The 57427-nt window shown below is 49.0% G+C and carries 61 protein-coding genes and 1 pseudogene (1 of these 62 only partly in view); 53 read left to right on the top strand and 9 right to left on the bottom strand.

Annotated elements, in window-relative coordinates; translation table 11 throughout:
* Positions 1-74, bottom strand: partial view of a 50S ribosomal protein L28 gene (gene rpmB / locus EJQ19_RS16400; RefSeq protein ID WP_126142322.1) — the 5' end (the start) only. It extends 115 nt beyond the left edge of the window; only the first 74 of its 189 coding nucleotides appear in the window; the start codon lies at positions 72-74; its stop codon lies beyond the left edge, outside the window.
* A 245-nt stretch (positions 75-319) separates the two neighbouring features.
* Here rpmB and EJQ19_RS16395 point away from each other — a divergent pair, with 245 nt between their 5' ends.
* The 14 genes from EJQ19_RS16395 (at position 320) to EJQ19_RS16330 (ending at position 12607) form a co-directional block, all read left to right on the top strand.
* A complete protein-coding gene (locus tag EJQ19_RS16395) occupies positions 320-679 on the top strand; it encodes an Asp23/Gls24 family envelope stress response protein (protein ID WP_126142321.1) in 360 nt (119 codons plus the stop codon).
* A 29-nt stretch (positions 680-708) separates the two neighbouring features.
* Complete coding sequence (locus EJQ19_RS16390; protein WP_126142320.1) at positions 709-2451, top strand: DAK2 domain-containing protein; 1743 nt, start codon at positions 709-711, stop codon at positions 2449-2451.
* Between the two features lie 49 nt (positions 2452-2500).
* Positions 2501-3361 carry a DegV family protein gene (locus EJQ19_RS16385; protein WP_126142319.1) on the top strand — a complete coding sequence of 287 codons (861 nt, stop codon included), beginning with the start codon at positions 2501-2503 and terminating at the stop codon, positions 3359-3361.
* 3 nt (positions 3362-3364) lie between these two features.
* Positions 3365-5410: an ATP-dependent DNA helicase RecG gene (gene recG / locus EJQ19_RS16380; protein ID WP_126142318.1), complete on the top strand. Its 2046-nt coding sequence runs from the start codon at positions 3365-3367 to the stop codon at positions 5408-5410.
* A gap of 86 nt (positions 5411-5496) precedes the next feature.
* The gene (locus EJQ19_RS16375; protein WP_126142317.1) at positions 5497-5763 is read left to right on the top strand and encodes a DUF1294 domain-containing protein; all 267 of its coding nucleotides are present in this window, start codon (positions 5497-5499) and stop codon (positions 5761-5763) included.
* A gap of 76 nt (positions 5764-5839) precedes the next feature.
* Entirely contained in the window at positions 5840-6127 is a 288-nt protein-coding gene (locus tag EJQ19_RS16370; protein WP_126142316.1) for a stage VI sporulation protein F, read from the top strand.
* 208 nt (positions 6128-6335) lie between these two features.
* Positions 6336-6704, top strand: coding sequence for a YhjD family protein (locus tag EJQ19_RS16365; protein WP_126142315.1), 369 nt, complete (start codon positions 6336-6338; stop codon positions 6702-6704).
* 2 nt (positions 6705-6706) lie between these two features.
* A complete protein-coding gene (locus tag EJQ19_RS16360) occupies positions 6707-7972 on the top strand; it encodes a DNA polymerase IV (protein ID WP_126142342.1) in 1266 nt (421 codons plus the stop codon).
* Positions 7969-8451, top strand: a complete 483-nt coding sequence (locus tag EJQ19_RS16355; protein WP_126142314.1) for a YhjD family protein — start codon at positions 7969-7971, stop codon at positions 8449-8451. The genes EJQ19_RS16360 and EJQ19_RS16355 overlap by 4 nt, the downstream gene beginning before the upstream one ends.
* 126 nt (positions 8452-8577) lie before the next feature.
* Positions 8578-9258: an SOS response-associated peptidase gene (locus tag EJQ19_RS16350; protein ID WP_126142313.1), complete on the top strand. Its 681-nt coding sequence runs from the start codon at positions 8578-8580 to the stop codon at positions 9256-9258.
* Between the two features lie 39 nt (positions 9259-9297).
* Positions 9298-10458, top strand: a complete 1161-nt coding sequence (locus EJQ19_RS16345) for a metallophosphoesterase (RefSeq protein WP_126142312.1) — start codon at positions 9298-9300, stop codon at positions 10456-10458.
* Positions 10459-10462: 4 nt separating this feature from the next.
* Positions 10463-11032, top strand: a complete 570-nt coding sequence (locus EJQ19_RS16340; protein WP_126142311.1) for a hypothetical protein — start codon at positions 10463-10465, stop codon at positions 11030-11032.
* Between the two features lie 42 nt (positions 11033-11074).
* Positions 11075-12085 carry a CobW family GTP-binding protein gene (locus EJQ19_RS16335; RefSeq protein WP_126142310.1) on the top strand — a complete coding sequence of 337 codons (1011 nt, stop codon included), beginning with the start codon at positions 11075-11077 and terminating at the stop codon, positions 12083-12085.
* A gap of 66 nt (positions 12086-12151) precedes the next feature.
* Positions 12152-12607, top strand: coding sequence for a Fur family transcriptional regulator (locus tag EJQ19_RS16330; RefSeq protein WP_126142341.1), 456 nt, complete (start codon positions 12152-12154; stop codon positions 12605-12607).
* Positions 12608-12652: 45 nt separating this feature from the next.
* On the opposite strand, the gene EJQ19_RS16325 is transcribed toward EJQ19_RS16330, so the two are convergent.
* Positions 12653-13699, bottom strand: coding sequence for a polysaccharide deacetylase family protein (locus tag EJQ19_RS16325; protein ID WP_241242941.1), 1047 nt, complete (start codon positions 13697-13699; stop codon positions 12653-12655).
* Positions 13700-13941: 242 nt separating this feature from the next.
* Between EJQ19_RS16325 and EJQ19_RS16320 the strand changes: the two genes are divergently transcribed.
* Positions 13942-14220 (top strand): hypothetical protein, encoded by a 279-nt coding sequence (locus EJQ19_RS16320; protein WP_126142309.1) that lies wholly within the window; start codon positions 13942-13944, stop codon positions 14218-14220.
* Positions 14221-14282: 62 nt separating this feature from the next.
* On the opposite strand, the gene EJQ19_RS31850 is transcribed toward EJQ19_RS16320, so the two are convergent.
* Complete coding sequence (locus tag EJQ19_RS31850; protein WP_164716582.1) at positions 14283-14459, bottom strand: hypothetical protein; 177 nt, start codon at positions 14457-14459, stop codon at positions 14283-14285.
* A gap of 213 nt (positions 14460-14672) precedes the next feature.
* Between EJQ19_RS31850 and EJQ19_RS16315 the strand changes: the two genes are divergently transcribed.
* Together EJQ19_RS16315 and EJQ19_RS16310 are read left to right on the top strand one after the other, a co-directional pair.
* Positions 14673-14963 carry a hypothetical protein gene (locus EJQ19_RS16315; protein WP_126142308.1) on the top strand — a complete coding sequence of 97 codons (291 nt, stop codon included), beginning with the start codon at positions 14673-14675 and terminating at the stop codon, positions 14961-14963.
* A gap of 80 nt (positions 14964-15043) precedes the next feature.
* Complete coding sequence (locus EJQ19_RS16310) at positions 15044-16750, top strand: AAA family ATPase (RefSeq protein ID WP_126142307.1); 1707 nt, start codon at positions 15044-15046, stop codon at positions 16748-16750.
* Positions 16751-16783: 33 nt separating this feature from the next.
* On the opposite strand, the gene EJQ19_RS16305 is transcribed toward EJQ19_RS16310, so the two are convergent.
* Positions 16784-17302: a CBO0543 family protein gene (locus tag EJQ19_RS16305; protein WP_206438436.1), complete on the bottom strand. Its 519-nt coding sequence runs from the start codon at positions 17300-17302 to the stop codon at positions 16784-16786.
* Positions 17303-17589: 287 nt separating this feature from the next.
* Here EJQ19_RS16305 and EJQ19_RS16300 point away from each other — a divergent pair, with 287 nt between their 5' ends.
* The 3 genes from EJQ19_RS16300 (at position 17590) to EJQ19_RS16290 (ending at position 20980) form a co-directional block, all read left to right on the top strand.
* The gene (locus EJQ19_RS16300; RefSeq protein WP_126142306.1) at positions 17590-19194 is read left to right on the top strand and encodes a copper amine oxidase N-terminal domain-containing protein; all 1605 of its coding nucleotides are present in this window, start codon (positions 17590-17592) and stop codon (positions 19192-19194) included.
* Positions 19195-19714: 520 nt separating this feature from the next.
* Positions 19715-20464 carry a hypothetical protein gene (locus EJQ19_RS16295; protein ID WP_206438435.1) on the top strand — a complete coding sequence of 250 codons (750 nt, stop codon included), beginning with the start codon at positions 19715-19717 and terminating at the stop codon, positions 20462-20464.
* Positions 20465-20521: 57 nt separating this feature from the next.
* Positions 20522-20980, top strand: a complete 459-nt coding sequence (locus EJQ19_RS16290) for a YbjN domain-containing protein (RefSeq protein ID WP_126142304.1) — start codon at positions 20522-20524, stop codon at positions 20978-20980.
* 381 nt (positions 20981-21361) lie between these two features.
* On the opposite strand, the gene EJQ19_RS16285 is transcribed toward EJQ19_RS16290, so the two are convergent.
* Together EJQ19_RS16285 and EJQ19_RS16280 are read right to left on the bottom strand one after the other, a co-directional pair.
* Entirely contained in the window at positions 21362-21571 is a 210-nt protein-coding gene (locus EJQ19_RS16285; RefSeq protein WP_126142303.1) for a DMP19 family protein, read from the bottom strand.
* 371 nt (positions 21572-21942) lie between these two features.
* Positions 21943-23043: a DUF4236 domain-containing protein gene (locus tag EJQ19_RS16280; protein WP_126142302.1), complete on the bottom strand. Its 1101-nt coding sequence runs from the start codon at positions 23041-23043 to the stop codon at positions 21943-21945.
* Between the two features lie 493 nt (positions 23044-23536).
* Between EJQ19_RS16280 and EJQ19_RS16275 the strand changes: the two are divergent.
* A pseudogene (locus EJQ19_RS16275) lies at positions 23537-23647 on the top strand (excalibur calcium-binding domain-containing protein); the annotation flags it as partial.
* A 25-nt stretch (positions 23648-23672) separates the two neighbouring features.
* Positions 23673-24638: a copper amine oxidase N-terminal domain-containing protein gene (locus EJQ19_RS16270; protein WP_126142301.1), complete on the top strand. Its 966-nt coding sequence runs from the start codon at positions 23673-23675 to the stop codon at positions 24636-24638.
* A 33-nt stretch (positions 24639-24671) separates the two neighbouring features.
* Here EJQ19_RS16270 and EJQ19_RS16265 read toward each other — a convergent pair whose 3' ends face one another.
* A complete protein-coding gene (locus tag EJQ19_RS16265; RefSeq protein ID WP_126142300.1) occupies positions 24672-24887 on the bottom strand; it encodes a hypothetical protein in 216 nt (71 codons plus the stop codon).
* Positions 24888-24903: 16 nt separating this feature from the next.
* Positions 24904-25647, bottom strand: coding sequence for a hypothetical protein (locus EJQ19_RS16260; RefSeq protein ID WP_126142299.1), 744 nt, complete (start codon positions 25645-25647; stop codon positions 24904-24906).
* Positions 25648-25805: 158 nt separating this feature from the next.
* Here EJQ19_RS16260 and EJQ19_RS16255 point away from each other — a divergent pair, with 158 nt between their 5' ends.
* The 5 genes from EJQ19_RS16255 to coaD all read left to right on the top strand — a co-directional run bounded on the left by EJQ19_RS16255 (position 25806) and on the right by coaD (position 32855).
* Entirely contained in the window at positions 25806-29348 is a 3543-nt protein-coding gene (locus EJQ19_RS16255) for an SIR2 family protein (RefSeq protein WP_126142298.1), read from the top strand.
* A gap of 268 nt (positions 29349-29616) precedes the next feature.
* Positions 29617-30006, top strand: coding sequence for a helix-turn-helix domain-containing protein (locus EJQ19_RS16250; RefSeq protein WP_241242940.1), 390 nt, complete (start codon positions 29617-29619; stop codon positions 30004-30006).
* Between the two features lie 187 nt (positions 30007-30193).
* Positions 30194-30952 carry an ankyrin repeat domain-containing protein gene (locus EJQ19_RS16245; RefSeq protein ID WP_126142297.1) on the top strand — a complete coding sequence of 253 codons (759 nt, stop codon included), beginning with the start codon at positions 30194-30196 and terminating at the stop codon, positions 30950-30952.
* An 821-nt stretch (positions 30953-31773) separates the two neighbouring features.
* Positions 31774-32337: a 16S rRNA (guanine(966)-N(2))-methyltransferase RsmD gene (gene rsmD / locus EJQ19_RS16240; protein ID WP_126142296.1), complete on the top strand. Its 564-nt coding sequence runs from the start codon at positions 31774-31776 to the stop codon at positions 32335-32337.
* Positions 32338-32351: 14 nt separating this feature from the next.
* Positions 32352-32855 carry a pantetheine-phosphate adenylyltransferase gene (gene coaD / locus EJQ19_RS16235; protein WP_420901683.1) on the top strand — a complete coding sequence of 168 codons (504 nt, stop codon included), beginning with the start codon at positions 32352-32354 and terminating at the stop codon, positions 32853-32855.
* 17 nt (positions 32856-32872) lie between these two features.
* Here coaD and EJQ19_RS16230 read toward each other — a convergent pair whose 3' ends face one another.
* Positions 32873-34120, bottom strand: a complete 1248-nt coding sequence (locus EJQ19_RS16230; protein WP_126142294.1) for a nucleoside recognition domain-containing protein — start codon at positions 34118-34120, stop codon at positions 32873-32875.
* 95 nt (positions 34121-34215) lie between these two features.
* Here EJQ19_RS16230 and EJQ19_RS16225 point away from each other — a divergent pair, with 95 nt between their 5' ends.
* The 26 genes from EJQ19_RS16225 to EJQ19_RS16100 all read left to right on the top strand — a co-directional run bounded on the left by EJQ19_RS16225 (position 34216) and on the right by EJQ19_RS16100 (position 57125).
* Complete coding sequence (locus EJQ19_RS16225) at positions 34216-35358, top strand: SepM family pheromone-processing serine protease (protein ID WP_126142293.1); 1143 nt, start codon at positions 34216-34218, stop codon at positions 35356-35358.
* 70 nt (positions 35359-35428) lie between these two features.
* On the top strand, positions 35429-35938 hold the full coding sequence (locus EJQ19_RS16220; RefSeq protein ID WP_126142292.1) for a YceD family protein: 510 nt from the start codon (positions 35429-35431) through the stop codon (positions 35936-35938).
* 43 nt (positions 35939-35981) lie between these two features.
* Positions 35982-36155, top strand: coding sequence for a 50S ribosomal protein L32 (gene rpmF, locus EJQ19_RS16215; protein ID WP_126142291.1), 174 nt, complete (start codon positions 35982-35984; stop codon positions 36153-36155).
* A gap of 117 nt (positions 36156-36272) precedes the next feature.
* Positions 36273-36890: a transcription factor FapR gene (fapR, locus tag EJQ19_RS16210; RefSeq protein ID WP_164716581.1), complete on the top strand. Its 618-nt coding sequence runs from the start codon at positions 36273-36275 to the stop codon at positions 36888-36890.
* Positions 36874-37878, top strand: coding sequence for a phosphate acyltransferase PlsX (plsX, locus tag EJQ19_RS16205; RefSeq protein WP_126142289.1), 1005 nt, complete (start codon positions 36874-36876; stop codon positions 37876-37878). Before fapR ends, plsX begins: the two co-directional genes overlap by 17 nt.
* Complete coding sequence (locus EJQ19_RS16200; RefSeq protein ID WP_126142288.1) at positions 37875-38861, top strand: beta-ketoacyl-ACP synthase III; 987 nt, start codon at positions 37875-37877, stop codon at positions 38859-38861. Before plsX ends, EJQ19_RS16200 begins: the two co-directional genes overlap by 4 nt.
* A gap of 48 nt (positions 38862-38909) precedes the next feature.
* On the top strand, positions 38910-39857 hold the full coding sequence (gene fabD / locus EJQ19_RS16195) for an ACP S-malonyltransferase (RefSeq protein ID WP_126142287.1): 948 nt from the start codon (positions 38910-38912) through the stop codon (positions 39855-39857).
* Positions 39844-40584 carry a 3-oxoacyl-[acyl-carrier-protein] reductase gene (fabG, locus tag EJQ19_RS16190; RefSeq protein ID WP_126142286.1) on the top strand — a complete coding sequence of 247 codons (741 nt, stop codon included), beginning with the start codon at positions 39844-39846 and terminating at the stop codon, positions 40582-40584. Before fabD ends, fabG begins: the two co-directional genes overlap by 14 nt.
* An 83-nt stretch (positions 40585-40667) precedes the next feature.
* Positions 40668-40901 carry an acyl carrier protein gene (acpP, locus tag EJQ19_RS16185; RefSeq protein ID WP_126142285.1) on the top strand — a complete coding sequence of 78 codons (234 nt, stop codon included), beginning with the start codon at positions 40668-40670 and terminating at the stop codon, positions 40899-40901.
* 95 nt (positions 40902-40996) lie between these two features.
* A complete protein-coding gene (gene fabF / locus EJQ19_RS16180; RefSeq protein WP_126142284.1) occupies positions 40997-42232 on the top strand; it encodes a beta-ketoacyl-ACP synthase II in 1236 nt (411 codons plus the stop codon).
* A gap of 61 nt (positions 42233-42293) precedes the next feature.
* Entirely contained in the window at positions 42294-42995 is a 702-nt protein-coding gene (gene rnc / locus EJQ19_RS16175) for a ribonuclease III (RefSeq protein WP_126142283.1), read from the top strand.
* A gap of 108 nt (positions 42996-43103) precedes the next feature.
* Positions 43104-46679 carry a chromosome segregation protein SMC gene (gene smc, locus EJQ19_RS16170; protein WP_126142282.1) on the top strand — a complete coding sequence of 1192 codons (3576 nt, stop codon included), beginning with the start codon at positions 43104-43106 and terminating at the stop codon, positions 46677-46679.
* Positions 46680-46712: 33 nt separating this feature from the next.
* Entirely contained in the window at positions 46713-47702 is a 990-nt protein-coding gene (gene ftsY, locus EJQ19_RS16165) for a signal recognition particle-docking protein FtsY (protein ID WP_126142281.1), read from the top strand.
* 81 nt (positions 47703-47783) lie between these two features.
* On the top strand, positions 47784-48134 hold the full coding sequence (locus tag EJQ19_RS16160) for a putative DNA-binding protein (RefSeq protein WP_126142280.1): 351 nt from the start codon (positions 47784-47786) through the stop codon (positions 48132-48134).
* Between the two features lie 30 nt (positions 48135-48164).
* The gene (ffh, locus tag EJQ19_RS16155) at positions 48165-49529 is read left to right on the top strand and encodes a signal recognition particle protein (protein WP_126142279.1); all 1365 of its coding nucleotides are present in this window, start codon (positions 48165-48167) and stop codon (positions 49527-49529) included.
* A gap of 36 nt (positions 49530-49565) precedes the next feature.
* Positions 49566-49838: a 30S ribosomal protein S16 gene (gene rpsP, locus EJQ19_RS16150; protein ID WP_126142278.1), complete on the top strand. Its 273-nt coding sequence runs from the start codon at positions 49566-49568 to the stop codon at positions 49836-49838.
* Positions 49839-49865: 27 nt separating this feature from the next.
* A complete protein-coding gene (locus EJQ19_RS16145; protein ID WP_126142277.1) occupies positions 49866-50096 on the top strand; it encodes a KH domain-containing protein in 231 nt (76 codons plus the stop codon).
* Positions 50097-50176: 80 nt separating this feature from the next.
* Positions 50177-50692 carry a ribosome maturation factor RimM gene (rimM, locus tag EJQ19_RS16140; protein WP_126142276.1) on the top strand — a complete coding sequence of 172 codons (516 nt, stop codon included), beginning with the start codon at positions 50177-50179 and terminating at the stop codon, positions 50690-50692.
* A complete protein-coding gene (gene trmD, locus EJQ19_RS16135) occupies positions 50689-51462 on the top strand; it encodes a tRNA (guanosine(37)-N1)-methyltransferase TrmD (RefSeq protein WP_126142275.1) in 774 nt (257 codons plus the stop codon). Before rimM ends, trmD begins: the two co-directional genes overlap by 4 nt.
* Before the next feature lie 169 nt (positions 51463-51631).
* Positions 51632-51973 (top strand): 50S ribosomal protein L19, encoded by a 342-nt coding sequence (rplS, locus tag EJQ19_RS16130; protein WP_126142274.1) that lies wholly within the window; start codon positions 51632-51634, stop codon positions 51971-51973.
* Between the two features lie 136 nt (positions 51974-52109).
* Positions 52110-52724 carry a signal peptidase I gene (gene lepB, locus EJQ19_RS16125; protein ID WP_126142273.1) on the top strand — a complete coding sequence of 205 codons (615 nt, stop codon included), beginning with the start codon at positions 52110-52112 and terminating at the stop codon, positions 52722-52724.
* A 12-nt stretch (positions 52725-52736) separates the two neighbouring features.
* Entirely contained in the window at positions 52737-53597 is an 861-nt protein-coding gene (gene ylqF / locus EJQ19_RS16120; protein ID WP_126142272.1) for a ribosome biogenesis GTPase YlqF, read from the top strand.
* 239 nt (positions 53598-53836) lie between these two features.
* Positions 53837-54490, top strand: a complete 654-nt coding sequence (locus EJQ19_RS16115) for a ribonuclease HII (RefSeq protein WP_126142271.1) — start codon at positions 53837-53839, stop codon at positions 54488-54490.
* 48 nt (positions 54491-54538) lie between these two features.
* Complete coding sequence (locus tag EJQ19_RS16110) at positions 54539-56434, top strand: hypothetical protein (RefSeq protein ID WP_126142270.1); 1896 nt, start codon at positions 54539-54541, stop codon at positions 56432-56434.
* A complete protein-coding gene (locus EJQ19_RS16105; protein WP_126142269.1) occupies positions 56431-56754 on the top strand; it encodes an EscU/YscU/HrcU family type III secretion system export apparatus switch protein in 324 nt (107 codons plus the stop codon). Before EJQ19_RS16110 ends, EJQ19_RS16105 begins: the two co-directional genes overlap by 4 nt.
* Positions 56751-57125, top strand: coding sequence for a YraN family protein (locus tag EJQ19_RS16100; protein WP_126142268.1), 375 nt, complete (start codon positions 56751-56753; stop codon positions 57123-57125). The genes EJQ19_RS16105 and EJQ19_RS16100 overlap by 4 nt, the downstream gene beginning before the upstream one ends.
* The last annotated feature ends 302 nt before the right edge of the window (positions 57126-57427 follow it).

Genomic DNA, 57427 nt, shown 5'->3' with positions numbered 1-57427 from the left:
TTTTTATTGTTAGCGTGGGACACGTGATTACCTGTCTTCGGACTTTTACCTGTAATGAAACATTTGCGGGACATGTTTGACACCTCCTTCGGCAGTATACAAAGAAGCCTGGGTGGCAAGCCTAAGCTTGACATATCAGTATTCTCAACATCGCATACTTTTCTTGCATTATCTTTCTATCTGCAAAAACACACTTAAACATAATAGCATAGCAAAAGGAGCCTAGTCAACGAATTGCGCGCACTTTTGCCGTTTATTTATAAAGTATGTTATAGTACAATGAAGATTAGTCTTGGAAACTTGAAGGAGTTGTTACATAATGCCGATTGAACTCACAACCGAGTTGGGAAAAGTATTTATTACCGATGAAGTCGTTTCGACGCTCGCGGGATCGGCTGCGCTGGATTGCTACGGACTTGTTGGCATGGCCTCACGCAAGCAATTGAAGGACGGCATCGCCGAGCTGCTCGGCAGAGACAATTTGAGCCGCGGCGTCGAGGTTCGCAGAGAGAACGGACGACTGGAGATTGATCTTTATATTATTGTCAGCTACGGAACGAAAATATCCGTCGTGGCAGGGAATGTCCAGACGAAAGTCAAATATATTCTTAACGAAGTAGTAGGCCTGCAGGTGGACGATGTGAACATTTTTGTTCAAGGTGTTCGCGTAGCTAAATAATAGCCCGATAATCAGGAAGGGGAATCACTTTGAGTAAGCGCTTTATTTCAATAAACGGAAATGACTTCATTGCCATGGTCTTGGCGGGAGCAGACAACCTTCGCAGAAATGTCGACAAGGTGAATGGATTGAACGTATTCCCTGTCCCCGACGGAGATACTGGCACCAACATGAATTTAACACTCACTGCAGGATGTGAGGAACTGAAGAAGAAGCCATCCTCTCATATTGGAAAAGCTGCTGACGCCTTGTCCAAAGGGCTCCTCATGGGCGCACGAGGCAATTCAGGGGTTATTTTATCCCAACTGTTTCGCGGGTTTGCAAAGTACGTGCACGAGTTTGAACAGATCAACAGCCAGCAATTTGCTGCTGCGCTTCAGCAAGGCGTGGAGACGGCCTACAAGGCGGTTGTGAAGCCGGTGGAGGGCACGATCCTGACAGTCTCCAAGGAAGCGGCGAAGCATGCGACACAGTTCCGCAGAAGCGCGGACGTGCTGGATTTGCTGCGGGAAGTGCTCACGAAAGCGAAGGAAGCGCTCGCCAGAACGCCTGAGCAGCTTGCTGTGCTCAAGCAGGTCGGTGTCGTTGATGCGGGTGGACAAGGCCTGGTCTGCGTCTATGAGGGCTTCGTAACGGGACTAAGCGGCGGAGCGACGGCGTCGGTGGATGAAGATTTTGCCACGATGGATACGAATTTAGCGGCAGTTTCGATCGTTCCGGCTTTGAACTTGACAAGGGAAGTGCACGAGCACATGCCGGCGCAGGCGCATCTGGCTACGGAAGATATTGAATTCGGTTACTGTACGGAATTTATGCTCACGATTGAACCCGGTAAGGTAAAGGGGCTTGTATTTAGCGAAAGCCAGTTCCGGGAGCAGCTCGGCAAGCTGGGCGATTCGCTGCTTGTGGTGGCGGACGACGAGCTTGTGAAAGTGCATATTCATGCCGAATATCCCGGCGAGGTCATGAACCATGCGATGAAATTCGGGGCGCTGAGCCGGATCAAAATTGAAAATATGCGCGACCAGCATACGCATATTCTGGAAGACGCCGCGGCAAATCCGGAATACGCGATTGTGGAAGAACCTGTCGTTGCCGCGAAGATGCCTGCGAAGCCTTACGGCTTTGTGGCGGTGGCCATGGGAGCAGGCATCACGGATATTTTAACCAGCGTTGGCGTGGACGTTGTGCTGTCCGGCGGACAAACGATGAACCCGAGTACGGAAGACATTGTCAAAGCCGTGCAAAGCATCGACGCGGAGACGATTTATGTGCTGCCGAACAATTCGAACATTATTTTAGCTGCGCAGCAGGCTGCCGAGCTTGTGGATAACAAAAAGATCGTTGTCATTCCGTCCAAGTCGATTCCGCAAGGACTGGCCGCGATTCTCGCGTTCCAGGAAAAAGCGGATGCCGAGACGAACACGGCTGCGATGCAGGAATCGCTTCGCCGCGTGAAATCGGGACAAGTGACATATGCAGTGCGCGATACGAATATGGACGGCATTGCGATTAAAGAGGGACATTTTATCGGAATTCAGGACGGACGCATTGTGTCTTCGGAGACAAGTCTGGTCGGCGCCTGCAAGAAGCTGCTGGAGGACATGATCGATGAGGGAAGCGAGATTGTAACGCTTTTGACCGGGGAAGATGCGAAGGAAGAAGAGACCGAAGAGCTGGAAGCGTTCATTCAAACGCTGTATCCCGAAATCGAAATCGAGCTTCATCCCGGCGGACAGCCGCTGTATGCGTATTTGATTTCAGTCGAGTAGTTCGGGCTTGCCGCGACGGTTCACGTGTCAAAATGGAGGAGGGATTCCGTTGACCCACATTCGTATTGTGACGGACAGTACGGCCGACATCCCGTCGGAGATTAGAGAAGCGCTGGGCATCACGATGGTTCCGCTGAAAATCAATTTCGGCGAGGAGCAGTTTCTGGATGCGGTGACGCTGAAATCGGAGGATTTCTACGCCAAGCTGACGGCTTCCGCTCACTTCCCGACGACCTCGACACCGTCTCCGGGCGAATTCCTGGCGTTCTATCAGGAGTTGTTGAGCGAGCCGGATACGGAGGTCATTTCGATTCATCTTGCTTCTGTGCTAAGCGGTACGCAGCGTACAGCGGCGCTTGCGGCTTCGATGCTCGAAGGCGATCAAGCGGGAAGAGTTCACGTCGTGGATTCTTGCTCGGCGTCTTACGGGATCGGCGCGCTCGTCGTTGCGGCAGCGGAAGGTGCCCGAGAGGGGCAGTCGGTTGATGAGATTTTGAAGCGGATCGAGATGATTCGGGAGCATTATGCGATCTACTTCCTCGTGGATACGTTGGAATTTTTGCAAAAGGGCGGCAGAGTCGGCAAAGCTTCGGCACTTCTTGGTTCTTTACTTAATATTAAGCCGATTCTGTCCCTTGATCGTACGGGGGAAGTCATGTCTGTCGATAAAGTGCGCGGTCACAAGAAAGCGATCGCACGTATTCTGGAGCTGTTGGCTGCGGATCTGGGCGACAAGCCGATCCGTACGCTGCATATCGCGCATGCGAATAATGTGGAAGGCGCGGAGGTGCTGCGCGAGGCGATCGTGCAGCGTTTTGCGGTGGCGCAGGTGAACTACATTACGCTTGGACCTGTGATTGGGGCGCATGCCGGCCCCGGGACCATCGCAGCTTTCGTCGGTACGGTGTAGCAAATGGATTTACATCAATGTGAGGTTCGCGAAGTCCATGGTGTTGGCGCTCAAAAAGCAGTTGAGCTCAACAGCATGGGCATTTTTACGGTTATGGATTTACTCGAGTATGTGCCGTTTCGTTATGAAGATTACACGGTGCGCGATCTGGCAAGCGTCAAGGATGGCGATCGGGTCACGGTGCAGGGCACGATTATCGGGGAGCCCGTGCTACAGCGCTATAGCGGCAAGTCGCGTCTCTCCTGCAAGGTGATGGTCGATTCCTTCTTGCTGACCGCGGTCTGGTTTAACCGCCATTTTCTGAAGGACCGATTGCGTCCGCAGCAGGAGATCGTTTTAACCGGCAAATGGGATGCACGGCGCCGGCAGATGAGCGTGTCGGACTCCGAGTTTCCGGGACAAGCGGGTTCGAATACCGGTACGATTCAGCCGGTGTATTCGGTCACCGCTTCGATGACGCAGAAATGGATGCGCAAGGTGATTGCGCAGGCGCTGACGCAGTACAGCGCCATGATCCCGGAGGTGCTGCCGGCGAGCATCACCGGCAAGTATGGGTTTTTGCCGCGGAGCAAGGCGCTTGCGCTCATTCACACGCCGAGCGGCGTGGAGGAAGGCAAGCAGGCGCGCAGGCGGATGGTGTACGAGGAGCTGTTCCTGTTCCAGCTCAAGCTGCAGGCTTACCGCGCTGTGACGCGAAGCAAGGCGGACGGGGTGAAGCAGCAGGTGGACCTGCCTGCTGTCCGCGCGTTCGTGCGCGCCTTGCCCTTCCAGCTGACGGAGTCGCAGAAGAAGGTGGTCAGCGAGATCCTGCATGATATGCAGGAGCCGTATGCCATGAACCGGCTGCTGCAGGGCGACGTCGGCGCCGGGAAGACGGTGGTCGCGGCCATCGGCCTCTACGCGACCGTGAAGGCCGGCTACCAGGGCGCGTTGATGGTGCCGACGGAGATTCTGGCCGAGCAGCATATGCGTTCCCTGAGTCGGATGTTCGAGCCCTACGGGCTGCAGGTGGCGATGCTGACGGGCAGCTCGACGGACCGCCAGCGCAGGGACTTGCTGGCGTCCTTGCAGATGGGGCTTATCGATGTACTCGTGGGCACGCATGCGCTCATTCAGGAAGATGTTTACTTCCGCCAGCTTGGGCTGGTCGTGACGGACGAGCAGCACCGCTTCGGGGTCAACCAGCGCAGCATTCTGCGGCGCAAAGGGATGAACCCCGACGTGCTGACGATGACGGCGACGCCGATCCCGCGCACGCTGGCGATCACCGCGTTCGGCGATATGGACGTCTCGACGCTGCGCGAGCTGCCGAAGGGACGCAAGCCGATCAAGACGTACGCAGTGGCGCACGGGCTGCTAGAGCGCGTGCTGGGCTTTATTCAGCGCGAGGTGGGCGCAGGCCGGCAGGCGTATGTCATTTGTCCGCTGATCGAAGAGTCGGACAAGCTGGACGTGCAGAATGCGATCGACGTGCACATTCAGCTGCAGCAGCATTTTCCGGACATGAAGATCGGTCTGCTGCATGGGCGCATGAGCGCCGCAGAGAAGGACGCGATCATGCATGAATTCAAGGAAGGCCGTGTGGCGACGCTCGTGTCCACGACGGTCATCGAGGTTGGCGTGGACGTGCCGAACGCGACGCTGATGGTCATCTACGACGCCGACCGCTTCGGCTTGTCGCAGCTGCATCAGCTTCGCGGACGGGTTGGACGCGGCGAGCACCAGTCCTACTGCGTGCTGATCGCCGACCCGAAGACGGAGGTCGGCAAGGAGCGCATGAAGGCGATGACGGAGACGACCGACGGCTTCGAGATTGCCCGGCGCGACCTGGAACTGCGGGGGCCGGGCGATTTCTTCGGCACGAAGCAGAGCGGGCTGCCGGAGTTTCGCATCGCCGATATGATGGCGGATTTCGAGATTATGGAGCAGGCGCGGGACGACGCGGCCGAGCTGGTCAGCGATTCGACATTCTGGACGGGCGCTGCGTATATGCCGCTGCGGGCTTATCTGGAGCGGGCGCATATTTTTGACAGTGAGGTGCTGGATTAATTACGGAGACATTGACCGGCGTCCGGTTCCCATTTTAAGATAGAGATAAGGAAAAACTTGATTATGGGGAACGGAGGTGTGCGGTTGTGACGCTTTTTCTCGTATATCTCTGCATGATGAATATCATGACGTTTGTGGAAATGGGCTATGACAAAGGACAAGCCAAAAAAGGCGAACGCCGCGTGCCCGAGAAGCGGTTGTTCTGGTTTGCGGCCTTGGGCGGCGCGATTGGCGGCTGGCTCGGGATGAAAGTGTTTCGGCATAAGACGAAGCACACGTCGTTTGTCGTAGGGATGCCGCTGCTGGTGGCGTTCAATTGTATTGTGGTGATCGTGATCGCGATGTATATGTAAGTAAGCTCTGCGACGCATAAGGCAAGTTTGCGCCCTCCCGCTCATAGGATAGAGCATGACGATGGGAGGTGCAGGCATGAGTTACCAGCAATACGGCATCGATCCTGCGCTCGTAGAGCGTGTGAAGTTTAAGCTGAAAAATCCGGAGATCAAGGAACGCATCAAAATGCTGCTCCAGGGCGTGACGAAAGCCGATTTGCAGAATGCGACGAAGGTGACGCGTCTGGTAGGGCTTGCTGCGGGCATTCTCGGGGAAAAACTCAGCGGTATGCAGACGAATCAAATTGTCACCTTTATTCTTGCGCAAAAGATTGATCCTGCGAATACGTTTCATTTAATCAAATTGTGGTCGATGTTCCGCTAGCGGACGCCAGCCTACAGGAAACATGAACATGACACATGAACAAGCGAAAACGCCACGTTCTGCAGCGAGAGCTCAGGGGTGGTGTTTTTTGTTGTACGCTTTTTGGCATTTTTTACCCTCGCTAAAATTTTAGAAAACCACTTGCATAGCGAATACATGTTCGGTATATAATAATAACGAATATATGTTCGTATTTGGTGGTGGGAACATGAACGGTTCAAGAATTGAGGCAGAAGAAGATGTTCAAATCATTAAGGAGTACACGTTATTGCCGATTTTACTGGATATGCTGGCGAGAGACATGGAGGAGCTTAACGTTTATAAGGATAAGATTGTATACCATCATCTGCTGTACTACTTGCGCGAGGTCGAGAAATCGATCTACCCGGAGCTGAACAGGCTAAAGAATCGAATGAGGCAACTGGACATCAAGGTGATTCGTACGGAAACGAATGCGCTGGGGATTCATGTGGAGTATAAGGTGCGCGGTTATATCCACCATTTCACGATGCTCCGCAGTCTGGTCAAAGCAGAGTTGATGACGACATTGATGAATATGCGGGGGGAATTGCGGTGAGCATGGGAAAAAGCGGGGAACGCACGATTTTTTTGATCGACGGTCAATCCTTCTATGCTTCAATTGAAAAAGCAGCTCATCCTGAGCTGAAAGAGCTGCCGGTGGCCGTCGGAGACCCAGAGCGCCGCTCCGGCATTATTCTTGCAGCTTGCCCAATCGCCAAGTCCCGCGGTGTAACGACAGCTGAACGGATTGGTCAGGCGTTAGCCAAATGCCCTGATCTGCAAGTCATTCGTCCGCGGATGCAAACGTACATTGCGATATCGCTATTTATTACGGAAATTTTTGAATCGTTTACGGATCTGGTCGAGCCGTATAGCATTGACGAGCAATTTCTGGATGTGACGGGTTCTCTGGCTTGCTTCGGCACGGCAGAAGAAATTGCGAGGCAATTGCAAACGCGCATTTTGTTGTCGACGGGGGTTTGGACGCGTTGTGGCATTGGTCCTACCAAGATTTTGGCGAAAATGGCAATGGATAATTTCTCCAAGGAGCGGTCAGATGGCCTATTTAGGTTGAGTTTTGACAATATCGAAGATACGCTGTGGCGGCTGCCTGTTCATCGCATGTTCATGGTGGCGTCCCGCATGACGCGTCATTTTACCAGAATGGGCTTGCATACAATCGGTGACATTGCGAGATTGGAGCTGGCTGAATTTAAGCGGCGCATGCGATGGGAAATGGGCAAGCAGAGCGATATTCAGGCTGAATATTACTGGCAGACGGCGCGCGGCATCGATCCCAGTCCTGTTGTGCCTAGCATTCGCAGCAAGTTGAAATCTGTGAGCCACGGCAAAGCGATGCGAAGCAGTCTGTACCGTAAGCGAGAAGATATCGAGGTGGTTCTTCTGGAATTGGTTGTGGAAGTGTGCCGCCGCAGCAGAAGACATGGGTATATGGGGAACGTTGTGACCGTCGGGGCTGCAGAGACGGATGGCATCAAATCCACGAGTTTTCACAGACAGATGACGCTTCCGCAGCCAACGTCGCTTTCACATGAGGTGGCGGCGGCAGCGCTTAGCTTATTTAGGCAGCATTGGAGCGGCTTGGCGGTCAGCCATTTGCACATTTCGCTTACACAATTGATAGATGATAGTGCTTATCAACTTACGCTATTCGAAGATCGGGTAAAGGCGTATAGCTTGGAAAAAGCAGCCGATGAAATCAAGGATCGGTTTGGCAGTATTGCGATTATGCGAGCATCTTCTTTATTGCCGACCGGGGTAGCGCGAGAACGTTCTGAACAGATCGGAGGACATTACAAATGAGTAAGCTTGACGGTAACGAGCGGTGGAAATCGAAGATGCTGCTCACGGAACATCAAGAGCAATATGAACAACGGCATGATCTGAGAAAGGCGTCTCGTCCTACTTCAGAAGAACTGAGCATGATTCGAGATTACATCTTGCTGCCGCATATGCTGACGATTGTACAGAAAAGCATGGATGACATTGAACATAGTCATAACGTATTAAGACAGCTTTATTTAGCTATTGGCCAGATCCTTATGAATCAAATTAGCCAGGACATCTATAACCTTCGGCGAGAATTGACGAGTCGCAGCATTAAGCTGATGAGTGACGAGCAGGCGGATGTCATTGTGTACCACCGGTTTCTATGCCGAGGATATGAGGATCGGTTTGGGATGACGCGCGATGTCATGCGTTCAGAGATCAGCACGCGACTTAAAACCTATATGAAGAACATTGTCGGGCAAACCGAAACTAGGAAAACGCCGAGTGCTTAGCGGCGACGCTCCGGCCGAAAGACGCGTCTTTCGGCTATTCGAATTGACGCGGGGCTTACTTTTTTTCATAATGGAAAGAGAGGTAGTGGCCGAGACAAAACTGAGGTCAAGAAAGGAAGCAAGCCCATGTGCGGACGCTATACGATTATCGTAACGCTGGAGGAACTGATGCTGCGCTATGATATAGACGGGTTATACCAGGGCGATTACGGTCCAAAATACAACATAGCGCCTGGGCAGTCCGTCATGGCGGTCATTCATGATGGAAAGCGCAATCGGCTGGGGCAGCTGAAATGGGGGCTGATTCCGGAGTGGGCGTCCGATCCTAAGATGAGCTACCAGATGGTGAATGCGCGTTCGGAGACGCTTGCGGATAAACCGGCATTTCGAAAGCCTTTTGAACGCAAACGCTGTATTATTCCTGCGGATTCATTCTACGAGTGGCAAGGAGAGGGTAAACACAAACAGCCCATGCGCATTATGATGCAGAGCCAAGAGCTATTCAGCATGGCTGGCTTGTATGAAACGTGGACGTCTCCGGACGGCACGCGTATTTCTACCTGTACAGTGGTTACAACGGAAGCCAACGAGGTGGTGCAAGGGATTCATGATCGCATGCCCGTTATTTTGCCGAAAGAGGCGGAGGCTGTCTGGCTGGATCGAGGGCTGACGGATATCCGTCAGCTTCGCTCGCTGCTTAGGCCGTATCCTGCGGAGCTTATGACAGCATATCCCGTATCTACTCGGGTTGGGAACGTTCGAAACGACGATGAGGCGTGCATTGCGCAGATCAGCCTCCTGCTGTAGCAGATTTGAAGGAGAGACGGAGAAGGGAACATTTCGTTCATGAGAAACAGATTGCCTTTTTTTATCATTGTCATTGCGATTACCATCGGCCTTAATGCGTATATCGGCTGGCATGTTTATGCGCTGCTCACGTACTGGTTTGGCGAAGGCTTCCCTTCGCTCTTGTACTGGATCGTATTCTGGATTATCGCGTTGTCCTATATGATCGCGGCGTTTGGAGCGCGTATGCTGCCCAAGGGAATCGCACAGCCTTTAAAAATAATCGGATCGTATTGGTTTGCTTTTATGGAATACGGTCTGATGTTGCTGCTGCTAACGGATGTCGCCATCGGCCTGTGCCGGCTTGCCTCCGTTTCGCCGCAGAGCTACATTCCCGTCCTGGGCTGGGTGAATCTTGCGGCTATGGCGCTTATTTTAGCGAGGGGCACCTACAATGCGAGAACGCCGGTCGTACGCCAATACGAACTTACGATTCCTAAGCCGGCAGGCGAATGGAAGGAGCTGCGGATTGCCGTCGCCTCCGATCTTCATTTGGGCTTGACGGTCGGGAATCGTCATCTGCGCAAGCTTGTCTCAGGCGTGAACGCGATGAAGCCGGACTTAATTCTACTGCCGGGTGACGTCATTGATGACAGTATTCACCCTTTTATTCGCAACCGGATGGGGGAGACGATGAAGGGGCTGCAAGCGCCGCTTGGTGTATACGCCGTTCTAGGCAATCACGAGTATATCGGCGGGCATATCCAAGCCTACGTGGAACAAATGGAACAAATTGGCATCCGTGTTCTGATGGATGAAGTGGTTCATCTGGCGGAGCGGCTGTATCTCGTCGGTCGCAAGGACAAAGCGGCAGAACAGTTCGGTGGCGGACGCAAGCCGCTTGTTTCCTTGATGGCGGATGTGGATTTGACGCAGCCGGTCATTGTCTTGGATCATCAGCCCTATCAGCTGGATAAGGCGGCGGAGGCTGGCGCGGATGTCATGCTGTCCGGGCATACCCACCGGGGGCAGATGGCGCCGAACCATTTGATTACAAAAAAATTGTTTGAATTGGATTGGGGCTATTTGCGCAAAGGCAATCTCCATGCCATCGTTTCTTCGGGGTTCGGCACCTGGGGGCCGCCGATTCGACTTGGCAGCCGTTCAGAATGGATTGCGTTGACCCTGCATTTTACGAGTGAGACCGAGAAAGGGAGATGATCTGATGCAAGAGATGGACAAGAAGCAAATTACCCCCGTTGAACTGGCCGCGGGCATGATGCAAGCCACGATGCGCAGTATTGAAAATGGGTGGGATACCTTGAAGCCTGTGCTGACCGCCTACCTGTCGGAGCCGGTGCTGACGGAGGCCAAGGAAGATGAGCTGATTCGTGAGATTTATCTGGCTGCGCTGGCGCTGGAAATTTATTGTATTCCAACGGCGTTTGAAACGAACATTGCCCAGCAGGTCAGCAAGGGGATGGGGACGGTCATGGCTTCGGAAGCGTTGTCCGCGCATCAGCTTTCAGAGCCGATTCGGCTGCATTACTTGCCGCAGTTTGAAGCGGTGAATGAAGAAGGCGCAGATCCGGCGGATATGGCGCTCAGGTTAGTCCATGAAGCGGTCAGGATCTTGTATGATCGACTTGCACTGCCGCTCAAACCGGCCGATCCGGTAAATAGCTTGCTGTGGGCAAAGCTGTTCCCGTTTGTGGTCAGCATCGTCGGCAAGTGGCCGATTTTTGCCGCGAAGTTTGAAGTGGCGGAGAGCGGGCAAGAGCAGGAACGGCAGTAGTATGCCGCACATAATGAAATTATCATCGTGGAGGTAAGCGAGTTGACGAACAAGCGAGTTGAGGTTTATGTATTATCCGGGTTCCTGGGAAGCGGGAAAACGACGTTTCTAACGCAAGCCATCGATTATTATACAGAAGCGGGGCGTAAGCCGGCCGTGATTATGAACGAGATCGGCGAAGTCAACTTGGACGGTCAGTTGATTAACAATGAAGTGCCCATGTCGGAGCTGCTTGGAGGCTGTATTTGTTGCTCAAGCAGGGGAGACTTGGGACTTGCGCTGAAAGAGCTCATTACGGACGAACAGCCTGATCTGATTTTTGTGGAATCCACCGGTATTGCCAATCCGATGGAAATTATCGATGAAGTGACGGATGCTTCCTTGATCTTCCCATTGGCACTGTCAGGCATTATTACAGTCGTGGATGCACCGCAGCTTCTGGAGCTCAGCCGGACAAGCCGCGGCAAAACGTTCCGCCTTATGCAGGAGCAAATCCGCTGCGCAAACCTGCTGCTTCTGAACAAAACCGATCTGCTCGAAACCGCGGCGATGCAGGAGGTTGCTGAGCTGGTGCAGACGTGGAATCCCCATGCGGACGTGCGCAGCACCGTGTTCTCACGTGTGGATATGGAGCTGCTGGAAGGCCTCCGGGACGTAGCAGCTGGTGGACCGACACAGGCCGAGAGCGGGGATCATGCGCATAGCGAGCATCATCACGATCACAGCCACGAGGCGCATTACCATCATTCACATAGCCATGTGATGGCGTATACGCACTTTTTTGAGCGGGCGGTGGATAGTGAGGCCTTTGAACAATTCGTCAGCCGGCTTCCGCAAGAAGTCTACCGCGCGAAAGGCATTCTCAGCTTTACGGATACGGCGAGTCGCTTCCTCTTCCAGTTCGCCTACCGTGAAATGGATTTTATAAAAATCACCCCGCAGGGCCAAGTGCCGGATGTTGCGGTGTTCATTGGCGAGAACTTCTCGCGGGATGCAGTGCGCGAAGAATTGCTTAAGCTCGAGGCCATGTCGGATATGCCAGCGGTAAAGTAACCCCGACTTGACGTGAGAGGCCCATTTGCTGCACTATAAGAAGAGAACAACTTGAAGACAGGGGTAATGCAAGTGGGTACGCATACGCATACGATTGATGAAATGCTGGCAGCCATGTCGAGGCAAGGGTGGCGAATTACAGAGCAGCGCAGAAGCTTGGCGACGCTATTCGCGGAATCGGGCAGTTATTTATCGCCGAAAGACGTTTATGAATATATGAAGGCTAAATATCCTGGTGTCAGCTTTGATACGGTCTACCGAAACCTTCGCTTGCTTAGCGAGATGGGAGTTCTCGAGCAGTTTCATTTGGCGGACGGGTTGAAATTTAAGGCGAGCTGCTTGTCGCACCATCACCATCACATGATTTGTGTCAGCTGCGAGAAAACCGTTACATTTGAATTTTGTCCGATGAAACTTGTACAAGATCTGCCGGAAAACTTTGAAGTTCAAAGCCACCGGTTTGAAATATTCGGTACTTGCGCAGAGTGCAAAGAGCTGCAGGTCGGGTCTCCTCAGGCATGAGAAGTCATGGAACATTGTTTCCATGACTTTTTTTATATACGGATTTCACTTGCTTTTCTCCACATGCAGCAGCTCAGGTACTGTTACAAATGTATAACCGGCAGCTTTCAGCTTTGTAATGAGTGGACTTAAGGCTTGAACCGTCCCTGACAAATCTTGCGATTCAGCTCCGCCCGAATGCTGTAGGATGATGGAGCCAGGTCGCGTCTGATGAAGAACGTTCTGCAGCACCTGCGCTGCGCTCAGCGATTTCCAATCCAGTGAATCCACGTTCCAGTTCACGATCAGGTAATGATGGTCCGCAATCCATCGTACTTGCTCTTCATTAATAGCTCCATAAGGAGGTCTTACCAGCTTCGGGGCATAGCCGATTAAGCCTTGTAAAACGTTCTCCGTATGAACGATTTGATTTTGAAATTGATTTACGGACAACTTCGGCAAATTGGCGTGGCTGAAAGAATGATTGCCAATGACGTGGCCTTCTTGCGCAATCCGTTTAATCACATCCGGGTGCGTATTAGCGAGAGAACCGAGGACAAAGAAAGTCGCTTTAACCTGATGCGATTTCAGCACATCCAACACTTTCGGCGTGAATCGTGTGTCAGGACCGTCATCAAACGTGAGTGCGATCTTCTTCTCCAGACCGGAGCCGCGGAGCTTGAAGGTGTCCGGATATTTAGCGACAAGCTGGGAGAGCGTAAGCTTCTTCTGAATCCGAGCATGTCCCTGGTTTTTCTGAACGGGTACTGATGGCCGCTTGGCAGATTCGCTTGTTTGAGCAGTGCGCTTTGTGCTTGCCTTCGGCTGCACACTGGCCTTCGGCACAGGCGTCGGCGTTGGGCGGGGCGGTATAGTTGCAGCCGGTGTCGCCACAGACTGCGGCGCAGGCGTCACCACTAGAGATTGTGGCATCGTTGTGGAAGGTGGGACGTCATCAGCGAGCTTGCTGCGAGCTGACTGAATGGCGACATCCTTGGCAGGTGGGAATGACGACAGGGACGATCCCTGGTCTTGAAAGGGTTGTGAACTTGAAACGCCGCAGCCTGACATGAGCAGACAACTGGCGGCAACGAACCAAAGCTGCTTGACCATAACAATCCCTCCGAGCATTATGAATATGCTCTAGGTTTTGTCAGGAAGAGAGCTCTTATCCAGATCGGAAAGCGGAAATATAAGGCTGCTCAGTCATGGAAGGTTATTTTCAAAGATTAGCCGTCATCTACGAGGGGGACAGGTGCCAATTTCAATGGACATCCGCCCCGCTTCCATGTATCTTAATAGATAGTGTCTATGTAAGAAAAAAAGATGGCAATATCGGAATAGGGGGAGTCGCATTGTCAGGCTATATTCTTGTCATTATTGTTGGCGTCATCGTCCTCGCGGGGCTTACGTACATGAATCTTCGCAAAATTAGCAAATCGACAGCCGATTTGACCCAATTGAAAAAAAGAACGCTGCTATGGAGTGAGATTTCTCTCGCGCTATTTGTCGTGCAGTTGTTTTTCCGCGACCGTCAAGGGGGCTTCCTGCTGTTCTTTGGTTTGCTGACCTTGTTTACGGGTGCACATTATTTCGGTGTCCTGTATTATTCCAGGAAGAGAAAAAACGGATAGACATCCGAAGAAGGCTTTTCCCGCAGGCTGCTGTCTGCAGGAAGGGCCTTTTTTGAAAGAAGTTAAGAAGGATCCTGCCAGGAGATGGGTTTCGTTTTCGGTGAAGATTTGAGCTTGTGATACCATTTCTTCTTTTTCTTCTGTTCCATCAACGTGCGCAATTGCAGCATCAGAAGCTTGGCCCGATCTTCATCCGCATACTTATCGCGCAAATGCTCAAATACTGGTTTGTCGTTCATGCAGCTACCTTCTTTTCTGACTGATGAGGTTGTGAAATGATAGGAATGTATGTTCGTTGAAATCATACCACATCAAAGAAGGAATCTTCAAGCGAACGTTGAAATATGATTTATACGACGCAACCCCTTACATGAATGTAACGCAGTTGTAATCGTTAGCGTCATCACATGTCATTAGGCCTAGCATAGTATGTAGCAAGGTGGTGATGACAAATGGCGGTTACCCTCGCAGATTGGATGCTCTACACGCTTTGGGGAATCTTCGGATTGATGATGGTTGACTTCTTAATCGCTTTTTTCCAATCTTTTTGGAAAGGAGCTTTCGATCTTACGTTCGTCCTCGATTATTTGAAAGATGTCCTCTACTATATCTTGCCGCTGGACATCATTGTATCCTTTGTTCCGGCCGACCCGACGAAATGGACGTTGGTCGTATTCTTCTTTATAGCCGGAATAGCAGTAATTTTTAAGTTTGTTCGAGACATTATCAAAAAATTCAATTAAAATAATATGGCGGCCTTCCTTCATGGAGGGCCGGATGTTTTCATAGAATAAAATAATCTGACTAAAGGAAGTGTGTGGCCATGAGGAGATATCAGTGGATCAAGTGGCGAAAATTCATCCTATGGCTCGTTTTCCTCGCGATCATCGGTGGAGTGTTGTGGCAAGGCGGGCCAACGGCCTGGAATATCGCTTTAACGCTTGCCAGTCTAGCGCTGCAACTGCTCTTCGCGATGATGTTCATGATCATTCAGTTCGTCGCGCTGTTCTGGTTCCTGGCCAGAGGGCGAACATACTGGATCCTGCCCGGGGAAACCGGGGCCACGTGGGACGACTATCGAGGCAATCCGGAGATTGTTGAGAACGCCAAACGGATTGTCACACTGCTTAAAGGCGTAAAAGAATTTAAAGAAATGGGCGGTGAAGCAATCCGCGGCCTATTGCTTTGCGGTCCTCCGGGAACAGGGAAATCCTACTTAGCACAGGTTATCGCCAACGAAGCGCAAGTCCCGTTTGCTTACGCCTCAGCACCGAGCTTTCAAAACATGTTTTTTGGCGTAGGGAACATGAAGGTCATGGGGCTGTACCGGAAGTCCCGAAAGTTAGCGAAAGTATACGGGGCATGTATTATTTTTATCGATGAGATTGATGCGATCGGGATGAGCCGTGCAGGCGGAGGCGGTATGGGCGCAATGGGCGGTATGATGGGGATGGGTGGCGGCACCGGGCTTCTTAACGAGTTACTGCTGCAGATGGATCCTCCGAACATTGATAATTCCAAAATCGCCAAACTGCTTCGTTCCTTGGGACTTCGACGCAAAAAAGCGGAACGCCCTGCGGTGTTGACGGTTGCCGCGACCAACCTGCCCGATGTGCTTGATCAAGCTTTGCTCAGACCCGGCCGCTTCGACAGACAGCTGTGGGTGGATACGCCGGATTATGACGGCCGTGTGGACGTCTTCCAATACTATTTGCGCAAAGTGCGGACCGACGCGTCCTTGACGGCTGAAAAAGCCGCGCTTGACACCGTAGGCTACAGCCCTGCGCAAATTAAGCATATTGTGAATGAATCGCTTGTCATCGCGCATCAGCGAGGCGGTCAGGTCGCCAGCTACGAAGACTTCCGCGCGGCGATGGAAACGTATGAGTGGGGGCTGAAGCAGCCGCTGCGCTCCATGCGGGACGACGAGAAGCGCAACGTCGCTTATCACGAAGCCGGCCATGCCGTGGCGCAATATTTGCTCAAGCCGCATGACCGCGTATGGAAAGTGACGATTATCCGCCGCGGCGGCGCACTGGGTCTGGCAGCGACCAAGCCTACGCACGAGCGCTACAATCGAAGCGACAGCGAGATGCTGGCGGAAATTCAAGTATGCCTTGCGGCGCGTGCTGTGGAAGAACTATTTTTAGGGAAAAAATTAAACGGCGTCACCTCCGATTTGCAGCATGCCACCGAAATTGCCGGTGCGTACATCGGGATGGTCGGGATGGGCGAAGAACTGTTCAGTTGGTTGGCCTTCGGTTCCAAGTCGGAAGGGCTAAAAGCGCTTCGTCCTCAAATCAACGAACTGCTCAAGCACCAAATGAACGAAGTAAAAAAGCTTGTCACGGAGCATTCCGACTTTGTTCATGCGATTGCGGAAGAACTGCTCAGCCGCGGTGATTTGACCGGCGAGGAAATCGAGCACATTTACTCCCGTCTATATGGCCAGACGCGGCCAGAGGCGCGTGAAGTAAAGCCGCCCCATCTAACGGCCGGGAAGGAAGTTCTAGGATTCGGAGACGTATAACAGTCAAAAAGGGTTGAGCAGACGGTGATCTGTTCAGCCCTTTGATTTTTTAGGCGGACTCTGCGAGGCATCGGGGCCGATCGTGACACTGCTATGTTTCGTATACCATAGATAGAAACGGTGAGAGATGAAGAATGTAACCAGCAACGTAATCCACGTCCAGTACCAGGACCAGTGGATATAGTCGATCAAGGCCGTATATTTTTGAATGAGAACCTCCAAGATCGTCATCCAGGTCGGGAAGAAGAGGTACCAACCGATTTGGTGAAGCCGGCTTTTCTCCTCGGGGAAACGGAGTACGAACGTAACACACGTGGCCGGATAAATGAAATATTCGAACGAGAAGCTTGTATTCGTAGCATTCGGAAATTCTCGAACAGGATAATTGATCAGGCCAAACTGAACAACCAGAATGCCAAATATCCAAGTCATAAGTTGTTTGAATAAAAAAATCAGTATGGCGTCACGGCCTTTGCCTTGCGGTGTCGTAAAGCAAATCAGCAAGATGGCGAAGGCCCAGCACATCACGAGTACAGTTCGTTCCAGGAGCATGGAAAGCAGCCTCCACAATTAGCGGTTATGATGATAAGGAATGATTAAAACGTCCTCATCGATGGACAACTTTGAGACTTCTGTATTAAGTTATCCCCAAAAATCATGGGTTATCCAAAAATAAGCGCTGCATCCGACAAAGGTTCTCTCAACTGGCACTCGAGCTTCAATTCCAGTATTTTCAACTTTTCATGCAATTTCCGCATCTTTTGCTTCATCTGCGCGTATATCTATCATGTCTAGTAATATATACTAGCCAATCTATAATTAGAGGAGTAGATTCGTAGATGGCAAGAAAGAAAATGACGTGGTGGCTCTCCGCCATGATGGCGGCCATGCTGATGGTGCTCACGGGCTGCCAAACGATTCAGGGCCTCGACATCGGACAGGCGCTAATAAACAATGCGACACTGCAATCCGCATCGTCCAAGGGTTCCCTTGAACTGGAGCTTGTACCTGGCAGTACGAGTACCTTATCCCCAGAAGATAAGCAAGCCTTCGATATGCTGAATCATGCCAAGCTGGAATTCCGCAGCGTAAACGTGCAGGATAAGCAGCACATGTTCGTTGATGGCGCTTTAGTGTACGGCCGCGGCACGATCCCTTTTCAAGTGGCGATGAGCGGTACAAACTTGACGCTGCAAGTGGAAGGAGCTAAGAAGCCGTTCTCGATGGATCTTATGAATGGTATTGGAGGCGCTGCTGCGTTTCCTTCTTCCGAGACAACCGCTTTGCAAAAAGAACTTATGGGCAAAATGAATGACCTTGTGCCGGTTGTATTGAAATTCGTTATTGGCAACCTTCCGAACCCTGAGCATATTTCCGTCTCTTCTGTGACAGACACGATAAATAACGAAACGCTTTCGCTGAAGAAAGCGCATATCGAAATCAAGGGAAGCGAGCTTCTTCCGCTCGTTAAAGCCTTTTTGACCAATATGGTAGCGGATGAAAAAGGGTTGAAGGATTTGCTCGGTCAACTTTACGACATTCTGATGCCGGTGATCAAGGAATCGATGCAAGCGGCATCGAAGGACAGCGCGGCGCCTTCCCAATACAATGACCTCATGATGGCTTATATGAATAATAAAACCCTGGCGGTTGAATTCTTGTACACAACACTTCAGCAACTCGTGAAGACGCAGCTCGACAATTGGGATGAGACGATAGCGAACTCAGTCTCTGCGGTCTCAGAGCCCCAAATGAAAGCTTTGCTGAGCGATCAGACGGTGCTGCAAGCAGATTTGTATGTGGATCAAGATAAACAGATTCGTAAAATAAATGCTGATCTCACTCTGCCGATTGTGGATGAGAGCTCCGGTGTCAGCGCCGTGAAACTGGCGTATACCAAGGAAATTTGGAATATCAACAAGCCGGTAAAAGCGGAAACGCTTGACGTCTCTGGCGGGACGATTGAATTGAAAGACTTGTCGGGCGGTCGCAAAGCAGCTGCGCTGCTGAGTTCGGTCAAGAAGGATTCCACGCTGTACAAGCTGCTTCGGAACGATCTGAAAGTCGCGAAGAAGGATATGACGTTGATACTGAATCAAGAAGGAGAAGTCTATCATCCTTGGGATTCAAGTCATCCTTTCATTGACGACGCTGGCGTAACGATGGTATCGGCGCGATACCTAGCGGAGCAGTTGGGCGCGGAAGTGACATGGGATGAAGACGCTAGTCAGATTACGATTAATGACGCGCTGAGTGAGAAAAAGATCGTGCTGACGCTGAATGCGAATACAGCCAAAGTGAATGGCGTTAACGTTCCGTTGGACAGCCCGGCGATTTTGAAGAACGGCGCTACCTTCGTGCCGCTCCGCTTTATCGCCGAGCAGTTGGGAGGCAAGGTGGAGTTTGACGGGAATACGCATAGTGTGAGTATTACGCGGGAGTAGGAGCTGGCCGTCGCAGGGGCGGTGGCTTGAATAGGGTTGAATGAGGATAGACCGCCGGCCTTTGGGAAAAGGGGCGGTCTGTTTCTTTTGAACTTCCACATTCCTGATTTTTCCTGTAAAATGAAGTCACAATTGTTTTGAAACAGGAGGAATAATGTTGCATCGTTCCCATGATCCAAGCCGCCATAAGCCAGGTTCACTGGAGAAAAACACGCAGCCTGCTATACCATCGGCAGAAGCAGCTCCTTCCTTGTCGCCCTCGGGCGTTTTACAACTTCAGAGAATGTACGGCAACCGCGCGGTGACGCAGCTATTCAGATCTACTTCCCCTAACGGACCTTTAGAAAGCCGCAATACGCCTCAAAGCAGCTCGGCTGTCATACAACGTAAAAATTTGGAACAAGCGGGATTAAACACAAATATGGAAAACAGCGGGACCCGAGCGCTCGTTACGGATGGCCGCGTGGTAAATTTTTATACAGCAGAAGCGCCAACTGAGGCCGCAAGCAAAGTGGAGGCGTTGAAAAAATCCGGCGAGATGAATGCTGTCGTCGGTAAACGCGTCGATGATCACGCTGAGAAAACATGGGGCAAAGACTCTAACAGCAAGTGGACGGAGCCCAGCGAGGAACTGAATAAAGATACCTTAAATAAAGTCGATCCCTTCTTTTATGGCGTTAAAATTCCGTTCAAACACGCAGGCAAGACGGAGACACTGGAGCTTTCCTTTCAGCACGCTAAAAACTGGACGGGTTATGTCGAAAATATTTACGACAGTACAAATGCCGACACGGCCAGCGTTCCCACCATGTTTGACAGTGGTACGGAGCACGCCGAGGCTGCAGGGAAGATGGATGATAAAGGCCATTACCGGAATCTGAAATTCAGCAATGTGCACGATAAAGTAGATAAGGCCAAAATCATTGATCTTACCGCAGGCGGTGCGGAGAAAAATCTGGATGCCTATACGAAGATTGCAGGGGAAGGAGCACGCTGGCAGTGCGTCCGCAATCACGCAGCCAATGTGCAAAACGATTCTTATTTCTTTACCAGGGACACAACAAAGCCTAACAAAGTGAAGGCAGTTTCTTTTAGATCACTGTGGTTAAGCTGGAAAAATGCTTTCCAGAAAAAATATGATATTCCCGATGCCACAGTTATAGCGGCGCTCTCGAGTGGCGCTCTTGGTTCAAAATACCTGAATTTGTCCAAAATGCGGGAAGGAACCGATTACGATTTGGATGCCGGGAAAAGTTTCAGTAGAAGCTAGGACTGCAGCCTTACAACCAATGTGAACGATTGAGACCCGCCCAAAGGAGAATCTAAAATGGAAGAAATGTTAGGCAGCGTATTGGAGTTTTTTCAATCGGAAGATTGGTCTTATTCCCGTTTGGAGGGGCAAACAGTCATTAAACTGGTTTCGACCGCAGCAAACTCCCGGTGGAACTGTTTTGCCCAAACGCGTGAGGAGCAGCGGCAGTTTATTTTTTATTCGGTTTATCCGGACAACGTACCTGAGGAAAGACTGGCGGCTGTTTCCGAATTTTTAACTCGTGCCAACTTCGGCTTGATCATCGGCAATTTCGAGCTGGATCTGGACGACGGTGAGATTCGTTTTAAAACCAGCATTGATCTCAAGGAAGCGTCCTTAACATCAGGCTTGCTGAAGCAATTGGTTTATCCCAACGTCGTGACGATGGGACGATACATTCCTGCCATTCAGGGTATCATACAAGGTCAGCAGTCTCCCCTTGAAGCCATAGAGGCACTTGAAATGCGTCCATAAAAAAGAGGTCCTAATTAAATTAGGGCCTTTATTTTTTAAAAACAATAATAACGGCGACTGCTTGCGCAGCCGCCTCATGGGAGAAGAGCGGAAGTCCTTTTATTAGGGCCTGTTATAGTCCGAAAAAGCCTTGATATATAAGGGTTTTCAAAATTCGGGTAGTAATCAATTTGATAAAGTTGGGGACGGTTTGAAGAATTTCGTCCCCAATTCGTCCCCAACTTTATGTTTCAAAAACTGTACTAATCGAATGCATAACAGTAGCCTTGGTAGAGAAAATAAAGCGCTGACTGGCATTGTTTATAAGCTATCGTGCCGTGTGAGTTAAACCTCTTCTAGGTGCTGTATGTAGTTGAGCTGCAAGTTAAGTAAGTTGTCACTTTAGTTTAAAAATCTTTTATCCAATTCGTTTAGCTTCTCTTCTTGCTCCTCAGTTAAATCGTCTTTCTCTGGTTCGTTCCTGCCGTCATTTGTTGGTCCATTTTTATATATACTAATTGCTTCCTCAAGTAAAGAAGCTGTATAAACGGCGCCTATATCTTTCAACGTACTAACCGTTTCAGAAGAGTGTTTGCCGCTGCTATTAAACAAATATTGACTAAATCACCATTATTTACTTCGCCCTCAAGGTAAGATAAAGTGTCTTCACGGATTTAGATAATACATTGGTTTCTTTGCCATACTTGCATTTTTCATTGATGATCCTTAATACATCCAAGAATGCATTAGGATTACTCCAAATGGCCCTCGCGTGATTTTCCATGTTTTCTCCTACTTTCCAAAAAACTTTATTCCCTTAATAAAGTGAAACGTATGTTCGAAATCTTATAGGGGGACGGAAAACTATAGCCGAATAAACATGAGGAAGAGGCTGCTGATTGAAATGATCTGCAGCCTAATAAATTCAGGGGTACCACAAATAAATCGTATTTTAAGAATAAAAGGTGTTTAGAAATAGCCTATTAACTAATTTGGATTTTTTCAACTGGTTTAAAGCCTGCTGTTTTCATAAACTTCATGTTATGTTCAAAGTTTTGCATTGAGTCAGAACAATCGATGGTTTCAAAATTAAGTTTATTTAGAGCATAACGATCGATTTTTACAGAAAGAATAGTTACTTGTTCATCATGACCAGTGGTAGTATTCAATTGAGTGTCCATAGCATGTATGTAGACTTGCTCAAAAGGTAAGATTGCAAACATATCCCGCGCAATACGAAGTACACAGCTACAAACATAATCTTGATATATGTCATAAAAACTGGTTTTTGTCATTTGTTTAATAGAAAGTTTCCCTGTCTGTGTAAGACTCTTTGATTCCTTAGGGATTACATTCTCTGATTGCACATCGAATTCAACTTCTAAAATAGTGGGATCGTGAATAATGAACTCAAAACCACTTCCGAAATCACTCAGATCGTCTAATGGAGACATTTCTTCAATAACGTTTAAGAATTCATCAGTATCTCCAGAAGTAATTTTATTAGCTAGAAATACGAGTTCTTTCCAATTTGCATAATCATCCTGATCTTCCTTAGTTGCTTGAAGAATTTTTTCTTTAAGCTGTGTACGTTTTTTCTCGTCTGATTTTAGTAGTTTCTGAAAGAAACTTGGTTTGAAATTTTCTAACTCGAATATCACTGCCTTCTCCTTAGGTCCTTTCTCCCCAAGAATAAAAGGTGGAGCTGATTGACTGATTTCTTCCCATTGAATGGAATCGTCGCACTCTTTATGTATTGATTTAATCATTTCAATTTGATTTTCAAATAGTTCAACTTCATATTTAGCTTGTTGAAGTTCTTCTAATTTCTTCATTTCTTTCTGTAACCGCACTAGGTCATTTCTTCTTTGATATGCATGCGTTTTATAACTTCGTTTATTTCTACCACTGACGGAGTATGATAAACCACTACCAGGAAGTCCAATTGTTGCTCTAACTCCTGTCCTCGAATTGATACTATATCTTAACCCTCGGCCACCAAAACTTAAACCCATGCTCTTACTTCCTACATTAAAACGGACTCCAGGTGCTATTTTAATACTCTTTCTAAACCCAAACCCCATGCGATTTCCCTCCGTCATATTATTAAAGTCAAAGAAATTGATATAAATAGTAAAGAATCAAGAAATAAAACTGAGCACATTATACCATCACCATAGGTCTAAAGATACAAAATATTACTATTAAGGTTGAATTTTGTATGATAGAATGTACTTCTAATACAAAATAGGAAGGTGCACCCATGTTACGACACAAATGGTATCAAACATCTTGGGTTTTAGTTGTATTATGTTTAATCTCCATACATTGGAATTTTCTTTCTCATGAAGAGAACATGAAATAAACTCATTCTTGGCGGTGTAGCAGTCTGGGAATCATTATTGTAAGTGGGTATATTGATAAGGCAGAACAGAGTAAGACATTAACAGCAGGTACCACTGTACAAGACTCCACAGATCTAAAGAAAAAGATGAATTAATCTCAAAACAAGCTGCTGAAAATTGAAGAGTTAAAAAAGGCGAGTCCTGCAGTACAAAGCACAGCAGGCAGGGAAGCTATTCAAACTGCGCAGCAGTCAAAGTTGCGGGTAAAGCCCCACTCCATCGTGGTGATCCTGGATATAACAGTAAGCTAGATCGAGATAATGCTGGCGTGGCATGTGAATAAAAATAAATTAAAGGAAGAATTTTAAATGAAAAGATTATTAAAACTTTTTCTTAGCTTAATATTTGTAACTTTGATTCTAACTCCTACGAAGTCTTTTGCATCAGATGTACCAATAAGTGTCTTCATCAATGGGATTCAAGTAATTTTTACTCAAGAGCCAGTAATTGAGGAAGGAACTACATTGGTCCAACTACGACCAATATTTGAAGGAGTTGGACTTGAAGTTGGATGGGATGAAGGTACAAAAACAATTACTGGCACGGCAAAGGAAAAGCAAATCGTTCTGAAAATTGGTGACACCAATGCTGAAGTTAACGAAAAGAGCACTTTGTTAGAAAAGGCCGCTAGAATCATCAATGGAGATACTTTTGTTCCACTTCGATTTATTGGAGAAAGCTGTGATGGAGAAGTGACTTGGGACGAGAACAAAAAGAGAATAGATATTGTTACTGACAAAGTAGTTACATTTTCAGATTTCTTTAAAAAATATTCCTGGGGTACTTCTATTGATAAAATAAAATCCGATAATAGTAAATTAGAAATGCTAGTAGACTTTGATTATGTTGTAGGTTATGAGAATTATTCATTATTCGATTTGCCGGCAACTGTCTATTATCACTTTAAAGAAGGGAAACTGTGGCAGATTGCCTATAGGATCACTGATAAGGATTCGTCTTATGAGTATTTCACAAAATTAAGACAAGAATTAGGACGAGCTTATGGCAATCCTAAGTCTGAAGGAAATGCATTTACAAGCGAAAAAGCAGGCAAATCAATTAGCGAACAATTAAAAGGAAAGAGTAAGGATGAAGCTAGTAAAATAATTTACAACGGAATCACTAATGGAGATATGCATTTAGGGGCAGAATGGGCAAAAGATGATTACACTGTTAATATGATGCTTAGTAACAGTGGAACAACTAAGAAGAAGAAGACCTTTATAGATATTTCAATTCGAAAGAATGGCATAGAATTTACTGGTTCTAAATAAATAAAAAGCCGCTCAAATGCGGCTTTTTTTAATTCATTCATTACACAATCTAAACTCACAATTCGCCTTCAGTAAATATCCGCCGGCCATCTTCACTAACATCTCACAATCTGATTCAAAAATCCCACCTTCAAATAAAGGTTCCATTATCCCTTTGGATGATCGCTGGTAAACAGAGACATGTGCTCTGTTAAAGATAGCAGCATCAATATGAGCATCTGTAGCAAGTATGAACCCGGCTTTAAACATGAAATGACCTCCGTAATTAATCCTTTTTGAATTCCACTAATGAATTATCTTTTGGATAGTAGACATAGACAGGCAATGTAATTTTTTTTCGATCTACTGGGAATTTCGATAAGATGTGTCGCTCGCTATCCAGCAAATAAATGAAAAATAACTCTTTAAGTAACTCTTCAACCTGGTTAACTGGTATTTTTTCGATTTTATATGCAGGTACTCGCGGCTTATTGAATGCCTTGTATAATAGCCTATAAAAGTAGAATATGAGTATATAAAAAACATAGAACAAGCCCAAAATGATGAGCAATTTAGAATATTGCTTACCAGAATAGAAAGAAATTAAATATTTTTGGTTAAGTGCAGTATTGAAAAAAGAAAAAAGTAATAGCGAAGTGAAATTTGTGAAAAAAACAAAATTAATAAGCTTTATGTTAATTTGAGGTCTGAATAATAGTAGTAACCAGGATACTAAAAGAAAGAACGCAGAAATTAAAAATAATATTCCATCAATGGATATTAACGAAATTTTAAAGGTACTGGATAATTTTGAGTAATCAACAATAAGGCTTGAAACATTTAAAGTCAAAATAAGGATTAATGAAACAGAAATGATCTCTAAGAAATCATCCCAATCTCTATTATTTTTCGGTGTTAGCAATAAATCTATCAATGTTTTATTTGTGGTTGTAATGTTGAAACGGATTAATACTAGGACTACAGTTATTAATGGGGCTACTTTCAATAAAATCTCAATGATTCCTGACATTTGTACTTACTCCTATAATGGATATATTTGGATTATTAATCTAATATACCACAAGTCCTAGTTCAGAAGATACAAATAATGTCTATTCAGGTCGAATTTAGTATGGTAAAATTTTCTATGATGGAAATTTATTAGTAGAAAAATCGGAGTGTGTTAGTATGATTCATTCAGGAATTAAAGAAGCAATGGAGAAAGATCGACTAGTATTTTTTATTGGCTCAGGCTTTTCTAGATCACTTGGATTTCCTAATTGGAGAGAAATGATCATTGAATTTATTAATGAATTATCAGTAGATGAACCTGAGTTAGAAGAATATAAAATAGTTTTAAAACATATTAGCGAAATCGAAGTGTTAGAGAAACTCTATCCATATAGAGCTAGGTTATATAAAATAATGGATAAGATTTTTCAACTAAAAGAGCATCACAAGGAAAAAATTCAATTACATAAAAAGATAGGCGAGATTGCAACAAAAATAATTACAACAAATTATGATAAGCTTTTTGAGTTAGCATTACCAGATTACAAGAAAATAGATAATAATAATATATTTGGAATAGGTAATTTAGAAGATATTGAAAAGTATATATTTAAAATTCATGGTTGTATTGATAATCCTCAAACATGTGTTTTGTTTAAAAGTGACTATGAAGAATTATATGTACCTGAAAACCCAGCAATAAACAGGCTTAATTCAATAATTACAGATTATACAATTGTTTTTATTGGATTTAGCCTTACAGATGAACATGTTAGAGATCAATTTGAGCGAATCAACAAAATGTTTGACGGCCTAGCAAGAAATCATTTTATTATTACTACAGAAGAAACAAATTTAACTAAATATAACGTAAAACAAATAAAGTTAACTGAATGGAGCCAATTAAACAAATGGTTTGACTCCTTAATTGAAGTAAAACGTACCTATCAAGAAACATCTATAGCTCAAAGAGAAGTTCTGATTGAAGTGAACCCCAATATAGAGGTTGTTCAAAGTTCAAAAAAATATTTAACGAAAATTTTAATATTAATCGCTTCACCGTTGGATAGAGAAATATCTTATGATTTTGGTAATATAGCTAAATATTTTTCAAAGTATGATGTGAAAATAGATTGTTTATATTTAACTGAGGAAACATTACATTCTCTAGAGGATTATGATTATTTATTCATTTTTTCGTTTTATATAAATAAAAAAATTGTTATTGAAGACCAAATGCATAAAAGTAAACTTATTTCGCTTGAAACCTTAGAACAACATCTTGGCCAGGAATTTATCAATTGCATATTTTTATTTTTGGATAAGGATATTACGGATCAATCTTATGAAGAATTAAATTATCCCTGGACAATATTAAATTATAATGAAGTAGAAATAAGTAATTTTGTCTTCTCAATAGTAAAAAAAAATAATTTAAATCTTTTAAAGAGTAGTATGTTTATTAATAAAGAAAAAATTATACTATTAGAGGCCGAAAAAGGTAATGCCATAATTACTATTCGAGAAGATGAAGAAAAGAAAATACTTGCTTCCCAGATCGATCCGAAAAGATTAAGTAGTTTCATTGGCCGAACAACTGATATTGTTGATATCACAAGAAAAATTATCGAGTTAAATAATCAAATACTGACGATAAAAGGCTCTGGTGGAATTGGTAAAACAACTATTGTGAAAAAAGTAGCGTATGAATTGTTTAAAAGAAGTTATTTCTCAAATGGTATAAAATTTGTAGATTGTGAACCAATCAAAGACTACGAATCTTTTGCAAGCAAGATTTCTAGTTGTTTTGATCTAGATAATGTAGTTAATTTTAGAGATCATATCTCTTTAAATGATTTTAGCCTTGATATGTTACTAATATTAGATAACTTTGAAGTGCTGGTTTATCTAAGTGACTATGAACAAATTAAAGACCTAGTCTCATTTATTTGTGATTATGTAAAAGTAACAATAACATCAAGAGAGTGGATAGGTTTAGAATACGAGGAGCAACATGAACTTCGCGCATTAACTTCAGAAGAATCATTAAAAATATTCAAGAATAATTACAATTCAAAAATTGATAGCTCAGATGAAAAGTATTTGAAAAATGAAATTTTGGACAAATTATTAAATAATAACCCACTAGCAATAAAGTTAATTACAAAAAATCTCCCGAAAAATATCGATGTTAAAATTTTATATCAAGAATTAAGTGATGACTTTTTTTATTTTACAAATTCAGGTTATTTCGATATATATGATAATAATGTAGACGATAAAATTGAGAGATCAGAATCACTTTATCATTCCATTAATTATTCCTATGAAAGACTAAATAGTAAAGAAAAGTTAACTTTTGAGTTATTATCACTTTTTCCAGATGGTATTTCGATGGAGTTGTTTAAACAGTTTTTTGAAAGTAAAGAATTCAAATACGAATTAAATAAAATAACAAATAAAGAAATAACATCTCTAGAAAATAAATCACTAATAGAAATAAATAGTGGCTTAATTGAATTACAATCGATTATTGGAAAGTTTGCATCACATCAGTTAATTAATAGGACTGCTGAGGAATTATCGAAATATTACAAACGTGCCTATCAATTTAATGATTTTAATCTGGAAATGTACTCTAATGTAAAGAAAAAATACCATAGAAGTAAAGCATTGGGGATTCTAGACAGTTCCGCTGAAAATTATTTATTAAGTTTAAGCTATATTGATAAATTTGAAGGAGATAAGTCTGAAAAAATTTTATATATAAGTTATTTATCTTCTAATCTTTCAATAATTGAACAGTCACCGAAATTTACCAATAAATTAAATGATCTAATTGGGTATTTTGAAGATTTAGAAAATGGAAGTACCTATTTAAAACTTTTAATATGTAATATTAATTATTTTTCTGGGCATTTTGATGAATCTTTTAGCACGATTAAGAAGATATTCCCGATAAGTGATTGGGATAAATATGATCTGAGAAAAACATTAAATCGTTCACTCATATCAAACGTACTCAATACTTATGAAATGGAAGGTTTTGAAATTCAAACTACTCAGTTTGTACTTGAAAATTTGGAATTTCTCTATGAACGTAATATTCTTTCAGATTTATTTAAATTAGGCGAATTTCAGGCCTGTATAGAAGCTATGAGTAGTTTAACTCAAGAAAGTTTTTTTACCTTTGAAATTAAATATAATCTAGATCAATTAGATCCAAAAGAGCTGATAAAGTATATTGAAAATATTTATAAAAAAGAATTCATAAATATAGTTCAATCTAATTACATTTTATCTAAGATGAAAAAAAATAATAAAAAGAACATTAATCAATTAGTTGTAACAAATGCATATACACATGGTCTTAAAAATCTTATGCTGGCATTCATTGAAGAAAATGATGAAAAAGCTAACAATTTATATCTTAAAGCAATATCAAACTTAAAGCATATTAAATATTATTATCTAGAGGCGATTTATTTTTATAGTGATTATTTAAAGAGTAAGAATTCAGCCGACTATGAGAAATGGGTGAATCAAGGTTTTGAAGAGGTGAAGGAACATAATTATAAATATTTGATACACCAGTATAAGAATTTAATGAATGATACAAGTCAGATATATGTTGAGAGTGATATTTTGTTGAATTCCGAATATGATTATTTATCAAAAGTTAGACAGTATATAAAAAAGAGAGATAAAGAATATATTTAGACGTATCAGAAATTATAGAAAAAATAGACGACACCGGTGAGGTGTCGTTTATTTTTTCGTATTCAAACCTTTTCTATAAGCCTCTTTAGCTGCCTGTGCCGCGGCGCGGGCTATCTCCCAGTTATTTCGAAATATTAGGAAAAGTGAGTGCGTCAGGTACCACATAATAAGCAGTTGTTTTTGTTTGTTAAATAAGCCATCTTAATTTGCTCCTGAGTCACAGTTCTATACCAGCTAAGTGCAATTTGTCACAGTAAACGGAAAGGTGGTGACAACAATCGCAATTGGAAAAGCCATTCAAGCGTTTCGAAGAGAAATGAATTTAACTCAAGAAGAACTTGCAAATCGAGTTCCAATTCATCGTTCCGTACTTGCCCGGATTGAGAATGGCGAGCGGCAATTACCAAGTGCTTATGACACGGTGGTGTCCGGACTTTCATGGAAACTTGCTCTCGAGATCGCTGACGAAAGATCGGGAGGATACATATCCAACATTCTAGAAGATGTTCCTAATCTTGATCTACATCCAGCAGCACTTAAAGATGTACTACTCAAACAACTTGCAGAAGCAGGGAAAGCATTGGAGAGGCTTATATGGCAAAACATATTTCTCCTGAGAAGCGCAAAGAAAATGCTGAGACTGTATGGCATGAGATGAGGGGTGTAATCGAGACCGCAAATGTCATGCAGGGGGTTTTGGAAGACGAATTTGGTCTAAGGTACGCATACGTCTGGAAGGGGGGGGACGTTGTGTCGGGAGGAGATATTGTAAAAGCGCTTATTGGATGATAATGTAATATGTGAACAACAATTTTCATTCATTTAAGAAAGGAATTTGATTAAACATGCATTGCGTTAATTGTGGTAAAAGTTTTCAAGAACTTGAAAACTTCTGTAGTCAATGCGGGACACCATTAACTGGATCTGGGATTCAGAACAGAAAAACAATGAAAAAAACTATAATTGTAACTCTAGTTTTAACATTTATCGGCTTTCTATCTATTACAGCATTAGGAATTATCTACTTAACTGGAAAACAAGGTGAAGCGAACAGGAGAACACAAGCTATCTCATCAGCTGTTACTAATGATCTACCGTTCAAGATGGCTCCGGCAGAAGTTTCAGTTAAAAAACCAAAATTGGATGCACTGAATGAAGCAGTTTCAAAGAACAATTTAAACAAAGTCATTGAGTTAGTATCTGATGGTAATGAGTACGACTCTAATAATGCGTTGATGTTGGCGGTTACTAATAAAAACCAAAAGATTACTGAAAAAATTCTGGAGTCTGGTGTGAATGTTAATGTAATGCGATTTGGAAAAACTGCATTATATCTTGCAATTACAAATAAGGATATTGAAATGGTGAAATTTCTGCTAGATTCGGGCGCTGATCCAGACAGGAGTACAGTGGAATCAGAAATATGGGAAGCAGTAAAATTGGGTTCTAAAGAAATAGTAGCTTTGTTATTGGAACATGGAGCTGATCCGAATAAACTTAGAGTAGACAACAAATATCTTCTAACAGTTTCTAAAGAGCTTGGATTTACAGAGATTAGTGAAATGCTACTAAATGCAGGTGCAAAAGAAAGCAAATCAAGATGAGCTTGGAAATTTGGTGAGAGCAGAAGTAGGAATGCTGCTACTTACTTGTGCTCGCGTAGTAGAGCTATATTAAGGTTTCCTTAAACCGCCTTTTGGCGGTATTTTTGATGTCCATACATTACGAGTTGGCAAAAAGAAAGAAGGACGCGCTAACGTCCTTTTAAGGCACCGGACACTCCCGGTGAGATCATGTTTGCCGTGGCCGTTGTAGAGAACGCATGATCTCTTTTTCATTTTAACGGATGATGGGAGTGTTCGCAGCTGAAAGATGAGCCAAGACAAGCGGGACGATGAATTAAAAGGTAACGTACCAATGAAGCGAAAGGTAACGTTACTAAACGAATAGGGGCCCGCAGTTGTCACAGGAAGTACTTATCAAAATCGAAGCTAAAAAGCCCAAAGTGAGTGATCACTTATGGGCTTAATTTTGTTTGCTGAAGATTTAGATTAAATATTCTTTCATTTGGTACCCTGTTGGTACCTTTATCATCAATTACATTGACTGTGCTATATGTATTTTTATTTGCTGGTTCCCTATAAAAACCCTTATAAAACAAGGATTCGTTGAAACTGTTCTATAAAATAATAACGGCGACTGCTTGCGCAGCCGCCTCATGGGAGAGGAGAAACCGGACGAAGAGCTTATGGGGAAACGTAAGCCTTCTCCGCGGTTGTCTACGACATCCTCTGATGTCGATAATGTAAGGATGGCCGATTTGCGGAAGATTTATACATCGGGGTTGGAAAAATTTTTGTGTCGGCTAGTTGCATGTGGTACGATATAGCGTATGAAAGAATTTGCATAAGGGGATAGGCGCAGGATGAGAGTGATTTCTGGCACGGCCAAGGGCAGAGCCTTGAAAGCTGTGCCCGGCATGAGCACGAGGCCGACAACGGATAAGGTGAAAGAAGCGATTTTCAGCATGATCGGGCCTTATTTTGACGGCGGACAGGTATTGGACTTGTTTGCGGGCAGCGGCGGGCTGGGCATTGAGGCATTGAGCCGGGGGATGGCGAAGGCGGTTTTTACCGATATTGAGAAGAAGAGTGTCGATACGGTGCAGCACAATTTGCAGGCGACCGGGCTGAAGGAGCAGGCGGAGGTGTACCGGACCGATGCGACCAGGGCCCTCAAAGCGCTGGCCAAGAGAGCCCAGAAGTTCGAGCTCGTCTTTTTGGATCCGCCGTATAAGATGAAGGTTATTGCGGAGTTGGTGCTCGCGATGGAGGAGCAGGCGCTACTGGAAGAGCACGCGACGATCGTGGTAGAACACGATGCGAAGGACGTGCTGGACGAGACGATCGGCCAGTGCCGATTGCTGCGCAGAGCCGACTACGGCGATACGGCCGTGACGATCTACAAACGGGATAACCCGACGAGCTGAAGGAGATGAACACCTTGAAAAGGGATGAACACGGCATAACCGTGGCGGTGTACCCGGGCAGTTTTGACCCGGTAACAAACGGCCATCTGGATATTATACATAGAGCGGCAAAAGTATTTGACAAGCTCATTGTGGCGGTGCTGAACAATACGTCCAAAAATCCGTTGTTCACGCTGGAAGAGCGTATGGAACTGATTCGGAAGGTCACGAAGGATTTGCCGAATGTGGAAGTGGACGGCTTTCGCGACCTGCTGGTGAATTATATGAAGGAACGCAATGTTCATCTTGTCGTCCGCGGGCTGCGGGCGGTGTCCGATTTTGAATATGAACTGCAAATGGCGTCGACGAACCATAAGTTGAACTCGGATATTGAGACGTTTTTTATGACGTCCAAACCGAAGTTCTCTTATTTGAGTTCTTCGATTGTCAAGGAAGTGGCCAAATTTCACGGGCCTGTTGAAGATCTGGTGCCGGTTGAGGTGGAAGAGGCGTTGAAGGAAAAATATCCGAAAGCCTGAGACGCCCCTTGGCGGAATTAGCGCTGCTTTCGGAGGAACCGAATCGTGCTCGAAATCAGCAGCATGACGATCAGCACCAGAACGAATTGTGTCAGCAGCGGCCACCACAAGCTCCACGCGGATTCACCGTTCACAGGGAACGGCGGGGAAGCGGAGACGCCTGAATCCAGCCATAGAAAGCTGGGCTGTGTGTCCCGCAAGAGCAGCTGCAGCGGTGACCAGAGCAGCGCGGTCATGACGAAGGCAAGCACGGCGTGCAAAATGCGGGATTGCATGAAAAAAAGGTAGCGTGCGCCGGAGCGGTGCTGCATGCTGGCCACTTGCGCATGGGCGGAGAGGCCGCCCCAGCCAAGAAATGCGCTGATCAGCGCTAATTGGCCAATCAAGGGAAGCTCCGTTTGGCTAAAGGCATACGCGCCAAGATGAATTTCCATGAACCCCTTGATCCAGGCCGGGGCTGTATCGCTATACACATGTAAGGAGCTTACCACGACGTGTGTAACGGGACGCAGCGCATCCGTTAGATGCGCTATTGTCATCACATTGATGAGCACGGAAAAAATCATCATATAGCCGCCGATCAGCATCATCGTCTGCACGGCAGACGTCGTAGCGTCGCCGAGCAGCCTGCCGAACGGGCGGCCGTCGGCCTCGTGCGCTTCGCGCATGACGAGGAACGCTCGCTTCAAGAGAGGGCCGCTTACGGGTTGGAACACAAGGCGCTCATCCTCTGCACGTTTGCCGCGGGGCATGAGGAAACCGGTCAGCAGCGCCGACGCGTAATGAATGACGGCCAGCACGATGCCTAGCTTGGCGCTATGGAGAAAGCCGATCCCGACGACCATGACGAGGAAAATCGGGCTGCACAAATGCGAAAGCGCGGTCAAACGTTCCGTTTCTTTGCGCGACAGGAGATTTTTTTCATGCAGCGAAGCGGTAATTTTGGCCCCGGCAGGAAATCCTACAACAAAGCCGGAGGCTAGCGCCCAACCGCTGACGCCCGGCAGCCGAAAAACGAGTCGCATGAGTGGCTCCAGAAGAACGCCTGTTCCATGAATAAGGCCGAAGCCAATTAGCATTTCGGTCATGATCAGGAACGGCATCAAGGCGGGAAAAACAAGCTTCCACCAGACGGTCAGTCCCTCCAGGGAAGACTGGAAGGCCTTGTCCGGAAATAAGACGATCGAGACCACGACAAGACCGGCGAGCGCGCCCAACAGGACCGTCGTGGCTCGAGATTTGGTTTTGCTATTGAAAGACTGCATCGCATCCATCACTCCGTCCTTCGAACTTGCTTCATTGTACGCGGGATCAGGGGAGATTAGACCAAGCAGGGAAGGCGCAGGAAAGGGGAACCTGTATGGAGCAGGAAGAAGAGAAATCGGTACGCACGTGGTCCAATGAATCCTATCGTTATCCAAGAAGTTCGTCAACGCGGCGGTATCTAGTTTCGGCGCTGGTTGGCGTCGTGATCTTATATGCGCTGTTTTTTGTGCGGCTGCCTTATTTTATTTTCATGCCGGGCACCGCAGAGGAAATTAAGCCGATGGTCACGATTCCGAAGAGTCAGGGCACAGAACAAGGCACACTGATGCTCACAACGGTTCGTGTGGCCGATGCCAATTTGATGAGCTATTTGGTCGGACTTGTGCACCCGTATGAAGAGATAGAACCCAAGACAAGTGTGCTGCAAAAAGGGGAGTCCGAGCAGGAGTATTCCCAGCGGCAGGAATATGTTATGCTGACCTCACAGGCCAGTGCGATTCAAGCGGCCTATAAAGAGGCGAAAGTGCCGTACCACATTGAGCATGAAGGTGTGATGGTGCTCCAGACCGTAGCCGGCCTGTCAGGCGAGAAATCGCTCAAGCCGGGCGATGTGCTGCTCAAGGCGGACGCGAGAGACATCAAAGTCTCACAGGACCTCCTGGACGCTTTAAAAGGCAAAAAAGCCGGCGACACGGTGGCCATCTCCTTCAAACGTAACAAAGTGGAGCAGCAGGCGACGCTGGCGCTGGGTACGCTCCCTCAGCAAGCCGGTGAGACCGGGACGCCGCGGGCAGGCATCGGTGTCGTTCCGGCCGATATGCAGTCCGTCAAGGCGGAGTCTGCGGATCAGCAGGTGGAGATTAAAGCCGGTGAGATCGGCGGTCCTTCCGCAGGCTTGATGTTCTCACTGGAGATCTACAACCAGCTTATTCCGGAAGACATTACAAAAGGCTATCGCATCGCGGGCACAGGCACGATTGAAGCAGACGGCACCGTAGGGCCAATCGGCGGTATTCAGCACAAGATTATTGCGGCAGACCGCGAGAAGGCGGATATCTTTTTCGCTCCCAAAAACATGACGTACCCCGACGGCACGAAAATCAACAACTATGATGACGCCGTCAAGAGAGCGAAGCAAATCAAGACCAAAATGAAGGTTGTTGAGATCGGCACGATGGAGGAAGCGATCAAGTATCTAGCAGATTTGCCTCCCAAATCGGAACAAACTACCAAGTAGCCGATATTTTAAATTGACAAAACCTATGTAGAATGGATATAATAATTTTTGTTTGTTTGGGGTGAAAAATATGCATTTTCGTTTTAAAGAGCTGGCGCTGAAAACGAATCGAAAACAATTGAGCGAAGTATTGGACTTGAACGAGCCTTTTGAAGGTCGCCAGGACATTCTGAGCCATGGACCGATTCGGGCCGATCTTCATGCCGAGTATGAAGACGGGCAGGTAAGAGTTAACGGCACGTTAACGGTAGACGCAGAGTTAAGCTGTTCCCGATGCTTATCGCACACGAACCAAACAATCGTACTTCCGTTCGAGGAAGTCTTTATGCAGAAACCGGAAGAGGAAGATCCCGATCTTGACGAGGATATTCATCTGGTGGTGGGAGATAAAGTGGAACTAGAGCCTTACGTTATAGAGAATGTAGTGGTCGGATTGCCTTACATACCACTTTGTGACGAAGCGTGCAAAGGTCTCTGTCCCGTGTGCGGGGGAAACCGCAATCAACAAGATTGCGGCTGCAAGGTGGAGAAGATCGATCCTCGGCTTGCAGGTCTCGCGGACTTTTTTAACAAAGAATAGGTAACACGCACACCCGATATTCGATGAAGGAGGTGTTTTGAATATGGCAGTACCTCAAAGAAGAACGTCCAAAACTCGTCGCGACAAGCGCCGTAATCACTTCAGACTGGAAGTTCCAGGCATGGTGAAATGTGAACAATGTGGAGAGCTGAAGCTGGCGCACCGCGTGTGCAAGTCTTGCGGATCTTACAAAGGCAGAGAGATCGTAAAAGCATAAGTTTTGACATAGTACTTCATCCTAGTGTGAGGTGCTATTTTTTTTGCTTTCTTTTTGAACTCAAATTTAATATACTACAGTTTAGTATCTGGTAATAAGACGAGATCTCACGAGAAGGTGGTGCTCACCATCGAACGACTTCCGAAACGGCAGCGGCAGCAGCGGTTGCTGCAGGCCATTGAAGCGAATCCGTTTATGACGGATGAGGAGTTGATGCGGACGTTTGGGGTAAGTATCCAGACCGTTCGCTTGGATCGATTAGAACTGGGCATTCCCGAACTTCGGGAACGCATGAAGCATATGGCCGTCAAAACGTATGACCATGTGCGCTCGCTGCCGATTGATGAAGTCATTGGCGAAGTCATTGATTTGCAATTGGATCAAAGCGGGATTTCCATTTTTGAAATTAAGGAAGATCATATTTTCTCAAGAACGAAGATCGCCAGAGGACATCACATTTTTTCACAAGCCAATTCGCTTGCGGTAGCCGTGATCAACGATCCTATTGCGCTAACCGCTTCGGCAGACATACGCTTCATCCGTTCCGTCAAGCTGGGAGAAAAGTGCATCGCGAAAGCTTATGTACGTTCCGTTTCCAAAGGGAAGGCTAGAGTTGAGGTGTTCTCGTATGTGGGGGACGAAATGGTGTTCCGAGGCAATTTTGTGATCTTCCATTCCAAGAAAGAGAAAGAACATCTAGACAGGGAGGACAAGCTGCATGCGGATTGCGATTGATGCAATGGGCGGCGATCATGCGCCTAAAGTCGTCGTGGAGGGTGCTATCGCGGCAGCCAAAGAGTGGAACGACGTACATATTATCCTGGTCGGCAATCAGGCGGCGATCGAATCGCATATGACGGAAAAACCGGCAAACATCACGATTCGGCACGCCGAGGAAGTGATTGAAGCTGACGATGAGCCGGTCAAAGCCGTACGGCGAAAAAAAGACGCGTCGATGGTCGTGGCGGGCAAACTGGTTCGCGAGAAAGAAGCCGAGGCGATGATTTCGGCGGGCAATACGGGCGCCTTGATGACGACGGGACTGCTCGTCGTAGGCCGGATTCCCGGCATTGAGCGGCCGGCGCTGGCCCCGATGCTGCCTACGATGGATGGAAGCGGCGTGCTGGCGCTCGACTTGGGCGCGAACATGGATGCGACGCCGGAGCAGCTGCTGCAATACGCGATTATGGGCAGCATTTACCGTGCAAAGGTGCATGGCATCGCTAAGCCGCGCGTAGGACTTTTGAACGTAGGCACCGAGGCTGCCAAAGGGAATGAATTGACGAAAGCGGCATATCCTTTAATGGAACAAGCCCCTATCGAATTCGTGGGCAATATCGAATCGTCGCAGGTCCTGAAGGCGTCATGCGATGTGATTGTCTGCGATGGCTTCGCCGGCAACATTATGCTCAAAACGTTGGAGGGCGCGGCTTCGGCTATCTTTTCAGCGCTTAAGCAAGAGTTTACGAAGACGCTGTTCTCGAAACTGGCTGCGGCGATTTTGAAACCGGGACTAACCAAGTTCCGTAAAAAGATGGATTACACCGAGCATGGCGCAGCGCCGTTCCTTGGTTTGGACGGACTCGTGCTGAAGAGCCATGGCTCTTCGGACGCCAATGCCATCTATAACGCTGTGCGTCAAGCGAGAATTGCTTTGCAAAAAGATTTGGTCGGCACTATTTCTGCCGAAATCAGCCGCGGGAAGCGAGATATGGAATCATGAGCCTAATACCAGTGGGTGTACTCGGTACCGGCAAATATGTGCCGGACCGCATTTTGACGAATAAAGAGCTGGAATCGATGGTCGAGACGAATGACGAGTGGATCGTGACGCGTACGGGCATCCGCGAGAGACGGATCGCGGCCGACAACCAGGCGACGTCCGACTTGTGCTATGAAGCGGCGCTCAAAGCGCTGGACAGCGCAGGCATTACGGCCGATCAGCTCGATCTGATCATCGTCGCGACGATCACGCCGGACATGGCGTTCCCCTCGACGGCCTGCATTTTGCAAGAGAAGCTTGGGGCGAAGAAAGCGGCAGCTTTCGATTTGTCTGCGGCGTGCTCGGGCTTTGTCTACGGGCTCGCGAACGCAACAAACTTCATTTCGACCGGCATGTACAAATATGCGCTGGTTATCGGTGCAGATAGTCTCTCCAAAATTACGGATTATACCGACCGCAATACGTGCATTTTGTTCGGCGACGGCGCAGGCGCCGTTGTGATCGGACAAGTTCCGGAAGGCCGCGGCTTCCAGTCGTTTGAACTGGGCGCTGATGGGACGGGCGGTCCGCTGCTTAAAATCGAAGGGGGCGGCTCACGCAACCCGGCTTCGCATACTTCGGTAGATCAGCGTCTGCATTACATCTACATGGCCGGCGCCGAGGTATTCAAATTCGCGGTCCGGATTATGGGGAACGCAGCGGACGAAGCGCTTCGCAAAGCCGGGTGGGACAAGTCGGACATCGACTTGCTTGTGCCGCATCAAGCGAATACGCGAATTATTCAATCTTCCCTGAACCGCTTGGAATTATCGGAAGATAAATGTATGATCAACATTGACAAATATGGCAACATGTCGGCGGCCTCCATCCCGGTGGCGCTGGCCGAGGCTGTCGAACAGGGCAGGCTTCAAGAAGGCGACCGCGTCGTGCTGGTTGGCTTTGGCGGCGGATTGACGTGGGGCGCATCAGCCATTGTGTGGTAGCGTACGGATTACATTAACGACAATCGTGGAAGGGGATCCTTTTCTCGTATGGGTAAAATTGCATTTGTATTTCCTGGACAAGGTTCGCAGTCCGTGGGCATGGGGAAAGATTTGTACGATGCCCAGCCTGCGGCGAAGGCTTATTTTAACCGCGCGGACGAAGCGCTGGGGTTCGCATTGTCCGAGGTGATTTTTCAGGGGCCTGACGACCAGCTGAAAATCACCTATAATACGCAGCCGGCCCTCCTTACAACAAGCATCGCTTGTTTGGAGGCGTTCAAGGCTGCGGGCATCTCGCCCGACTATGTCGCGGGACATAGTCTCGGCGAATACAGCGCGCTCGTCGCGGCGGGCGCGCTCGGGTTCGAAGACGCGGTCCGCACCGTGCGGGCCCGCGGCGAGTTCATGGAGCAGGCCGTCCCCGGCGGCCTGGGCGCCATGGCCGCCGTGCTGGGGGCCGAGCGCGAAGCGCTGGCAGCCCTGTGCACGGCGATTACCGAAGGCGGCTCCGTCGTGGAGCTCGCCAATGTGAACTGCCCGGGACAGATCGTCGTCTCGGGCAGCAAAGAAGGCGTGGCAGCGGTCGTCGAGCGCTGCAAAGAAGCGGGCGCGAAGCGCGCGATACCTCTCGAAGTGAGCGGGCCGTTTCATTCGTCGCTCATGAAGCCGGCCTCCGAGCGGCTGGCTAGCGTGCTGGCTGCGGTGGACATGCAGCCTGCAGCGGTGCCGGTCGTCGCGAACGTAACGGCGCGCGAGGTCACGCAGCCGGAGGAAATCCGGGGGCTGCTTGTGGAGCAAGTGTATTCCCCTGTATTATGGGAAGACACCATTGCGTACTTGATCCGCGAAGGCGTCGATACCTTTATCGAGCTGGGCTCGGGTACGGTGCTTGCCGGACTGATCAAGAAGGTCGACAAATCCGTCAAAACGGTCTCGATCGGCAGTCTGGAAGCGCTGAACAAGTATTTGGAGGTGGAGCAGCATGTTAACGGGTAAAGTAGCGTTAGTCACTGGCGCATCCCGCGGCATCGGCCGTGCGATTGCGCTGCATTTGGTAGAGCATGGGGCGGACGTCGTTGTGAACTACGCAGGCAGCGAAGGAGCGGCTAGCGAGGTTGTGGCCGCGATTGAAGCGATGGGCCGCAAGGCGATCAAGCTGCGCGCCGATGTCAGCTCCTATCAGGAATCCGAAGATTTGGTCAAGCAAACGATAGAAACATTTGGCAAAATCGATATTCTTGTGAATAATGCGGGCATAACGAGAGACAATCTAATCATGCGTATGAAGGAAGAAGAGTTCGATCAAGTGATCGCGACAAATCTGAAAGGCGTATTTAACTGCGTTAAGGCGGTTACACGTCCGATGATGAAGCAGCGCTCCGGTCGAATTATCAATATATCTTCTGTAGTCGGCGTGCTCGGCAACCCGGGTCAGGCCAACTATGTAGCAGCCAAAGCAGGCGTCATCGGGCTCACGAAGGCGACGGCGAAGGAACTTGCTTCCCGTGGCATTACCGTGAATGCGGTGGCTCCGGGCTTTATTGAAACGGACATGACCGACAAGCTGTCTTCCGAACTCAAGGAACAAATGCTGAAAGGCATTCCGCTGGAGCGCCTTGGGCAGCCGGAGGAGATTGCGAAGGTTGTCCGCTTCTTGGCTTCCGATGACGCTTCCTACATGACAGGGCAAACGCTGCATGTGGATGGCGGCATGTACATGTAAAAAAGCGAAATGAGAATCTGCAAATTTGCCTACTGGCAATCTGTCAAAGATTCTCGTATAATACCAAAGAGGAGGTGAACCGGATGTCCGACGTATTGGATCGTGTTAAACGAATTGTAGTCGATCGTCTAGGGGTTGATGAATCTGAAGTCACCCTCGAAGCATCTTTCAAAGAAGATCTAGGTGCTGATTCTCTCGATGTAGTGGAATTGGTAATGGAATTAGAAGATGAATTCGATTTAGAAATTTCCGATGAAGACGCTGAGAAGATTACGACAGTAGGAGAAGTTACGAATTACATAAAATCTCATACGTAATAGTCTGCCGAGTCCCGTTCCTAATCAAGACGGGACTTCTCTCCATTCTCAGCATGAATAATAATAATGTCTCACTACATAGAAGGATGGTACAAATGAACAGAGTTGTCATTACAGGTATGGGCGTTGTGACGGCCCTCGGTCAAGATTTGGATACATTCTGGGGTAATTTGACTTCCGGCAAATCCGGCGTAAGCCGCATTGAGAATTTTGATGTCAGCGAATACCCGACGCAGATTGCGGCGGAAATTAAAGATTTTAATATCGAAAATTACGTAGACCGTAAAGAAGCGCGCCGTATGGACCGTTTCGTACAGTTTGCTGTTGCAGGCGCACTGAACGCCTTAAAAGATGCGAAGTTGAACGTTGCAGAAGATACGGATCCGGAACGCGTAGGCGTGTCCGTAGGTTCCGGAATCGGCGGTTTGGGCACATGGGAAGAGCAGCACCGCATTTTGCTGGAAAAAGGACCGAAACGCGTTTCTCCGTTCTTTATTCCAATGATGATCGCGAACATGGCATCCGGCCAAGTGTCGATGATCACAGGAGCGAAAGGACCGAACTCGACAGCGGTTACGGCGTGCGCCACCGGCACGCATTCCATCGGCGATTCGTTCAAAATTTTGCAGCGCGGCGATGCCGATGTGATGATCTGCGGCGGCGCGGAAGCGACGATTACGCCAATCGGGGTTGCAGGCTTCTGCGCTTTGAGAGCGATGTCAACGCGCAACGAAGAGCCGACCAAGGCAAGCCGGCCGTTTGACGTCGACCGTGACGGTTTCGTGATGGGCGAGGGTGCAGGCATCCTCGTGCTGGAAACACTGGAACACGCGCAAAAACGCGGCGCGCGCATCTATGCGGAAGTGATCGGCTACGGCATGAGTGGTGACGCTTACCATATGACGGATCCGGATCCGGACGGCGCAGCGCGCTGCATGAAGCGGGCGATCAAGGACGCAGGCATCTCGCCGGAAGACGTGACCTACATCAACGCGCACGGTACCTCGACGCCGGTCGGTGACAAATCCGAAACGACGGCGATCAAGAAGACACTGGGCGAGTACGCTTCCAAAGTAGCGGTGTCCTCGACGAAATCGATGACTGGCCATCTGCTCGGTGCTGCCGGCGGCGTAGAAGCGGTCATCTGCGGGCTGACGATTGCCAACAACACCATCGCGCCGACCATCAATATCGACAATCAAGATCCGGAATGCGATCTGGATTACGTGCCGAACGTTGCGCGTGAAGCGAATGTAAAAATCGCGATGTCCAACTCCTTTGGCTTCGGCGGTCACAACGCAACGATCGTGCTCAAAAAGTTTGAAGCATAGTTTACCTTCCTGCGAAGAAAGATAACCCAATATCAGTCTCTCGGGGTGGTGATTCAAAGCAATGAACCGTGATATTAGAGAGCTGCAGAAAGCGATTCGCATAACTTTTCGGAGGTCGGATCTGCTAAGGCAGGCATTTACCCATTCATCTTACGTCAACGAGCATCGCATCGCGGGACATAAAGACAACGAGCGATTGGAGTTTCTGGGAGACGCCGTGCTGGAGTTGACGGTTTCGGAATTTTTATATGATTCATACCCGGGGCGTACAGAAGGCGAGTTAACGAAGCTAAGGGCTTCTATCGTGTGCGAGCCTTCGCTCGTGACGTTTGCGGAAGATTTGGATTTCGGCGCTTATGTGCTGTTGGGCAAAGGAGAAGAACTGACAGGCGGCCGCTCGAGACCGGCGCTGCTTGCGGACGTATTCGAATCGTTCGTCGGCGCGCTGTACCTCGATCAAGGGCTGGATGTGGTTAAATCGTTTCTGAAAACGCATGTATTCAGTAAACTGTCCACGGAAGGCAAGCTGCTCGTCATCGATTATAAAACGCAATTGCAAGAGTACGTGCAGCATCACAGCATGGGGACACTGGAATATCGCATCGTCAACGAGCGCGGGCCTGCGCACGAGCGCGAATTCGTCGCCGAGGTGCATATGGACAGTGAACTGCTCGGTACGGGAGCGGGTCGCTCCAAGAAAGAAGCGGAACAGCAGGCAGCGGCTGGCGCTCTGTCGAAGCTGAACGTGACGGTACAGAGATAGCGCGTGAGTTAGAGAAAGGGGCGGCTGCGGCCGCTTCTTTTATTTTTTCGCGCCTGCGGCTCTCTGCTTTTGCTAAGGGTTATGGTACAATACGGTTGAGGTGAGACCATGTTTTTGAAACGGATCGAGTTATCCGGGTTTAAATCTTTCGCAGACCGAACGGAACTGGAATTTGTTCGCGGGATTACCGCTGTTGTAGGTCCTAACGGGAGTGGAAAAAGCAATATCTCGGACGGGATCCGTTGGGTGCTCGGCGAGCAAAGCGCGAAGTCGCTGCGCGGTGGCAAGATGGAGGACGTCATCTTTGCCGGTAGCGATGCGCGGCGTGCTGTGAACTACGGGGAAGTGTCGTTGACGCTTGACAATGCCTCGCAATCATTGCCGCTGGACTTTTCGGAAGTGACGGTCACCCGGCGGGTGCATCGAAGCGGGGAAAGTGAGTATTTGATTAACAAGCAGCCTTGCCGTCTGAAAGATATTACCGAGCTTTTCATGGATACGGGGATCGGCAAAGAGGCGTATTCCATTATCGGACAAGGCCGGATTGAAGAGATTTTGAGTACGAAGTCTGAAGATCGCCGGGGTATTTTCGAGGAAGCTTCCGGTATTGTCAAGTATAAATCGCGCAAGCGCGAAGCGGAAAAGAAATTGAACGAAACGGAGCAGAATCTGCTGCGAATTCACGATTTGGTTTCGGAGCTGGAGGACCAGCTTGAGCCTTTGCGGGAGCAGGCGGAGAAGGCGACGCGCTATAAAGCGCTTCGTGAAACGCTGAAGAGCAATGAAATTTCGATGTATGTTCACCAAATCGAGCAGATTTACGCCTCGTGGAACGAAGCGAAAGCGCTTTTGGACAAGCTGACGCAGGAGCAGCTCGAGTTGTCGACGATTGTCAGCCAGCACGATGCCCAGCTGGAGAAGCACCGTTTGGAATCCCGCAGGCTGGAGGAAGAGCTGGAGACGCTCCAGGAAAGCTTGCTCACGCTGAGTGAAGAGTTCGAGAAGTGCGAGGGGCATGGTGAGGTTCTCAAGGAACGGAAGAAGAACTATGCTGCGAACCATCAACAGTTGAACAGCACGATTGCGCAGCAGGAGCAGCGGAAGCAGGATAAAGAAGCCGAACTGAACGAGCATCGGGAGAAAATTATCCAGATCGGTGCGCAGCTGTTTGAGTTCCAGGCTAAGCTGACGGCGGAAGAGCAGCGGTTGCAAGGCGTCAGCGGCGGGATCAACGCGTCGCCGGAAGAGCAGCTGAAGGGCGAACTGCTGGAGACGCTGAACAAAATGGCGCAGTCCCGCAACGAGATTCGCTATGCGGAGCAGCAGATGGAATCGATCTCCCGGCGGCTGGAGCGGCTGGACGACGAGCGGCAGAAGTGGGCCGGTCAGCGGGAGCAGATCGTGCTTCGCAGACAGGAGCTGACAGATAAGCTCGAAGCGACTGTCCGCGAGATCGAAGAAGCGCGCCTGCAGTACGTCGCCATTACGCAAGCGCTAAAAACGAAGCAGGGCCTCTTGGACGATGCGCTCGGCATGGTGCGCAAGTGGGAGCAGAAGCTGGACAGCTTGATCTCCCGCCGCGACACGATGAAGGAAATGGCGAACGACTATGACGGCTTTATGCAAGGGGTCAAAGAAGTGCTCAAGGCCAAAACTCGCGGCGATCTGCGAGGCATTCGCGGGGCGGTGGCCGAACTCGTGAAGGTGCCTCAGCACGTGGAAATCGCGATTGAGACGGCGTTGGGCGCAGCGCTCCAGAATATCGTCGTCGAGACGGAAGAGGACGGGCGGGAAGCGATTGCATTCCTGAAGCGCCGGCAAATGGGACGGGCGACGTTCCTGCCGATGAATGTCATTCGCGGCCGCTCCATTTCGGAGCATGAGATTGGCACGCTCAAAGCGGGCCGTGGCTTCGTCGGCATTGCCGTCAATCTGGTTGAGTTTGATAGCAAGTATCACAATATTTTCTCCAGTTTGCTCGGGAATGTCGTGGTGGCGCAGACGTTGGAGGATGCGAACCATATTGCAGCGAAAGCGCAGTACCGCTACCGTGTCGTGACGCTCGAGGGTGACGTTGTGAATCCCGGCGGCTCGATGACAGGGGGAAGCTTGCAGAAAAAAACGGCGAATCTCCTGGGACGTCAGCGCCAAGTCGAAGAGTTGGACACGGAGATTAAGAGCTCCGAAACGCAGCTCGGCGGCTTGCGCGCTCAGACGACACAGCTTAAGCGCGAAATCACCGAAGAGATGATGAAAGTGGAGCAGCTTCGCCAGCAAGGCGAGCAGCAGCGTATTACCGAGCAGCAAATCCGCGCCGAGTTGAATCCGCTCGAATCCGAGAGCCGTACCGTGGACGAGCAGCTGTCACTCGATAGCCAGGACCGGAATGCACTGATCGAGGAGCAAAAGGATTTTGCCCGAAAGAAGGAGGAAGCGGAAGCGGCGCTGGCGGAACTCCAGCAGGAAGAAGCTTCGCTTCAGCAGGCGATTCGGGATGCCGAAAGCTCGCGGAAAGCAAGCGAATCCGCCAAGGAGGAGCTGCAAGGCCAGCTCACGGATTTGAAAGTAAAAGTGGCGTCGATCACGCAGGAGAAGCATTCCTTGCAGGATCAGCAGCGCCGCTTGCAGACGGACTTGTCGGAAGCGGAACGGGAAATCGACGTGAACCGCGGCCTCATGCAGCAGTTGGAAGCAGATATGGCGGCGCTGGAGCTGGAAACCGTCGCGCAGATCGAGCTTTTGAACGACTTGAAGCTGCGGAAGCAGCAATGCTCGGAAAGCATCGATTTCAAGCGGGCGGAACGCGCTGACTGGCTGCTCAAGTTGGAGCAGGGCGAGAATGAGACCCGCACGCAGCGCACGCAGCTCAAACAAGTTGAGGAGAATCTTCGCCAAACGGAAGTGCGCGTCACGCGCCTTGATGTGGAGCTTGAGAATCTGCTCAAGAAGCTTGGCGAGGAGTACGAGCTCAGCTTCGAGCTGGCGAAGCAGCGCTATCCGGTGCCGGAAGACATTATCGGTACGCAAAATAAAGTGCGCGAGCTGAAGCGCGAAATCGCGTCGCTCGGCGAGGTAAACCTTGGTGCGATCGACGAGTTCGCACGGGTGTCCGAACGTTATGAGTTCCTCGCTGCGCAGAAGGACGATCTTATTGAAGCGAAGACGACACTGTATCAAGTCATACACGAGATCGATCAGGAAATGTCCAAACGGTTCAAAGCGACGTTCGATGCGATTCGCTCCCATTTCGGCGTCGTATTCGCCAAACTGTTCGGCGGCGGCCGGGCGGACCTGATTCTATCGGAACCGGACAACTTGCTTGACACCGGCATCGAAATCGTGGCGCAGCCGCCAGGCAAGAAGCTGCAAAACTTGCAGCTGCTCTCCGGGGGGGAACGCGCTTTGACCGCGATTGCGCTGCTGTTCTCGATCATTCGCGTGAAGCCGGTGCCGTTCTGCGTGCTGGACGAGGTCGAGGCGGCGCTGGATGAAGCGAATGTATCCCGCTTTGCGGAATATTTGCGAGAGTTCTCGGAAATGACGCAGTTTATCGTCGTTACCCACCGGAAAGGGACGATGGAAGAAGCGGATGTGCTGTACGGCGTCACGATGCAAGAAGGCGGCGTATCCAAGCTCGTATCGGTGCGTCTGGAAGATGAGGAAGCGGAAATGACTGCATCATAGGAGATTATTACGGGGACGGAAGCAGGAGGAGCTATGAGTTTTTTTAAAAGATTAAAGGAAAGCATCGCCGGGAAGGCAGAAGCCGTTACCAATAAGTTTAAGGAAGGTTTGGCGAAGACGCGGGATGCGTTTGTGGATCGGGTAGACGATCTGTTCTCCCGCCGCAAAAAGATCGACGAGGATTTCTATGAGGAACTGGAAGAAATTTTGATCGGTGCCGATGTTGGTGTGAATACGGTGCTTGCGCTGATCGACCAGCTGCGTGCAGAAGTCAAAAAGCGCAAGATCGAGGACCCGTCCGAGCTGCAGCCGATTTTATCCGAGAAGCTGATTGAATTGCTCAAAGGGGATCAGGATGCAGGGTTGAATCTGAACCCGAATGGCCTCACCGTCATCCTGTTCGTCGGCGTCAACGGCGTCGGTAAGACGACGACAATTGGCAAAATGGCGCACATGTTCAAGTCTCAAGGCAAAAAGGTACTCATGGCCGCGGGCGATACGTTCCGTGCCGGTGCGATCGAGCAGCTTGAGACATGGGGCACACGCGTAGGTGTCGACGTCATCAAACAGCAGTCCGGTGCAGATCCGGCGGCGGTCATGTATGATGCGGTGCAGGCGTCGAAGACGCGTGGCGTCGATATTTTGCTGTGCGATACCGCAGGACGCTTGCAGAACAAGGTTAACCTTATGGAAGAGCTGAACAAAATTTACCGCGTCATTCAACGCGAAATTCCGGATGCGCCGCATGAGGTTATCCTAGTGCTGGACGCGACGACCGGTCAGAACGCGCTGAGCCAAGCGAAGCTTTTTGGAGAAAAAGCTGGTTTAACGGGCCTTGTGCTATCCAAGCTGGACGGTACAGCCAAAGGCGGCATCGTCGTTGCGATTCGCCAGGAACTGAGTCTGCCGGTCAAATTCGTCGGTCTCGGCGAGAAAATGGATGATCTCCAGCCGTTCGATTCAGAGCAATTTGTGCATGCGTTATTTGGCAAATGGATGGGAGATTCCGCTGACAAGGTATAATGCTTGACATTCATTCTGGAATTCAGTATGATAGGTTCTGTTGTGCTGGTGTCAAGTGTGCAACCTTTACGGAGGTGGATCATGACGATCGATCAAATGCTTGAGAAAACGAATCGCGTCAACCTGCTGTTTGATTTTTATGAACCGCTTTTGACCGAGAAGCAGCGCACGTTTCTACAATTGTATTTCCATGATGATTATTCGCTCGGCGAAATTGCAGAGAATTTTGCGATCTCCCGCCAGGCGGTTTACGAGCATATTAAACGCGCTGAGACGACGCTGCTTGATTATGAGCAGAAGCTGCAGTTGCTACATAAGCATGAACAGCGAATGAAGCTTCGTGAGACGCTGTCGGAAGTGCTCGGTGACTGTGAGCCCGGGCTGCAAAGGAAAGCGGCGGAGCTTTTTGATACAATCGTTGGTATTGGTTAAATCCGTACTCACAGTCAGGAGGTGAAGCGCATGGCATTTGAAGGATTGGCGAACCGGTTGCAGAATGTTTTCGGCAAACTGCGAAGCAAAGGGAAGCTGACGGAAGAGGATGTAGGCGAAGCGCTTCGCGAAGTAAGGCTGGCACTGCTTGAAGCGGACGTTAACTTTAAAGTAGTGAAAGACTTTATTGCGAGAGTGAAAGAACAGGCGATCGGCCAAGAGGTGATGAAGTCTTTCACACCGGGCATGGTCGTCATCGATATCGTGAACAAGGAGCTTACCGCGCTGATGGGCGGCTCCCAGAGCAAGCTGGCGCGCTCCAATCGTCCGCCGACCGTCATTATGATGGCGGGTCTGCAAGGGGCGGGTAAGACGACAACGTCGGGCAAGCTCGCGAAAATGCTGCAAAAGCAAAATCACCGTCCGCTGATGGTGGCATGTGATATTTACCGCCCGGCTGCGATTAAGCAGCTTCAGGTGCTCGGCGAGCAGCTGAAAGTGCCGGTATTCGCGATGGGCGATCAGGTGAATCCGGTCGATATTGCGAAAGCGGGTCTTGAGCATGCGAAAGACAACGGGCACGATTACGTGATTATCGATACCGCGGGACGTCTGCACATCGATGAGAACTTGATGGACGAGCTCAAAAACGTACGATCTGCGACGAATCCGGATGAGATTCTGCTCGTCGTTGACGCGATGACCGGTCAAGACGCGGTCAATGTCGCGGAAAGTTTTCACCAACAGCTTGAGCTGACAGGTGTAGTGCTGACTAAGCTCGACGGCGATACGCGCGGCGGTGCCGCACTGTCCGTCAAAGCGGTTACGGGCTGCCCGATTAAGTTCGTGGCAAGCGGTGAGAAGATGGATGCGCTGGAGCCGTTTTTCCCGGATCGGATGGCATCCCGGATTCTCGGCATGGGCGACATGCTGACACTGATTGAGAAGGCGCAAGCCGGCATCGACATGGAGAAGGCGAAAGAGATGGAACGCAAAATGCGGACCGCCGAATTTACCTTCGAAGACTTCCTTGACCAGATGGAGCAAGTGAAGAAGATGGGGCCGCTGGATCAAATTCTGGAGATGCTTCCTGGTGCCAACAAGATCAAAGGCATGAAGGACATGAAGGTTGACGATAAGCAAATGGCGCGCGTCGAAGCGATTGTGAAATCAATGACGACGGAAGAGAAGCGTAAGCCTGAACTGCTCAATCCTTCCCGCCGCAAGCGGATCGCGCTCGGCAGCGGCAACTCCGTGCAGGAAGTGAACCGGTTCATCAAGCAGTTCGAAGATATGCGCAAAATGATGAAGCAGTTCTCCGGCATGATGGGGCCGAAAGGTGCCAAAAACCTGAAGAAGCTTGGTAAAGGAAAAGGTTTTAAATTTCCTTTTTAATACAAACTTAATCCTATGTAGGAGGTGAATTTTACAATGGCAGTACGTATTCGTCTTAAACGTGTTGGTGCTCACAAAGCGCCTTTCTACCGTGTGGTGGTTTCGGATTCCCGTTCCCCGCGTGACGGTCGTTTTATCGAAGAAATCGGAACTTATAACCCAATTGCTCAACCAGCAGCTGTAGTTCTTGATGAGGAGAAAGCGCTGAAATGGCTTCAAACTGGCGCTCAACCGTCCGATACAGTTCGCAGCCTGTTCTCTAAAGCAGGTTTGATGACTAAATTTCACGAGCTGAAATTACAGAAGTAATTTGTTATCTTTCGGAGGGTGGTTTTCATGAAGGATCTTATCACCGTAATTGCTAAGGCTCTTGTTGATCATCCGGAAGAAGTGCGTGTTACAGCGGTGGAGAAAGACGACAAGATCGAATACCGGCTTTCGGTTCATCCTGACGATGTCGGGAAAGTGATCGGCAAGCAAGGGAAGATTGCGAAATCGCTCCGCACTGTGGTTACGTCAGCAGCAGTGAAAGAAACGAAACGGGTTTCCGTTGAGATTGTGTCATAAGAAGTAAGGTTAGGATCTCGCTCCTAGCCTTTTTCTTATATAGCCAAGTAGGAAATTATAGTGGAGGTTGGGCAGGGGTCATGACGGAATCACTTAAAACAGTAGGCAAAATCGTAAACAGCCACGGTATCCGCGGCGAACTGAAGGTCGTGCCGGAGACTGATTTTCCGGAGCGATTTGATAAAGGCAGCGAACTGATTATTGTCGATGCGAAAAATGTGCAAACGCCGGTGACGGTGAAAACGTCCCGCTTACATAAAAATGTGTTTATCGTGCAGTTTGAACAGTTCTCCAACATCAACGATGTGGAGAAGTTCAAAGGCGCCCTGCTCAAAATCGAGGGCAAGCATCAGCAGCCGCTTGAAGAAGGCGAATATTATTACCACGAAATTATCGGCTGCAAAGTCGTGACCGAAGAGGGGCGTGAGCTTGGGGAAGTATCAGAGATCTTGACGCCCGGCGCGAACGATGTGTGGGTAGTCTCCTTAGGGAAAGGCAAGGAGCTGCTGCTTCCGGTCATCGATGAGGTCGTGCTTGACGTGGATGTGCCGAATAAGACAATTCGGATTCATCTGATGGAAGGATTAATGGAATGAAAATCGATGTATTGACGCTGTTTCCCGAAATGTTTGAGGGGGTATTCTCGTCCAGCATTTTGGGCAAAGCGCGCGACAAAGGCATTGTTGAACTGAACACGGTGAACTTTCGCAATTATGCGAACAATAAGCACAATACGGTTGATGACTACCCATACGGTGGCGGGGGCGGCATGGTGCTAAAGCCGGAACCGATTTTCGGTGCGGTCGAAGATTTGCCGTTTGTAGCAGATGCCGAAGGAGTGCCTGTCAAGCCGCGGGTTATTCTCTTGTGTCCGCAAGGTGAAACGTTTACGCAGAAAAAGGCGGAAGAGCTGTCGACAGAGCAGCACCTGGTATTTATTTGCGGGCACTACGAGGGGTATGATGAACGCATCAGGCAGTATTTGGTGACGGATGAGCTATCCGTTGGGGATTATGTGCTTACTGGCGGGGAACTGCCCGCAATGGTGGTGATCGACAGCGTCGTCCGGCTGCTGCCGGGCGTGCTTGGCAACGAAATGTCGGCAGTGACGGATTCCTTTTCGACCGGACTGCTGGAATATCCGCATTATACGCGTCCAGCGAAGTTCAGGGACTGGGAGGTGCCTGACATGCTGCTGTCCGGCCATCATGAGAACGTGCGAAAGTGGCGGGCTCGGGAGTCGCTGATCCGTACGTTGGAGCGCAGGCCGGACTTGCTCGAGGGCCGGGAGTTCTCCAAGCAAGAGAAGGCGTGGCTTGCAGAATGGGAAAAAGAGAAAGCTGCAAAGGCTAAGCAAGCGGAATAAATCTGTTAATAGATTTCTCTATTGCTATTATGATTCGCCTATGCTAATATATATTTTGTTGTGGATTTTTCCGCAATGTTTGAGTCCGGTGGTCCTCTACGCATCGCAACTAGGAGTATACATGATGAATTGGCGGAATGAACACCTGTGTGGAAGGAGGGAGTCAACTATGAATCTTATTCAAGAGATTACTAAAGAGCAGCTTCGTTCGGATATTCCAAGTTTCCGTCCAGGCGACACTCTGAAAGTACACGTAAAAGTTATCGAGGGTTCGCGTGAGCGTATCCAGCTGTTCGAAGGTGTTGTTATCAAACGTCACGGCGGCGGGATCAGCGAAACGTTTACTGTTCGTAAAATTTCTTACGGTGTTGGTGTGGAAAGAACTTTCCCACTGCATTCTCCAAGACTTGAGAAAATCGAAGTGGCTCGCCGTGGTAAAGTTCGTCGTGCGAAACTTTATTACCTGCGCGGTCTGCGCGGTAAAGCAGCTAGAATTAAAGAAATTCGATAAGAAAAATGGGGGGCTTGTTCGCAAGTCTCCTTTTCATTTTTTGGGTCTTTGACAGGGAAGCCCGGCGTCCTTGTTGTACATACTAGCAGTAATGTGAACGCAACTATCACCTTATCTGGAAGCGAGGCAGTCCGTGATGGAACAAAACGAGCATTTGCAGCAAACGAACCAGCCGGCATCCGCGGTCGAAGCGAAACCGGCGGCAGCCAAGAACGAGACGTGGGAATGGATTAAAGCGTTAATCATTGCAGGTGTGCTGGTTATTATTATTCGTTGGTTGTTGTTTTCGCCATTTATTGTGGACGGGGATTCCATGCATCCGAACTTCTTTACCGGCGAACGACTGATCGTCAACAAAATTTTGTATGATGTGCGCGATCCGAAGCGCGGCGAAGTGATTGTATTTCATGCGCCGGAAGGCAAAGATTATATCAAACGCGTCATTGCGCTCCCTGGCGAGACGGTGAAAGTAGCGGGAGATAAGGTGTACATTAACGGCGAGGAGCTATCGGAACCCTACATTCAATCCGCCATCGATCAAGCGGTGAAGGAGGGTCACCCCTACAACACGCTGAAAGATTTCCCGGAAACGAAGGTGCCGGAAGGCGAGCTTTTCGCGATGGGGGACAACCGTCCGAACTCGAAAGACAGCCGAACAAGCAGTGTGGGATTTGTACCGTTTAAAAAAATTGTCGGCCGGGCTGAAGTCATTTTCTGGCCGCTGAACAAAATCAGTTGGATACATTTCTGAGGTGAATAACGTATGACCATTCAATGGTTTCCGGGGCATATGACCAAGGCTCGCAGGCAAATCGAGGAAAAGCTCAAGCTGATCGATGTTGTGATCGAGCTCTTGGACGCCCGCATCCCGCTGTCCAGCCGGAACCCGATGGTGGATGAGATTCTGCATGGCAAGCCAAGGCTTGTACTGCTGAATAAATCGGACTTGGCCGACCCGAAGGTAACGGCTGAGTGGGTGAACTACTTTGCAGATCAAGGCCATCCGGCGCTGCCGATCGATGCGGCTTCGGGGACGAACGTGAAAGAGATTTTGCCGCGGGTCAAGCAGCTGTGGGCGCACAAAATTGAGAGCCAGCTTCGCAAAGGCATCAATCCCCGCGCGGTTCGCGCGTTGATCGTCGGGATTCCGAACGTCGGCAAATCCACGCTTATCAATCAGCTCGCAGGTAAGAAAATCGCCGCAACTGGAGACAAGCCGGGTGTAACAAAGGGCCAGCAGTGGATTAAAGTTGGTACGGAGATGGACCTGCTCGATACGCCAGGGATTTTGTGGCCGAAGTTTGAGGATCAAATGGTAGGCAAACGTCTTGCGGCGACTGGCGCGATCAAGGAAGAGCTGCTGCATTTGGATGAAATTGCGCTTTTCGTGATCACGTATATGGTGGAGCAATACGGTGCAGGCTTGCAAGAACGCTTTGGAGGCATTGAGCTACCGGAGGACATGGAAGATGTGCAAGAGATGGTCAAAGTGATGGAAGCGATCGGACGCAAGCGCGGCGCGATTGTCTCCGGTGGCCGGGTTGATCTCGACAAAGCTTCGCTGATCATTATTCGGGATTTGCGAGCTGGGAAGTTGGGGCGGATTTCGCTCGAAAAGCCATAGTTAGATGTAGGGGAAGAACCCAAGGCGGAGACTTTGGGTTCTTTGTTTTTTATACATAAAGATTGTGTTCAAAAGTCGGGTTTTTAGCACCGAGAAGATTGCGAAATCCCAGGATAAACGGCCTTGCCGTCTTATTAAAGACGGCACCCGAGACGACTTATTGAACTTCCTCCTAAAAATGGTATGGCTTGCTTTGGTACTCATCCTATATAATGGGGAAACGGAAAGGGGAGAGACCGGTGCTGGAGTATGAGAAAGATGTGTGGTTGCAAGGATTCGACCTGATCGCGGGCATAGATGAGGTTGGCCGTGGTTGCTTGTTCGGAGATGTTGTGGCGGCGGCTGTGATTTTGCCGAAGGGGCACGTGCTGGAGGGCGTGAATGACTCCAAGAAGCTGTCCGAGAAAAAGCGAGAAGCTTTGTATGCGCAGATTATGCAGGAGGCGCTCGCGGTCGGTGTCGGCGTTGTCGATGTGGAAGGAATCGAGATCTTAAATATAAAGCAGGCGGCGCGCCTTGCAATGAAACAGGCGGTGGAACAGTTGGGGCTGAAGCCGGACTATTTATTGGTTGACGCGGAGAAGGTCGATCTGGAGCTGCCGCAGACGGCGATTACACACGGGGATGCGTTAAGCCAATCGATTGCCGCCGCTTCCATTATCGCGAAGGTGACGAGGGATCGCATGTGTGCTTCGTGGGACGAGATGTACCCCGAATATGGCATCGCTATACATAAAGGATACGGTACGAAACACCATAGGGAGATGCTGCTGCGCTACGGACCGACGCCGCTGCACCGCAACCTGTTTATCCGCAATATTATGGCGGAAGCGGAGAAAGAAGCGGAGAAGGCCGGGGAACAGCTCGAACTCGATATATTTGAAGTGTTATAACGAAATGCGAGGCGCTTGCCGATAACATACATAAGTGGACAAGTCGAGGTGAGCAGTATGAATATCAGCGGATTGATCCGAAGCTTGGTCGGCGATTTAACGGCCGCGGATTCCAAAACTTTGGAGCTCAAAGTCGGACAAATTGTCAAAGGGGTTGTCCTGCAGCTGTTGAGCGATCAGGAGGCAATGCTGAATATCGGCGGCGTCCAGGTGCGGGCGAAGCTCGAGACGCCTTTGAAACAAGGCGATGTCACGCTGCTGCAAGTTCAGCCTGAATCAAACGGTGGTCAAATTTTATTGAAGCCGCTTATGAACTCTAATGTGCAAATTTCCGAGGATTCGCTCGGGGATTTGCTGCAGGATTTTGAAGTGAAAGACAATCTGTCGACGCGGAACATGGTGCAGACGATGCAAAAGGAATCGGTGCCCGTGACGAAGGAGAATGTCCGGGCTTTTGAGCAGGTCATGCAGGCCGTTCCGGAAGGCGAGTCCAAAGATGCTTGGCTGGAAGCGGCTGTGCTGGCCGCGAAGAAAAATTTGCCGGTCACGCCGGCGACGGTTGCCGCGCTTAAGCAGGTCATCAGCGGGCCGCCGGCGGGGCAGGTGCTGGACCAGCTTGAACAGCAGGCTTCGGCGCTGATCGAGGCACAGCCGGACCATCCTGACGCGGAGATCGCGAAGCAGGTGGTCGTCGTGTTGAAGGAGCTGCGGACGGCTTCCGCAGCGGTGGAGCGGCAGTCTGCACGTGCGTTGAGCGAGGGTGCAGACGTTGGTGCTGCTCCGCCTCCTGCTGCGCAGGAGGCGGATGGTGGAGCCCCGCTGCTGCGCACGCGGGGCTCGGTTGAAGCGGCGCCTGTGCCACAGGCGCCGCATGGCAGCAGCGCCCCTGCGGGCGGCGCTGCGGGTGTTCCGCCCGCGGCTTCGCCGGCGGGCGAGGCTGTGCCTGCGGCTCCCACGCCGCCGCAGGAGGGGGCACCTGCCGCCTCGGCGAAGCCGGCGGCGGAACCGCAGGCCGCCCTCGCGCAGCGGGCGGCTGCGCCCGAGCCGGCTCCGTCGCGCAGCGCGGAGCCGCAGGCGCAGGGCGAACCCCGCGAAGCGGGTTCGCCGGAAGCGGCCTCGCCTCCTGCGAAGCGGGAGGCGGCGGCCCCGGCTGAGGCGCGCGGGCAAGCGCCTCACACGCAGCCCGCTGATCCGCCCGAAGGGAATTGGATCAGCAGGCTGCTCAAAGCCGTAGGCGTGGAGCACGAGAGTCATCTCGCCGCGAAGCTCGATGACAGGCTCACGTCCCGCCTGCCAGACAAGAATGGGGTTGATCTGAACGCTAACGCGCTTATCAACCCTGCGTCCGATCAACCGAATGAAGCCGTGAAACCGGCCGCAGCGGAGACGCTCAAGAGTCTGCTGCTGCAGCTAACGGCATCGGATGACACGCCGGCGCCGCTCAAGGAAGCCGCACAGCATGCATTGGGACAGATTACGGGGCAGCAACTGATGCTGACCAACGATAAAACGGCCATGTTCACACAGATGACGTTGTTCATCCCGTTCGTTAACGGAAGCGGGGAGCAGTCGGCTGCGATTCACATTCAGTCGCGGAAGGGCAGCCGCGGTCAAGTGGATGCCAATAACTGCCGTCTTTTGTTCGACTTGCAGATGAAAGCGATGGGCAATACGCTTGTGGACGTGGCGGTCGTCAATAAAATTGTCTCGCTGACGATTCATAATGATCATCCGGCTATCGGAGCGCTTATGGAGACATCGAAGAAGGAAATATCAGAGGCGCTAAACCGCGTCGGTTATCAGTTTATTTCGCTGAAATGCTCACCTTATCCGAAGCCTGTGGCAGCGGAAGCGGCTCCAGGGGACGGTGACTTGACAGGGCGTGCGGATTTGAGGTCCCTCTATCAACCGCTGACGTATAAAGGAGTCGATGTGCGCGCATGAAGTCCAACTCGGATAAGCCGCAGTCGCAGCCCGCGACGCCGATCAAAAAAGCTGTAGCCTTGAAATACGCGCCGGAAAAATCGAAAGCGCCGATCCTCGTTGCGAAAGGCAAGGGACAAGTGGCGGAATCGATTTTGCAGAAAGCGAAGGAAAACGGCATTCCGGTACAAGAGGACTCTTCCTTGGTCGAAGTATTGTCAAAGCTTGAGCTGGATCAGGAAATTCCGCCAGAGCTGTATCAGCTTGTAGCGGAGGTACTCAGTTTCATCTATCGGTCGGATGGGCGTATGCGGTCGATCGCCGGGAGGGGGGAGCCATAACGAATACCAAGAATGACCGCAGGACGTTAGGGAATCTTGGAGAAGCGATGGCTGCCGTTTATTTGCAAGAGCATGGCTGTCAAATCGTTGCTGCGAACTGGCGATGCCGTTCGGGTGAGATCGATCTCATTGCGCTTGAGCAGCAAACACTCCTCTTCGTCGAAGTGCGGACGCGGCGCGCGACCGGCAGATTTGGCAGCGCCGCTGAATCCGTCGATTTTCGCAAACAGACAAAGGTACGCGAAACTGCGCAAATGTATCTCCACTACAAACGTCAATACGAATGCCCCATTCGGTTCGACGTCGTGACGGTTGAGTTTTTCGCCGACAAAGAAGAGCCGGTGCTTACTCATATTAAAGGAGCCTTCTAACGCCAAGTATGTTGATCATTCTTGCGTCAGAAGGCTTCTTTGTTCACCATTGAGGTTTTCTTTGAGAGAAGCACGGGCAACAATCAAATAAATCATAGTAAACGGCAGTAACTGCAGGTAATTCCGGGTTGCCCCGATAAATATAAGTAAATTCAGATAATACCAGATAATACTCGGCAATACCCAGAAATACCCCATAAATACTCAGAAAAGTCTCCCCACAAAGCCTTCACAAAAGAATGCTCCCGCAGCCAACCCCCAAAGTCCAACTCCAACGTACAACGCCAACTCCCACAGCCAAC

It is taken from the genome of Paenibacillus whitsoniae, assembly GCF_003955665.1.
Lineage (GTDB): Bacteria > Bacillota > Bacilli > Paenibacillales > NBRC-103111 > Paenibacillus_E > Paenibacillus_E whitsoniae.
Note: the sequence above shows the minus strand (reverse complement) of the source record. Positions and strands in the feature narration are given on the sequence as shown.

Bases quoted from the DNA above. Each gene is read 5' to 3' on its own strand.
- EJQ19_RS16270 (WP_126142301.1), top strand. From the start codon at position 23,673: ATGAAAAGATTATTAAAACTTTTTCTTAGCTTAATATTTGTAACTTTG.
- EJQ19_RS16245 (WP_126142297.1), top strand. From the start codon at position 30,194: ATGCATTGCGTTAATTGTGGTAAAAGTTTTCAAGAACTTGAAAACTTC.
- smc (WP_126142282.1), top strand. From the start codon at position 43,104: ATGTTTTTGAAACGGATCGAGTTATCCGGGTTTAAATCTTTCGCAGAC.
- EJQ19_RS16340 (WP_126142311.1), top strand. From the start codon at position 10,463: ATGCAAGAGATGGACAAGAAGCAAATTACCCCCGTTGAACTGGCCGCG.
- EJQ19_RS16290 (WP_126142304.1), top strand. From the start codon at position 20,522: ATGGAAGAAATGTTAGGCAGCGTATTGGAGTTTTTTCAATCGGAAGAT.
- trmD (WP_126142275.1), top strand. From the start codon at position 50,689: ATGAAAATCGATGTATTGACGCTGTTTCCCGAAATGTTTGAGGGGGTA.
- rimM (WP_126142276.1), top strand. From the start codon at position 50,177: ATGACGGAATCACTTAAAACAGTAGGCAAAATCGTAAACAGCCACGGT.
- EJQ19_RS16105 (WP_126142269.1), top strand. From the start codon at position 56,431: ATGAAGTCCAACTCGGATAAGCCGCAGTCGCAGCCCGCGACGCCGATC.
- recG (WP_126142318.1), top strand. From the start codon at position 3,365: ATGGATTTACATCAATGTGAGGTTCGCGAAGTCCATGGTGTTGGCGCT.
- rplS (WP_126142274.1), top strand. From the start codon at position 51,632: ATGAATCTTATTCAAGAGATTACTAAAGAGCAGCTTCGTTCGGATATT.
- ylqF (WP_126142272.1), top strand. From the start codon at position 52,737: ATGACCATTCAATGGTTTCCGGGGCATATGACCAAGGCTCGCAGGCAA.
- EJQ19_RS16220 (WP_126142292.1), top strand. From the start codon at position 35,429: ATGCATTTTCGTTTTAAAGAGCTGGCGCTGAAAACGAATCGAAAACAA.
- EJQ19_RS16350 (WP_126142313.1), top strand. From the start codon at position 8,578: ATGTGCGGACGCTATACGATTATCGTAACGCTGGAGGAACTGATGCTG.
- EJQ19_RS31850 (WP_164716582.1), bottom strand. From the start codon at position 14,459: ATGAACGACAAACCAGTATTTGAGCATTTGCGCGATAAGTATGCGGAT.
- rsmD (WP_126142296.1), top strand. From the start codon at position 31,774: ATGAGAGTGATTTCTGGCACGGCCAAGGGCAGAGCCTTGAAAGCTGTG.
- EJQ19_RS16255 (WP_126142298.1), top strand. From the start codon at position 25,806: ATGATTCATTCAGGAATTAAAGAAGCAATGGAGAAAGATCGACTAGTA.
- EJQ19_RS16370 (WP_126142316.1), top strand. From the start codon at position 5,840: ATGAGTTACCAGCAATACGGCATCGATCCTGCGCTCGTAGAGCGTGTG.
- EJQ19_RS16365 (WP_126142315.1), top strand. From the start codon at position 6,336: ATGAACGGTTCAAGAATTGAGGCAGAAGAAGATGTTCAAATCATTAAG.
- EJQ19_RS16280 (WP_126142302.1), bottom strand. From the start codon at position 23,043: ATGGGGTTTGGGTTTAGAAAGAGTATTAAAATAGCACCTGGAGTCCGT.
- EJQ19_RS16260 (WP_126142299.1), bottom strand. From the start codon at position 25,647: ATGTCAGGAATCATTGAGATTTTATTGAAAGTAGCCCCATTAATAACT.
- fabF (WP_126142284.1), top strand. From the start codon at position 40,997: ATGAACAGAGTTGTCATTACAGGTATGGGCGTTGTGACGGCCCTCGGT.
- EJQ19_RS16300 (WP_126142306.1), top strand. From the start codon at position 17,590: ATGGCAAGAAAGAAAATGACGTGGTGGCTCTCCGCCATGATGGCGGCC.
- EJQ19_RS16305 (WP_206438436.1), bottom strand. From the start codon at position 17,302: ATGCTCCTGGAACGAACTGTACTCGTGATGTGCTGGGCCTTCGCCATC.
- EJQ19_RS16315 (WP_126142308.1), top strand. From the start codon at position 14,673: ATGGCGGTTACCCTCGCAGATTGGATGCTCTACACGCTTTGGGGAATC.
- EJQ19_RS16360 (WP_126142342.1), top strand. From the start codon at position 6,707: ATGGGAAAAAGCGGGGAACGCACGATTTTTTTGATCGACGGTCAATCC.
- EJQ19_RS16345 (WP_126142312.1), top strand. From the start codon at position 9,298: ATGAGAAACAGATTGCCTTTTTTTATCATTGTCATTGCGATTACCATC.
- ftsY (WP_126142281.1), top strand. From the start codon at position 46,713: ATGAGTTTTTTTAAAAGATTAAAGGAAAGCATCGCCGGGAAGGCAGAA.
- EJQ19_RS16200 (WP_126142288.1), top strand. From the start codon at position 37,875: ATGAGCCTAATACCAGTGGGTGTACTCGGTACCGGCAAATATGTGCCG.
- lepB (WP_126142273.1), top strand. From the start codon at position 52,110: ATGGAACAAAACGAGCATTTGCAGCAAACGAACCAGCCGGCATCCGCG.
- EJQ19_RS16230 (WP_126142294.1), bottom strand. From the start codon at position 34,120: ATGCAGTCTTTCAATAGCAAAACCAAATCTCGAGCCACGACGGTCCTG.
- rnc (WP_126142283.1), top strand. From the start codon at position 42,294: ATGAACCGTGATATTAGAGAGCTGCAGAAAGCGATTCGCATAACTTTT.
- EJQ19_RS16395 (WP_126142321.1), top strand. From the start codon at position 320: ATGCCGATTGAACTCACAACCGAGTTGGGAAAAGTATTTATTACCGAT.
- rpmF (WP_126142291.1), top strand. From the start codon at position 35,982: ATGGCAGTACCTCAAAGAAGAACGTCCAAAACTCGTCGCGACAAGCGC.
- plsX (WP_126142289.1), top strand. From the start codon at position 36,874: ATGCGGATTGCGATTGATGCAATGGGCGGCGATCATGCGCCTAAAGTC.
- EJQ19_RS16325 (WP_241242941.1), bottom strand. From the start codon at position 13,699: ATGGTCAAGCAGCTTTGGTTCGTTGCCGCCAGTTGTCTGCTCATGTCA.
- EJQ19_RS16330 (WP_126142341.1), top strand. From the start codon at position 12,152: ATGCAAGTGGGTACGCATACGCATACGATTGATGAAATGCTGGCAGCC.
- EJQ19_RS16225 (WP_126142293.1), top strand. From the start codon at position 34,216: ATGGAGCAGGAAGAAGAGAAATCGGTACGCACGTGGTCCAATGAATCC.
- acpP (WP_126142285.1), top strand. From the start codon at position 40,668: ATGTCCGACGTATTGGATCGTGTTAAACGAATTGTAGTCGATCGTCTA.
- EJQ19_RS16160 (WP_126142280.1), top strand. From the start codon at position 47,784: ATGACGATCGATCAAATGCTTGAGAAAACGAATCGCGTCAACCTGCTG.
- fabD (WP_126142287.1), top strand. From the start codon at position 38,910: ATGGGTAAAATTGCATTTGTATTTCCTGGACAAGGTTCGCAGTCCGTG.
- EJQ19_RS16265 (WP_126142300.1), bottom strand. From the start codon at position 24,887: ATGTTTAAAGCCGGGTTCATACTTGCTACAGATGCTCATATTGATGCT.
- EJQ19_RS16355 (WP_126142314.1), top strand. From the start codon at position 7,969: ATGAGTAAGCTTGACGGTAACGAGCGGTGGAAATCGAAGATGCTGCTC.
- rpsP (WP_126142278.1), top strand. From the start codon at position 49,566: ATGGCAGTACGTATTCGTCTTAAACGTGTTGGTGCTCACAAAGCGCCT.
- ffh (WP_126142279.1), top strand. From the start codon at position 48,165: ATGGCATTTGAAGGATTGGCGAACCGGTTGCAGAATGTTTTCGGCAAA.
- EJQ19_RS16145 (WP_126142277.1), top strand. From the start codon at position 49,866: ATGAAGGATCTTATCACCGTAATTGCTAAGGCTCTTGTTGATCATCCG.
- EJQ19_RS16310 (WP_126142307.1), top strand. From the start codon at position 15,044: ATGAGGAGATATCAGTGGATCAAGTGGCGAAAATTCATCCTATGGCTC.
- fabG (WP_126142286.1), top strand. From the start codon at position 39,844: ATGTTAACGGGTAAAGTAGCGTTAGTCACTGGCGCATCCCGCGGCATC.